The sequence below is a fragment of the Cupriavidus sp. 207A1 genome, from assembly GCF_057798955.1.
On the sequence record NZ_JBYOJO010000017.1, the window covers coordinates 56387 to 112032 of the forward strand.

General features: G+C 68.4%; 54 protein-coding genes (2 of these 54 running past the window's edge). 33 read left to right on the forward strand and 21 right to left on the reverse strand.

The window, feature by feature from the left end; genetic code table 11:
- Positions 1–1106, reverse strand: partial view of a protein adenylyltransferase SelO gene (locus AC3FMM_RS26065; protein WP_488687675.1) — the 5' portion only. Its footprint begins 481 nt before the window's first position; 1106 of the gene's 1587 nt are visible here — the first part of the coding sequence; the start codon lies at positions 1104–1106; its stop codon lies off the left edge, out of view.
- A gap of 427 nt (positions 1107–1533) precedes the next feature.
- Between AC3FMM_RS26065 and AC3FMM_RS26070 the strand changes: the two genes are divergently transcribed.
- The 6 genes from AC3FMM_RS26070 (at position 1534) to AC3FMM_RS26095 (ending at position 8522) form a co-directional block, all read left to right on the forward strand.
- The gene (locus AC3FMM_RS26070; RefSeq protein ID WP_488687676.1) at positions 1534–3159 is read left to right on the forward strand and encodes a 3-(methylthio)propionyl-CoA ligase; all 1626 of its coding nucleotides are present in this window, start codon (positions 1534–1536) and stop codon (positions 3157–3159) included.
- A gap of 150 nt (positions 3160–3309) precedes the next feature.
- The gene (locus tag AC3FMM_RS26075; protein ID WP_116312526.1) at positions 3310–4560 is read left to right on the forward strand and encodes a branched-chain amino acid ABC transporter substrate-binding protein; all 1251 of its coding nucleotides are present in this window, start codon (positions 3310–3312) and stop codon (positions 4558–4560) included.
- 210 nt (positions 4561–4770) lie between these two features.
- Positions 4771–5718 (forward strand): branched-chain amino acid ABC transporter permease, encoded by a 948-nt coding sequence (locus AC3FMM_RS26080; RefSeq protein WP_062799143.1) that lies wholly within the window; start codon positions 4771–4773, stop codon positions 5716–5718.
- Between the two features lie 4 nt (positions 5719–5722).
- A complete protein-coding gene (locus AC3FMM_RS26085) occupies positions 5723–7036 on the forward strand; it encodes a branched-chain amino acid ABC transporter permease (protein ID WP_115709367.1) in 1314 nt (437 codons plus the stop codon).
- Positions 7033–7809, forward strand: a complete 777-nt coding sequence (locus tag AC3FMM_RS26090) for an ABC transporter ATP-binding protein (RefSeq protein WP_473704059.1) — start codon at positions 7033–7035, stop codon at positions 7807–7809. The genes AC3FMM_RS26085 and AC3FMM_RS26090 overlap by 4 nt, the downstream gene beginning before the upstream one ends.
- Complete coding sequence (locus AC3FMM_RS26095) at positions 7809–8522, forward strand: ABC transporter ATP-binding protein (RefSeq protein ID WP_115709370.1); 714 nt, start codon at positions 7809–7811, stop codon at positions 8520–8522. Before AC3FMM_RS26090 ends, AC3FMM_RS26095 begins: the two co-directional genes overlap by 1 nt.
- Before the next feature lie 66 nt (positions 8523–8588).
- On the opposite strand, the gene AC3FMM_RS26100 is transcribed toward AC3FMM_RS26095, so the two are convergent.
- Positions 8589–10127, reverse strand: a complete 1539-nt coding sequence (locus tag AC3FMM_RS26100; protein ID WP_116312528.1) for an amino acid permease — start codon at positions 10125–10127, stop codon at positions 8589–8591.
- A 492-nt stretch (positions 10128–10619) separates the two neighbouring features.
- On the opposite strand from AC3FMM_RS26100, the gene AC3FMM_RS26105 reads away from it, so the two are divergent.
- The 10 genes from AC3FMM_RS26105 to AC3FMM_RS26150 all read left to right on the forward strand — a co-directional run bounded on the left by AC3FMM_RS26105 (position 10620) and on the right by AC3FMM_RS26150 (position 22108).
- Positions 10620–12701, forward strand: coding sequence for a 3-hydroxyacyl-CoA dehydrogenase NAD-binding domain-containing protein (locus AC3FMM_RS26105; protein ID WP_115680170.1), 2082 nt, complete (start codon positions 10620–10622; stop codon positions 12699–12701).
- 41 nt (positions 12702–12742) lie between these two features.
- The gene (pncA, locus tag AC3FMM_RS26110) at positions 12743–13387 is read left to right on the forward strand and encodes a bifunctional nicotinamidase/pyrazinamidase (RefSeq protein WP_488687677.1); all 645 of its coding nucleotides are present in this window, start codon (positions 12743–12745) and stop codon (positions 13385–13387) included.
- Positions 13388–13434: 47 nt separating this feature from the next.
- The gene (locus tag AC3FMM_RS26115) at positions 13435–14613 is read left to right on the forward strand and encodes an acetyl-CoA C-acyltransferase (protein WP_115680172.1); all 1179 of its coding nucleotides are present in this window, start codon (positions 13435–13437) and stop codon (positions 14611–14613) included.
- Positions 14614–14861: 248 nt separating this feature from the next.
- On the forward strand, positions 14862–16724 hold the full coding sequence (locus AC3FMM_RS26120) for an acyl-CoA dehydrogenase (RefSeq protein ID WP_488687678.1): 1863 nt from the start codon (positions 14862–14864) through the stop codon (positions 16722–16724).
- 55 nt (positions 16725–16779) lie between these two features.
- A complete protein-coding gene (locus AC3FMM_RS26125; RefSeq protein WP_018005924.1) occupies positions 16780–17562 on the forward strand; it encodes an SDR family oxidoreductase in 783 nt (260 codons plus the stop codon).
- A 94-nt stretch (positions 17563–17656) separates the two neighbouring features.
- Complete coding sequence (locus AC3FMM_RS26130; protein WP_111521010.1) at positions 17657–18094, forward strand: PaaI family thioesterase; 438 nt, start codon at positions 17657–17659, stop codon at positions 18092–18094.
- Between the two features lie 101 nt (positions 18095–18195).
- Positions 18196–19206 (forward strand): NADP-dependent oxidoreductase, encoded by a 1011-nt coding sequence (locus AC3FMM_RS26135; protein ID WP_116378597.1) that lies wholly within the window; start codon positions 18196–18198, stop codon positions 19204–19206.
- Between the two features lie 75 nt (positions 19207–19281).
- Positions 19282–20130, forward strand: a complete 849-nt coding sequence (locus tag AC3FMM_RS26140) for a class II aldolase/adducin family protein (RefSeq protein WP_115706845.1) — start codon at positions 19282–19284, stop codon at positions 20128–20130.
- Between the two features lie 61 nt (positions 20131–20191).
- Positions 20192–21094: an SDR family oxidoreductase gene (locus AC3FMM_RS26145; protein WP_115709380.1), complete on the forward strand. Its 903-nt coding sequence runs from the start codon at positions 20192–20194 to the stop codon at positions 21092–21094.
- A gap of 66 nt (positions 21095–21160) precedes the next feature.
- Complete coding sequence (locus AC3FMM_RS26150; RefSeq protein WP_115709382.1) at positions 21161–22108, forward strand: alpha/beta fold hydrolase; 948 nt, start codon at positions 21161–21163, stop codon at positions 22106–22108.
- A gap of 54 nt (positions 22109–22162) precedes the next feature.
- Here AC3FMM_RS26150 and AC3FMM_RS26155 read toward each other — a convergent pair whose 3' ends face one another.
- A complete protein-coding gene (locus tag AC3FMM_RS26155) occupies positions 22163–22684 on the reverse strand; it encodes an O-acetyl-ADP-ribose deacetylase (protein ID WP_488687679.1) in 522 nt (173 codons plus the stop codon).
- A gap of 88 nt (positions 22685–22772) precedes the next feature.
- Positions 22773–23921 (reverse strand): iron-containing alcohol dehydrogenase, encoded by a 1149-nt coding sequence (locus AC3FMM_RS26160; protein ID WP_116312532.1) that lies wholly within the window; start codon positions 23919–23921, stop codon positions 22773–22775.
- A 356-nt stretch (positions 23922–24277) separates the two neighbouring features.
- Here AC3FMM_RS26160 and AC3FMM_RS26165 point away from each other — a divergent pair, with 356 nt between their 5' ends.
- The 3 genes from AC3FMM_RS26165 to AC3FMM_RS26175 all read left to right on the forward strand — a co-directional run bounded on the left by AC3FMM_RS26165 (position 24278) and on the right by AC3FMM_RS26175 (position 26894).
- A complete protein-coding gene (locus tag AC3FMM_RS26165) occupies positions 24278–25291 on the forward strand; it encodes an alpha/beta hydrolase (protein ID WP_115709388.1) in 1014 nt (337 codons plus the stop codon).
- 72 nt (positions 25292–25363) lie between these two features.
- Positions 25364–26347 carry a tripartite tricarboxylate transporter substrate binding protein gene (locus AC3FMM_RS26170; RefSeq protein WP_115709390.1) on the forward strand — a complete coding sequence of 328 codons (984 nt, stop codon included), beginning with the start codon at positions 25364–25366 and terminating at the stop codon, positions 26345–26347.
- Positions 26348–26456: 109 nt separating this feature from the next.
- Positions 26457–26894, forward strand: coding sequence for a YbgC/FadM family acyl-CoA thioesterase (locus tag AC3FMM_RS26175; RefSeq protein ID WP_115709391.1), 438 nt, complete (start codon positions 26457–26459; stop codon positions 26892–26894).
- 117 nt (positions 26895–27011) lie between these two features.
- On the opposite strand, the gene denD is transcribed toward AC3FMM_RS26175, so the two are convergent.
- The 7 genes from denD to AC3FMM_RS26210 all read right to left on the reverse strand — a co-directional run bounded on the left by denD (position 27012) and on the right by AC3FMM_RS26210 (position 33989).
- On the reverse strand, positions 27012–27986 hold the full coding sequence (gene denD, locus AC3FMM_RS26180; RefSeq protein WP_116312533.1) for a D-erythronate dehydrogenase: 975 nt from the start codon (positions 27984–27986) through the stop codon (positions 27012–27014).
- A gap of 27 nt (positions 27987–28013) precedes the next feature.
- Positions 28014–28796, reverse strand: a complete 783-nt coding sequence (gene otnI, locus AC3FMM_RS26185) for a 2-oxo-tetronate isomerase (RefSeq protein ID WP_115709395.1) — start codon at positions 28794–28796, stop codon at positions 28014–28016.
- 65 nt (positions 28797–28861) lie between these two features.
- Positions 28862–30226 carry an MFS transporter gene (locus tag AC3FMM_RS26190; RefSeq protein ID WP_116312534.1) on the reverse strand — a complete coding sequence of 455 codons (1365 nt, stop codon included), beginning with the start codon at positions 30224–30226 and terminating at the stop codon, positions 28862–28864.
- 148 nt (positions 30227–30374) lie between these two features.
- The gene (gene otnC, locus AC3FMM_RS26195; RefSeq protein ID WP_115709399.1) at positions 30375–31028 is read right to left on the reverse strand and encodes a 3-oxo-tetronate 4-phosphate decarboxylase; all 654 of its coding nucleotides are present in this window, start codon (positions 31026–31028) and stop codon (positions 30375–30377) included.
- On the reverse strand, positions 31028–32299 hold the full coding sequence (otnK, locus tag AC3FMM_RS26200; RefSeq protein WP_414249130.1) for a 3-oxo-tetronate kinase: 1272 nt from the start codon (positions 32297–32299) through the stop codon (positions 31028–31030). Before otnK ends, otnC begins: the two co-directional genes overlap by 1 nt.
- A gap of 12 nt (positions 32300–32311) precedes the next feature.
- Positions 32312–33205, reverse strand: a complete 894-nt coding sequence (ltnD, locus tag AC3FMM_RS26205; RefSeq protein WP_115709403.1) for an L-threonate dehydrogenase — start codon at positions 33203–33205, stop codon at positions 32312–32314.
- Positions 33206–33254: 49 nt separating this feature from the next.
- Positions 33255–33989 carry a FadR/GntR family transcriptional regulator gene (locus AC3FMM_RS26210; protein WP_115681441.1) on the reverse strand — a complete coding sequence of 245 codons (735 nt, stop codon included), beginning with the start codon at positions 33987–33989 and terminating at the stop codon, positions 33255–33257.
- 192 nt (positions 33990–34181) lie between these two features.
- Here AC3FMM_RS26210 and AC3FMM_RS26215 point away from each other — a divergent pair, with 192 nt between their 5' ends.
- Positions 34182–34610, forward strand: coding sequence for a GNAT family N-acetyltransferase (locus tag AC3FMM_RS26215; protein WP_116312536.1), 429 nt, complete (start codon positions 34182–34184; stop codon positions 34608–34610).
- Positions 34611–34626: 16 nt separating this feature from the next.
- Here the strand turns inward: AC3FMM_RS26215 and AC3FMM_RS26220 are convergent, their stop codons facing one another.
- The 3 genes from AC3FMM_RS26220 to ygfZ all read right to left on the reverse strand — a co-directional run bounded on the left by AC3FMM_RS26220 (position 34627) and on the right by ygfZ (position 36865).
- Positions 34627–35454 carry an NRDE family protein gene (locus tag AC3FMM_RS26220; RefSeq protein ID WP_115709406.1) on the reverse strand — a complete coding sequence of 276 codons (828 nt, stop codon included), beginning with the start codon at positions 35452–35454 and terminating at the stop codon, positions 34627–34629.
- An 87-nt stretch (positions 35455–35541) separates the two neighbouring features.
- The gene (locus AC3FMM_RS26225; RefSeq protein ID WP_012352764.1) at positions 35542–35832 is read right to left on the reverse strand and encodes a DUF4936 family protein; all 291 of its coding nucleotides are present in this window, start codon (positions 35830–35832) and stop codon (positions 35542–35544) included.
- A 16-nt stretch (positions 35833–35848) separates the two neighbouring features.
- A complete protein-coding gene (gene ygfZ / locus AC3FMM_RS26230) occupies positions 35849–36865 on the reverse strand; it encodes a CAF17-like 4Fe-4S cluster assembly/insertion protein YgfZ (RefSeq protein ID WP_488687680.1) in 1017 nt (338 codons plus the stop codon).
- Positions 36866–37078: 213 nt separating this feature from the next.
- Here ygfZ and mltG point away from each other — a divergent pair, with 213 nt between their 5' ends.
- From mltG to AC3FMM_RS26270, 8 genes are all read left to right on the forward strand, one after another.
- Positions 37079–38074 (forward strand): endolytic transglycosylase MltG, encoded by a 996-nt coding sequence (gene mltG / locus AC3FMM_RS26235; protein ID WP_116312539.1) that lies wholly within the window; start codon positions 37079–37081, stop codon positions 38072–38074.
- 7 nt (positions 38075–38081) lie between these two features.
- On the forward strand, positions 38082–38693 hold the full coding sequence (gene tmk / locus AC3FMM_RS26240; protein WP_116312540.1) for a dTMP kinase: 612 nt from the start codon (positions 38082–38084) through the stop codon (positions 38691–38693).
- Positions 38694–38770: 77 nt separating this feature from the next.
- The gene (locus tag AC3FMM_RS26245; RefSeq protein WP_115709414.1) at positions 38771–39778 is read left to right on the forward strand and encodes a DNA polymerase III subunit delta'; all 1008 of its coding nucleotides are present in this window, start codon (positions 38771–38773) and stop codon (positions 39776–39778) included.
- A gap of 63 nt (positions 39779–39841) precedes the next feature.
- On the forward strand, positions 39842–40261 hold the full coding sequence (locus AC3FMM_RS26250; RefSeq protein ID WP_198035973.1) for a PilZ domain-containing protein: 420 nt from the start codon (positions 39842–39844) through the stop codon (positions 40259–40261).
- Between the two features lie 36 nt (positions 40262–40297).
- Positions 40298–40804, forward strand: coding sequence for a GNAT family N-acetyltransferase (locus tag AC3FMM_RS26255; protein WP_115709416.1), 507 nt, complete (start codon positions 40298–40300; stop codon positions 40802–40804).
- Between the two features lie 32 nt (positions 40805–40836).
- Positions 40837–41631, forward strand: coding sequence for a TatD family hydrolase (locus AC3FMM_RS26260; protein ID WP_488687681.1), 795 nt, complete (start codon positions 40837–40839; stop codon positions 41629–41631).
- A complete protein-coding gene (locus AC3FMM_RS26265; protein WP_115709418.1) occupies positions 41624–42370 on the forward strand; it encodes an ankyrin repeat domain-containing protein in 747 nt (248 codons plus the stop codon). Before AC3FMM_RS26260 ends, AC3FMM_RS26265 begins: the two co-directional genes overlap by 8 nt.
- A gap of 15 nt (positions 42371–42385) precedes the next feature.
- The gene (locus AC3FMM_RS26270) at positions 42386–42787 is read left to right on the forward strand and encodes a YkvA family protein (RefSeq protein ID WP_488687682.1); all 402 of its coding nucleotides are present in this window, start codon (positions 42386–42388) and stop codon (positions 42785–42787) included.
- On the opposite strand, the gene egtB is transcribed toward AC3FMM_RS26270, so the two are convergent.
- Together egtB and AC3FMM_RS26280 are read right to left on the reverse strand one after the other, a co-directional pair.
- Positions 42784–44073: an ergothioneine biosynthesis protein EgtB gene (egtB, locus tag AC3FMM_RS26275; protein ID WP_414249132.1), complete on the reverse strand. Its 1290-nt coding sequence runs from the start codon at positions 44071–44073 to the stop codon at positions 42784–42786. The genes AC3FMM_RS26270 and egtB overlap by 4 nt on opposite strands.
- Positions 44074–44283: 210 nt before the next feature.
- A complete protein-coding gene (locus tag AC3FMM_RS26280; RefSeq protein WP_115709422.1) occupies positions 44284–44904 on the reverse strand; it encodes an FMN-dependent NADH-azoreductase in 621 nt (206 codons plus the stop codon).
- 162 nt (positions 44905–45066) lie between these two features.
- Here AC3FMM_RS26280 and AC3FMM_RS26285 point away from each other — a divergent pair, with 162 nt between their 5' ends.
- From AC3FMM_RS26285 to AC3FMM_RS26295, 3 genes are all read left to right on the forward strand, one after another.
- Positions 45067–46014, forward strand: coding sequence for a LysR family transcriptional regulator (locus AC3FMM_RS26285; RefSeq protein WP_115709424.1), 948 nt, complete (start codon positions 45067–45069; stop codon positions 46012–46014).
- Between the two features lie 188 nt (positions 46015–46202).
- Complete coding sequence (locus AC3FMM_RS26290; protein ID WP_115680206.1) at positions 46203–46622, forward strand: DoxX family protein; 420 nt, start codon at positions 46203–46205, stop codon at positions 46620–46622.
- Positions 46623–46669: 47 nt separating this feature from the next.
- Positions 46670–47236 carry a DUF4136 domain-containing protein gene (locus tag AC3FMM_RS26295; RefSeq protein ID WP_115709426.1) on the forward strand — a complete coding sequence of 189 codons (567 nt, stop codon included), beginning with the start codon at positions 46670–46672 and terminating at the stop codon, positions 47234–47236.
- A gap of 18 nt (positions 47237–47254) precedes the next feature.
- On the opposite strand, the gene AC3FMM_RS26300 is transcribed toward AC3FMM_RS26295, so the two are convergent.
- Complete coding sequence (locus tag AC3FMM_RS26300; protein ID WP_116312546.1) at positions 47255–48478, reverse strand: EAL domain-containing response regulator; 1224 nt, start codon at positions 48476–48478, stop codon at positions 47255–47257.
- A 256-nt stretch (positions 48479–48734) separates the two neighbouring features.
- Between AC3FMM_RS26300 and AC3FMM_RS26305 the strand changes: the two genes are divergently transcribed.
- Both AC3FMM_RS26305 and AC3FMM_RS26310 read left to right on the forward strand, forming a co-directional pair.
- Entirely contained in the window at positions 48735–52013 is a 3279-nt protein-coding gene (locus tag AC3FMM_RS26305) for a DNA translocase FtsK 4TM domain-containing protein (protein ID WP_488687698.1), read from the forward strand.
- Positions 52014–52045: 32 nt separating this feature from the next.
- On the forward strand, positions 52046–52387 hold the full coding sequence (locus AC3FMM_RS26310; RefSeq protein ID WP_115709432.1) for a cupin domain-containing protein: 342 nt from the start codon (positions 52046–52048) through the stop codon (positions 52385–52387).
- Between the two features lie 12 nt (positions 52388–52399).
- Here AC3FMM_RS26310 and AC3FMM_RS26315 read toward each other — a convergent pair whose 3' ends face one another.
- The 4 genes in view from AC3FMM_RS26315 to AC3FMM_RS26330 are tightly spaced (at most 43 nt apart) and all read right to left on the reverse strand, a layout consistent with a single transcriptional unit that may run on beyond the window.
- Positions 52400–52996 (reverse strand): peroxidase-related enzyme, encoded by a 597-nt coding sequence (locus AC3FMM_RS26315; protein WP_116312549.1) that lies wholly within the window; start codon positions 52994–52996, stop codon positions 52400–52402.
- Positions 52993–53538 (reverse strand): CMD domain protein, encoded by a 546-nt coding sequence (locus AC3FMM_RS26320; protein WP_488687683.1) that lies wholly within the window; start codon positions 53536–53538, stop codon positions 52993–52995. The genes AC3FMM_RS26315 and AC3FMM_RS26320 overlap by 4 nt, the downstream gene beginning before the upstream one ends.
- A gap of 43 nt (positions 53539–53581) precedes the next feature.
- Positions 53582–55057, reverse strand: coding sequence for an FAD-dependent oxidoreductase (locus AC3FMM_RS26325; protein ID WP_488687684.1), 1476 nt, complete (start codon positions 55055–55057; stop codon positions 53582–53584).
- Positions 55050–55646, reverse strand: partial view of a LysR family transcriptional regulator gene (locus AC3FMM_RS26330; RefSeq protein ID WP_116312551.1) — the 3' portion only. 432 nt of this gene lie beyond the right edge of the window; the window shows 597 of its 1029 coding nt (coding positions 433–1029); its start codon lies beyond the right edge, outside the window — the gene reads right to left on this strand; it ends in the stop codon at positions 55050–55052. Before AC3FMM_RS26330 ends, AC3FMM_RS26325 begins: the two co-directional genes overlap by 8 nt.

The window sequence follows — 55646 nt, forward strand, 5'->3', positions numbered from 1 at the left end:
GCGCGGTAGTGGCGGAAGAACGCCGCGGCGTAGCGCTCGCGGAACGGGTCCAGCGCGGCGCGCGCGGCTTCGACTGCGGCATCGCGCGCGCTTTCCTGATCGGCCTGCCCGGGTGGCAGCCACAGCGGCAGCAGCGCCTGCGCCAGGCAGTGCAGGTTCCAGAACGCCACCTGCGGCTGCTGGCTGTAGGCGTAGCGGCCCTGCGTGTCGGAGTGGTTGCAGATATGGTTGGCGTCGAACGCATCGAGGAAGCCGAACGGGCCGTAATCGATGGTCAGGCCCAGGATCGACATATTGTCGGTGTTCATCACGCCGTGGCAGAAACCCACCGCCTGCCAGTGCGCGATCAGGTCGGCGGTGCGCAGCGAGACCTCGCGCAGCAGCGCCTGGTAGGGCTGGCCCTCGTCGCGGCAGGCGGGCATGAAGTTGTCGATGACGAAATCCGCCAGCTTGCGCAGCGCGGCCACGTCGTCGTGCGCGGCGAAATGCTCGAAGTGCCCGAAGCGTATGAAGGTGGGCGACAGCCGGGTCACGACCGCGGCGGTCTCGATGGTCTCGCGCCGCACCGGCGCGTCGGAGCCCACGATCGAGAGCGCGCGCGTGGTCGGCACGCCCAGCGCGGCCATTGCCTCCGAGCACAGGTACTCGCGGATCGACGAGCGCAGCACCGCGCGCCCGTCGGCCATGCGCGAATAGGGCGTCAGGCCCGCGCCCTTGAGCTGGATTTCCCACGGGCCGGTGTCGGTCTGCGCCTGCGCGAGGCGGATCGCGCGGCCGTCGCCGAGCTGGCCGGCCCAGACCCCGAACTGGTGTCCGGAATAGACCGTCGCCAGCGGATCGGCCCAGTCCGGCACCTGGTTGCCGATGAAGGTGTCGATGAAGTCTTGCCGGGCGCCGACGCTCGCGTCCCAGCCGAGCAGCGCCGCGGCGGCCGGCGCCACGCTCACCAGGTACGGCGACGGCAGCGGGGTGGGGCGCAGGCGCGTGAAGAAATGCGGGCCCAGGTCGGCAAAGCCGGGCGCGGCAGGGAATGGCAGCGGCAGGGTCGCCGGCGGGGCGGTATCGGCAATGGATGGTGCAGCGTGCGGCTGGGGCGTATCTGGCATCGCGTAGGGCGCTCGGGCGCCAGGTGGCAGTGCGCTTTCCATGCACTTCGGCAGGGTGCCGCGGCACGCGTGTCAGGCGGTGCGGCGCGGCATGCGGAAGGCACGAAAATGCGATGGTGGCTAGGGAAAACGACATGTTGAGGTGCAACATGCCACGCAGTATTGTACGTCCTCAACGGCACGAGACCGCGCCCCGCCGGGACATGCCGCCATGCACCGCAAGGTTATTTCCTGCCTTCACTGAGCCCATGAATCCGGTGCATGGATTTCCGCAGAATTGCGGCCCCGACCACAGCAACGCGACGACAGTACGGCAGTGCACGATCGGATCGGCTCCTTGCCGATGCCAAACATGCGAACGACCGTCCAAAAATAGTACGGTTGTTCGTTTTTCGGTGGGACAGAACAGCATTCAGGAGACAGGTTCATGGCATTGATGGGTCAAATGATGAGCGCACCGCTGCTCATTTCCTCCATCATCAAACACGCCGCGCGTTATTACGGCAGCACCGAGATCGTCTCGCGGCGCACGGAGGGCGACCTGCATCGCTATACGTACCGCGATTGCGAGCTGCGTGCCCGCAAGCTGGCGCAGGCGCTCGGCGCGCTGGGCGTGAAGCAGGGCGAGCGTGTCGGCACGCTGGCCTGGAACGGCTACCGCCACCTGGAGATCTACTACGGCGTGTCGGGCATGGGCGCCGTCTGCCATACCGTCAACCCGCGCCTGTTCCCCGAGCAGATTGCCTATATCGTCAACCACGCGGAAGACGGCTATGTCTTCTTCGACCTGACCTTCCTGCCGCTGGTCGAGGGCGTGGCGCCGCATTGCCCCAACGTGCGCGGCTGGGTGGCGATGACCGACCGGGCGCACATGCCGGCCGAGTCCAAGGTGCCGCTGCTGTGCTACGAAGAACTGCTCGAAGCGCAGGACGGCAACTACGAATGGCCACAGTTCGACGAGAACCTCGCGTCGAGCCTGTGCTACACCTCGGGCACCACCGGCAATCCCAAGGGCGCGCTGTATTCGCACCGCTCCACGGTGCTGCACTCCTACGCCTCGGCCATGCCGGATGCGCTGGGCTGCTCGGCCAGCGACGTGATCCTGCCGGTGGTGCCGATGTTCCACGTCAATGCCTGGGGCCTGCCGTACTCGGTGCCGCTGGTCGGCGCGAAGCTGGTGCTGCCGGGGCCCAAGCTGGACGGCGCCTCGCTCTATGAACTGTTCGAGCAGGAAAAGGTAACGTTCTCCGCCGGCGTGCCGACGGTGTGGCTTGGCCTGCTGCAGCACATGCAGGCGAACCAGCTGAAGTTCTCCACCTTCCGCCGCACCGTGATCGGCGGTTCGGCCGCGCCGCCGGCGATGATCCGCGCGCTCGAGGCGCTCGACGTTGAGGTGATCCACGCCTGGGGCATGACCGAGATGTCGCCGCTGGGCACCGCCAGCAAGCTGCTGGCCAAGCACCACGACCTGCCCGACGCCGAGCGCCACAAGATCCAGGAAAAGCAGGGCCGCGTGATCTACGGCGTCGACATGAAGATCGTCGACGGCGAGGGCAAGGAACTGCCCTGGGACGGCAAGGCTTTCGGCGACCTGCTGGTGCGCGGGCCGTGGATCATCGACCGCTACTTCCGCAATGACGCCAGCCCGCTGGTCGACGGCTGGTTCCCGACCGGCGACGTCGCCACCATCGATGCCGACGGCTTCATGCAGATCACCGACCGCAGCAAGGACGTGATCAAGTCGGGCGGCGAATGGATTTCGTCGATCGATATCGAGAACGTCGCCGCCGCGCATCCCGCGGTGCATATGGCGGCCTGCATCTCCGCCTACCACCCCAAGTGGGACGAGCGCCCGCTGCTGGTGGTGGTGAAGAAGGCCGGCGCCGAGGTCAGTCGCGAGGAACTGCTGCGGTTCTTCGAAGGCAAGGTCGCCAAGTGGTGGGTTCCGGACGACGTGGCCTTTGTCACCGAGATTCCGCTGACCGCCACCGGCAAGATGCAGAAGCTGCGGCTGCGCGAGCAGTTCAAGGACTACAAGCTGCCGACTGCCTGAGGCCGGCAGGCCAGCATCCGGTGCGCCGGGCCCGCTTGCGGCACGGCGCTGCCGGGGCCGGCCGTGCGGCGCGAACAGGAGGGCGCCACGCGGCCGGCCGCATCGACGACATCGAACCACAAGCCAACGACAAGAGTGAAGGAGACAGGTATGACCAAAATGCGTCCGCTGGTGGCCGGTGTGGCCACGTTTGCCGCACTGGGTTCTGCGCTGGTTTCGGGGGCCGCACTCGCGGATACGGTGAAGATCGCCTTTATCGATCCGCTCTCGGGACTGATGGCGCCGGTTGGCCAGAACCAGCTCAAGAGCTGGCAGTACGTGGCCGATGTCGCCAACCAGAAGGGCTGGGCCGGTCCGCACAAGTTCGAGGTGGTGGGCTTCGACAACAAGCTGTCGCCGCAGGAAAGCCTGACCATCCTCAAGCAGGCGGTCGACCAGGGCATTCGCTACATCGTGCAGGGCAACGGCTCGTCGGTCGGCCTGGCGCTGCAGGACGCGGTGGCCAAGCACAACGAGCGCAACCCCGGCAAGGAAATCGTCTACCTTAACTACGCCGCGGTGGATCCGGACATGACCAATGCCAAGTGCAACTACTGGCATTTCCGCCTGGACGCGAACTCGGACATGAAGATGGAGGCGCTGACCACCTTCCTGGCCAAGGACCCGAACGTCAAGAAGGTCTACCTGATCAACCAGAACTACTCGTTCGGCCACCAGGTGGCGCGCGCCGCCAAGGACTACCTGAAGCGCAAGCGCCCGGACATCCAGATCGTCGGCGAAGACCTGCATCCGCTTGCGCAGGTCAAGGACTTCGCGCCGTACGCCGCCAAGATCAAGGCCTCCGGCGCCGACACCGTGATCACCGGCAACTGGGGCAGCGACCTCGCGCTGCTGATCAAGGCGGGCAAGGACGCCGGGCTCACCACCAACTACTACACCTACTACGCCGGCACCACCGGCGTGCCGACCGCGATGGGCTCGGCCGGTGCCGAGCACGTCAAGTACGTGGGCTACTACAACCCCAACAACAAGGGCTTCCGCGGCGCCGACATCATCGAGGGCTACAAGAAGAAGTACAACGACGACTTCTACGTGATGGCCTCTTACACCGGCATTGCCATGCTCAGCAAGGCGATGAAGGACACCAACTCCACCGATCCGGTCAAGGTGGCCAAGGCGCTGGAAGGCATCAAGGTCGACAGCATGAACGGCACGGTCGAGATGCGCAACACCGACCACCAGGCGCAGCAGCCGCTGGTGGTCGCCACCTGGACCAAGGTCGACGGCAAGGAAGTCAAGTACGACCAGGAGAACACCGGCTACGGCTGGAAGACCAACGCGCTGATGGACCAGTACGTGTCGGCCCAGCCGACCTCCTGCCAGATGAAGCGGCCGGGCTGATCCCGACGGCGGGGCGCGGCCATCGCTGACAAAGTGGCCGCGCGGCCTGCATACTTCCGGTCTTTCCGGCCGACATTCCGGTCTTTTTCCAGACCATAACGGGGAGTGTCCGGGGGCGATGTGCGCCCCCGGCGGTGGCGCTCACCCTCGATCGACCCGGACGGTTGCCGGCATGCCCCCGCATGGCGGCACCAGCTTGAAGGACACGCTGTGGAATTCTTCGTCATCTCACTGCTGAACGGCATCAGCTACGGGCTGCTGCTGTTCATGCTGTCGTCGGGCCTCACGCTGATCTTCAGCATGATGGGCGTGCTCAACTTTGCCCATGCCAGCTTCTACATGCTGGGCGCCTACTTTGCCTACACCATCGCCAGCAAGATCGGCTTCTGGCCGGCGCTGATCTTCGCGCCGCTGCTGGTGGCGGGCGCGGGCGCGCTGGTGGAGCGCTTTGGTCTGCGCACGGTGCACAAGTACGGCCACGTGGCCGAGCTGCTGTTCACCTTCGGCCTGGCCTACCTGATCGAGGAGGGCGTCAAGCTGGTGTGGGGCCTGGCGGCGGTGCCGTACCGGATCCCGGCCGAACTCGACGGACCGCTGTTCACGGTGTTCACCTCGTCGTTCCCCAAGTACCGCGCCTTCATGATGCTGGTGTCGCTGGGCATGCTGGTGGCGATCTACCTGGTGCTGACGCGCACCCGCATCGGGCTGGTGATCCAGGCCGCGCTGACCCATCCGGAAATGGTCGAGGCGCTGGGGCACAACGTGCCGCGCGTGTTCATGATGGTATTCGGCGGCGGCGCCGCGCTGGCGGGGCTGGCGGGGGTGATCGGCGGCAATGCCTTCGTCACCGAGCCGTCGATGGCCGCCGCGGTGGGGTCGATCGTGTTCGTGGTGGCGGTGGTGGGCGGCATGGGCTCGCTGGTGGGCGCGTTCATCGCGTCGATCCTGATCGGCGTGCTGCAGACCTTCGCGGTCACCATCGATGCCTCGCTGGCGGGCCTGATGACCAGCCTCGGCCTGGCGGTCAGCGAGGCCACGCCGTTCTATTCGCTGTGGAAGCTGACGGTGGCCCAGGTGGCGCCGGTGCTGCCGTACCTGCTGCTGGTGGTGATGCTGATCTTCCGCCCGCGTGGACTGATGGGAACCCGGGAGAGCTGACGCCATGGAGCAAGCGATGCAACAACCCCGCGAGCCGGTGACAACCGGCCGCACCCTGCGCTACCGCCCGCTGAACCTGGCGCGCTGGATCATCTGGAGCCTGACCGTGCTGGTCATGCTGGTGCTGCCGCTGTTCTTCACCGGGGGCTTCGCCATCACGCTGATGTCGCAGATGGGCATCATGATCATCTTCGCGCTGTCCTACAACATGCTGCTGGGGCAGACCGGCATGCTGTCGTTCGGCCATGCGGTGTATTCCGGGCTGGGCGCCTTTATCGCCGTGCACGTGCTGAACATGGTCGGCGCCGGCAAGGTGTGGCTGCCGGTGTCGATGCTGCCGCTGGTGGGCGGGCTGGCCGGCGCGTTCTTCGGCGTCATCTTCGGCTACGTCACCACCAAGAAGGCCGGCACCACCTTCGCCATGATCACCATGGGCATCGGCGAGATGGTCTTTGCCAGCTCGCTGATGTTCCCGGAGTTCTTCGGCGGCGAGGGCGGCATCTCCACCAACCGCGTGGTCGGCGACCCGTTCCTGGGCATCAGCTTCGGGCCCGGGCGCCAGGTCTACTACCTGATCGCGGCATGGTGCCTGGTGTCGATGGTGGCGATGTACGCCTGGACCCAGACGCCGCTGGGCCGCATTGCCAACGCGGTGCGCGACAATCCCGAGCGGGTCGAGTTCATCGGCTACAACACCCAGCGCGTGCGCTACCTGGTGCTGATCCTGTCGGCATTCTTCGCCGGCATTTCCGGCGCGCTGGCGGCGATCAACTTCGAGATCGTCTCGGCCGAGAACGTCAGCGCGGTGCGTTCCGGCGGCGTGCTGCTGGCGGTGTTCATCGGCGGCGCCGGCGTGTTCTTCGGGCCGATCATCGGCGCGGTGGTGTTCGTGCTGTTCGCGGTGGCGCTGTCGGACCTGACCAAGGCCTGGCTGCTCTACCTGGGCCTGTTCTTCGTGCTGATGGTGATGTTCGTGCCGGGCGGCCTGGCCAGCCTGCTGCTGATGCAACTGCCGCTGGCGGCGAAGGGCAAGCTGCGCCGCATGCTGCCATCCTATGCCAAGGCCGGCGCGGCCGGCGTGGTGTTGCTGGTGGCCGTGATCGTGACCGTCGAGCTGGTCTACAAGGTCCAGGTCGACAGCGCCAATGGCACGGCCATGAAGCTGTTCGGCATCGGCTTCGATGCCGCGACCTGGGCGCCATGGCTGGCGGCGGCGGCGCTGTGGGCGGTGGGGCTGGCCGCGTGGCGGCTGGCGGTGCGCGCATCGCGCGCGCAATGGGACAAGGTGCAGGCAGAAATCGCAGGAGGCAGGGCATGACCGCGGCGGCACTGGAACTGACCGATGTACGCAAGAAGTTCGGCCAGACGGAGATCATCCGCGGCGTGAACCTGAGCATCCCGAAGGGCGAGCGCCATGCGCTGATCGGCCCGAACGGGGCCGGCAAGTCGACCACCTTCAACCTGATCTCGGGCCGCTTCGCGCCGAGCAGCGGCACCGTGTGCCTGAACGGCGCCGAGATCGGCGGCCTGCAGCCCTTTGTCATCAACCGCATGGGGCTGTCGCGCAGCTTCCAGATCACCAACATCTTCCACCGGCTGTCGGTGTTCGAGAACCTGCGCTGCGCGGTGCTGTGGTCGCTCGGCTACAAGTATTCGTTCTGGCACCGGCTCACCGGCCTGCGCGACGCGCGCGAGCGCGCCGACGACGTGCTGGAGCTGATCGGCATGCAGCACCGCCGCGATACCCAGGCCGGCCTGCTGACCTATGCCGAGCAGCGCGCGCTGGAAATCGGCATCACCATCGCCGGCGGCGCCGAGGTGATCCTGCTGGACGAGCCCACCGCGGGCATGAGCCGCTCCGAATCGGACCACGCGGTCGAGCTGATCCGCAAGGTCACGGTGGGCAAGACGCTGGTGATGGTGGAGCACGACATGAGCGTGGTGTTCGGGCTGGCCGACCGCATCTCGGTGCTGGTCTACGGCGAGGTCATCGCCACCGATACTCCGCAGGCGATCCGCAACAACCGCAAGGTCAAGGAAGCCTACCTGGGCACCACGCTGGACGAAGCCACTACCGAAGGAGCGCATTGATGGGCAAGCGCATGCTGGAAGTCACGGGCCTGCACGCCTATTACGGCAAGAGCCACATCCTGCACGGCGTCGACGCGCATATCGGCGAGGGCGAGATCGTGGCGCTGCTGGGGCGCAACGGGGTGGGGCGCTCGACCATGGCCAAGGCCATCCTCGGCATGGTCAAGGCCGAAGGGTCGGTGAAGTTCCGGGGGGAAGAGATCCTCGGGCGACGGACCTTCGAGATTGCGCATCTCGGCATCGGCTACGTGCCGGAGAACCGGGATATTTTCCCTACGCTGACAGTGCGCCAGAACCTGCTGCTCGGGGAGAAGCGCAACCCGCGACAGGCCAAGCCGCGCTGGAGCGTCGAGGACATGTTCAACATGTTCCCGCGCCTGAAGGAGCGCGAGAACACCTCGGCCGGCGTGCTGTCCGGCGGCGAGCAGCAGATGCTGACGCTGTGCCGCACGCTGATGGGGGATCCCGACCTGATCCTGATCGATGAGCCTACCGAAGGGCTGGCGCCGATGATCGTGGCGCTGGTGGGGGATTACCTGAAGACCTTGAAGGAACGCGGCGTCTCGGTGCTGCTGATCGAGCAGAAGCTGGCGATTGCGCTCGATATCTCGCAGCGGGTCTATGTCATGGGCCACGGGCATATCGTGTTCGAAGGCACGCCGGGCGAACTGAAGGCCAATGGGCAGGTCCGGAAGGAGTGGCTGGAGGTGTAAGGCTGACCTGTGCGTCCCGCATGGTCTCGCCCTGCTCCCGCTTGCGGGAGCGGGGCGGGGGAGTTCTTACGCAGCCTCTCGCTTGTCCCCGGCCTTCGGCTGCGGAAACGCAAACGGCATATCCTCATACGCAATCAGCCGCGACCCGGTGACCAGCCGATATCCCAGCCACAGCACCAGGAACACCGGCACGCCGATATAGGTAGCAACGATTTCCGGCCACCGGTTCGGGATGTCGGCGAAGGCCTGGTAATTCTGCCCGCCGATGATGACCAGACACAGCACAGCGGAAAAGACCGGCCCGAACGGATACAGCGGCGAGCGGTAAGCGAGCTTGCCGAGGTCATGCCCCTGGCGGGCCATGCCGCGGCGGAAGCGGTAGTGGCTGACGGCGATGCCGAGCCAGGCGATGAAGCCGGTCATGGCCGAGGTGTTGAGCAGCCACAGGTAGGCGGTCTTGTTGCCGAGCAGCGAACTGAGGAAGCACAGCGCGCCGATGCCGGTGGTCGCCAGCAGCGCGAAAAACGGCACGCCGTTGCGCGTGAGCCGGCCGAACACGCGCGGCGCGCGGCGGCTGACGGCGAGGCCGTACAGGATCCGCGTCGACACGTACATGCTCGAGGTGCCGGCCGACAGCAGCGCGGTCAGCACCACCGCGTTCATCAGCCCGGCGGCGAAGGCCAGCCCGGCATGGCGGAACACCAGCGCGAACGGGCTCACGCCGACGTCGGTCACGTCGTTGCGCAGCAGGTTGGGGTCGGTATAGGGGATCAGCACGCCGATGACCAGGATGGCCAGCACGTAGAACAGCAGGATGCGCCAGAAGGTCTGCCGGATCGCGCGCGGAATGGTGATGGCGGGGCGTTCGGCCTCGCCGGCGGCGACGCCGACGGTTTCGGTGCCGAGAAAGGAGAAGCCGGCGATCATGGCCACGCCGAACATGGCCGGGATGCCGCCGACGAAAGGCGCATCGCCGCTGGTGAAGTTGTGCCAGCCCGACTGCGGGCCGCCCTGCAGGATGCCGAAGATCATCAGCAGGCCCACGCCCAGGAACACCACCACGGTCACCACCTTGACCAGCGCGAACCAGTATTCGGCCTCGCCGAAGCCGCGCACCGAGAAGGCGTTGAGCCCGAACATCAGCAGCAGGAAGCCGGCGCTCCAGACCAGCCCGGGCATGTCGGGGAACCAGTACTGCATCACCAGCTGCGCCGCGGTCAGCTCCACGGCGATGGTCACCGCCAGGCTGAACCAGTAATTCCAGCCCAGCGCGAAGCCGAAGCCTTCGTCGACATAGAGCGCGCTGTAGGTGACAAAGGAACCGGCCACCGGCATGTGCACCGCCAGCTCGCCCAGGCTGGTCATCAGGCAATAGACCATCAGGCCGATCAGCATATACATCAGCAGCGCTCCGCCGGGGCCGGCCTGCGCGATCGACGCGCCCGAGGCCACGAACAGGCCGGTGCCGACCGCGCCGCCGACGGCGATCATGGTCAGGTGGCGGGCCTTGAGCTTGCGCTGGAGGTCGTCGTGCTCGACGACCGGGTGCTGGTGTCCATGCGGCGCCAAAGCGGGCCGGGACGAGGAATCGGTGGGGGAAGACATCAGGGTCGCTGGACCTTCAGCCGCCCGGCGTCTCGTGAAGGCCGGGGGGGCAAAAAACGAAAAGCCGCGAGTCTACCGCGTCTGCCCTGGCGATTTTCCCGTATCGGTCAAATAAAGTCCGATACTGGTCTGGAGGCGGCGCGCGCGGATGGTGGCAAGTGTCTTAACCGGCATCGGGGGCACCGCCTCGCGGCGGTTAAGCGTTGGCTCCATGCAGGCGGATCAGGTGCGGCATTCGCATTGCGCATGGCCCCGAAAATGTTCGGAAATTAAAATTGAACGACCGTGCTATTTTGTGTATGCTTGTTTCGCCCAAGCGCCGGAAGGCGTTGTGGGGCGCGGGAAAGCGGCGGATCGGGTCAAGGGTTAACCCGCCCGTGACGGCCGCGGCCCGGGGGCAGGCGCGGCGTCAGCCGGCATGCCTCGCGCTGCAGAGAACATTCATTCGAGAATTCGAATCCCGAGACAACTTCTGACACCAAAGGAACCAGCATGACAGCGCAGTATCAGGTTCAGGACGGCGTAGCCGTCATCACGCTCGACAATCCCCCTGTCAACGGCCTGGGTCACAGCACCCGGCTTGGCATCGTCGAAGGCATGACCCGTGCGCTGGACGATGCCGCCGTCAAGGCGATCGTCATCACCGGCGCTGGCAAGGCTTTCTCGGGCGGCGCCGACATCCGCGAATTCAATACGCCCAAGGCGATGCAGGAGCCGACGCTGCACTCGGTGATCCGCGTGCTGGAAGCCTCGTCCAAGCCGGTGGTCGCCGCCGTGCACTCGGTTGCCATGGGTGGCGGCCTGGAACTGGCGCTGGGCTGCAATTACCGCGTGGCGTCCAAGGGCGCGCAGATCGCGCTGCCGGAAGTCAAGCTGGGCCTGCTGCCCGGCGCCGGCGGCACGCAGCGCCTGCCGCGCGTGATCGGCCTGGAGGCCGCCGCCAACATGATCGTGTCGGGCACCGCGGTGCCGTCCGAGAAGTTCGCCGGCACCAAGCTGTTCGACGAGATCGTCGACGGTGACGTGCTGCCCGCGGCGGTCAAGTTCGCGCAGAACGTCGGCGCGGCCAGCGGCCCGCATCCCAAGGTGCGCGACCTGAAGGTGCGCCACGAGAATGCCGAGGGCTACCTCGGCTTTGCCCGCAACACCGTGGCCGCGATGGCCAAGAATTTCCCGGCGCCGCTGAAGTGCCTGGAAGCCGTGGCGGGCTCGCTCAAGCCGTTCGAGCAGGGCCTGAAGCAGGAGCGCGAGGGCTTCCTGTTCCTGGTGACCACGCCGGAATCGCGCGCGCTGCGCCATGCCTTCTTCGGCGAGCGCGCCGCCAGCAAGATCCCCGACGTGCCCGAAGGCACGCCGGTGCGCAAGATCGAGAAGGTCGCCGTGATCGGCGCCGGCACCATGGGCGGCGGCATCAGCATGAACTTCCTCAACGCGGGCATCCCGGTCACCATCCTGGAAACCAAGCAGGAAGCGCTCGACCGCGGCGTCGGCATCATCCGCAAGAACTACGAGAACAGCGCCAAGAAGGGCAAGCTGACGCAGGAGAAGGTCGAGCAGCGCATGGGGCTGCTGAGCACGACGCTGTCCTATGACGACATCAAGGACGCCGACATGGTGATCGAGGCCGTGTTCGAAGAGATGGGCGTCAAGGAAATCGTGTTCAAGAAGCTGGACGAAGTGATGAAGCCCGGCGCGATCCTGGCATCCAACACTTCCACGCTGGACGTCAACAAGATCGCCTCGTTCACCAAGCGTCCGCAGGACGTGGTCGGCATGCACTTCTTCAGCCCGGCCAACGTGATGAAGCTGCTCGAAGTGGTGCGCGGCGACCAGACCGGCAAGGACGTGCTGGCCACGGTGATGCAGGTGGCCAAGAAGATCAAGAAGACCGCGGTGGTGTCGGGCGTGTGCGACGGCTTCATCGGCAACCGCATGATCGAGCAGTACAGCCGCCAGGCCGGCTACCTGCTGGACGAAGGCGCGCTGCCCGAACAGGTCGACAAGGCCATCGAGAAGTTCGGCTTCGCCATGGGCCCGTTCCGCATGGGCGACCTGGCCGGCAACGACATCGGCTGGGCCATCCGCAAGCGCCGCGCCGTGGACAAGCCGGACATCCAGTACTCCAAGACCGCGGACCTGCTGTGCGAAATGGGCCGCTTCGGCCAGAAGACCGGCGCGGGCTGGTACGACTACAAGGCGGGCGACCGCAAGCCGTACCCGAACCAGCAGGTCAACGACATGATCGTGCAGCATTCGAAGGACCTGGGCATCACGCGCCGCAAGATCTCTGACGAGGAGATCGTCGAGCGCCTGGTGTTCGCGCTGGTCAACGAAGGCGCCAAGATCCTGGAAGAAGGCATTGCTTCCAAGGCCTCGGATATCGACATGGTGTACCTGACCGGCTACGGCTTCCCGCTGTTCCGCGGCGGCCCGATGCTGTACGCGGACCAAGTCGGCCTGTACAACGTGGCGCTGGCCATGAAGCGCTACGCCAAGGGCTACCACGGCGAAGCCTGGCAAGTGGCGCCGCTGCTGCAGAAGCTGGCGGACGAAGGCAAGGGCTTTAACGGGTAAGACGCGGCTAAGACGCCATCACGGTTCTCCCTGGCACTGATATGGACACCACCCTCCGACCTGACGATTGCCTGCTGGTGATCGACGTGCAGAACGACTTCATGCCGGGCGGCGCGCTTGCCGTGCCCAACGGCGATGAGGTCGTGCCCGTCATCAACCGGCTGGCGCGCGCGTTCGGGCACGTGGTGCTGACGCAGGACTGGCATCCGGCCGCGCACGTCTCGTTCGCGGCCAGCCATGCCGGTACGCAGCCATTCCAGATGCTCACGCTGCCGTATGGCGAGCAGGTGCTGTGGCCGGTGCACTGCGTGCAGGACACGCCCGGCGCCGCGCTGCATGCGGGGCTGCACCTGCCGCACGCGCGGCTGGTGATCCGCAAGGGCCATCATGCCGGCGTGGACAGCTACTCCGCCTTTATGGAAGCGGACCGCACCACGCGCACCGGGCTGGCCGGCTACCTGCGCGAGCATGGCGTCAGGCGCGTGTTCTGCGCCGGGCTGGCGACGGACTACTGCGTGGCCTGGAGCGCGCTCGATGCGCGCGCCGCCGGCTTCGAGGCCGCGGTGATCGAGGATGCATGCCGGGCCATCGACCTGGACGGGTCGCTGGCCAAGGCATGGCAGGACCTCGGCGCCGCCGGCGTCGCGCGCGTGATGTCCGTTGACCTGCTCAGTGGCCAGGGCTGAACCGAAACACCGAACTGAACGACACAAGAGATTCCGAGGAGCATCACATGAACGAAGCAGTCATCGTATCCACCGCACGGACCGGCCTGGCCAAGAGCTGGAAGGGCGCCTTCAACATGACCCACGGCGCCACGCTGGGCGGCCATGCGGTCCAGCACGCCATCGCGCGCGCCAGGATCGAAGCCGCCGAGGTCGAAGACGTGCTGATGGGCTGCGCCAATCCGGAAGGCGCCACCGGCGCCAACATCGCGCGCCAGATCGCGCTGCGCGCCGGCTGCCCGGTCACCGTGCCCGGCGCCACCGTCAACCGCTTCTGCTCGTCGGGCCTGCAGACCATTGCCATGGCCGCGCAGCGCGTGATCGCCGACGAGGGCGACATCTTCGTGGCCGGCGGCGTGGAGAGCATCTCGTGCGTGCAGCAGGAGATGAACCGCCATATGGTCCAGGAAAGCTGGCTGACCAAGAACAAGCCGGAAATCTACTGGAACATGCTGCAGACCGCCGAGAACGTGGCCAAGCGCTACAACATCTCGAAGGAGCGCCAGGACGAATACGGCGTGCGCAGCCAGCAGCGCGCCGCGGCCGCGCAGGAAGCCGGCAAGTTCAAGGACGAGATCGTGCCGATGACGGTGCTTGCCGGCGTTGCCGACAAGTCCACCGGCCAGCTGGTGACGAAGGAAGTCACCATCGACCGCGACGAAGGCATTCGCGCCGACACTACGCTCGAAGGTGTTTCCAAGATCCGCAGCGCCGTGCCGGGTGGTGTGATCACCGCCGGCAATGCCTCGCAGTTCTCGGACGGCGCCTCGGCGGCGGTGGTGATGAACGCGCGCGTGGCGGCGGCCAAGGGCCTGCAGCCGCTGGGCGTGTTCCGCGGCTTTGCCGTGGCGGGTTGCGAGCCGGACGAGATGGGCATCGGCCCTGTCTTTGCGGTGCCCAAGCTGTTGAAGAAGGCTGGCCTGAAGGTCGACGACATCGGCCTGTGGGAACTGAACGAAGCCTTCGCGGTGCAGGTGCTGTACTGCGCCGACACGCTGGGCATCCCGATGGACCGCCTCAACGTCAACGGCGGCGCGATCGCGGTGGGGCATCCGTATGGCGTGTCGGGCGCGCGCCTGGTTGGCCATGCGCTGATCGAGGGCAAGCGCCGGGGCGTGAAGTATGTGGTGGTGACCATGTGCATCGGCGGCGGCCAGGGCGCTGCTGGTCTGTTCGAAGTTCTGTAACTGGCGACAAAACCGGCACGCTGCCGGTTTGCTCCCCTCTCCCGCTTGCGGGAGAGGGGCAGGGGGTGAGGGCAGGCGGTGCCATACCGCCGGCCTGTACTTCGTCGTACCGTCCGGCCCTCACCCCAACCCTCTCCCGCAAGCGGGAGAGGGGGCACCCATGCGGTGCGATTCAATGCGGGGCGGTTCGTACAAGAAGGCAGTCAAGAATTCACGGCGCCCCACGCAGTGCGCCGCCTGGAGACACCATGTCGATGATCCTTTCCCGCCGCGACCTGAACTTCATCCTGTATGAATGGCTCAAGGTCGATGAGCTGACCCGCATCCCGCGCTACGCCGACCACTCGCGCGAGACCTTCGATGCCGCGCTGGACACCTGCGAGAAGATCGCCACCGACCTGTTCGCGCCGCACAACAAGAAGAACGACCAGCACGAACCCGAATTCGACGGCGAGACCGTCAGCATCATCCCCGAGGTCAGCACCGCGCTGAAGGCCTTCTGCGACGCCGGCCTGATGGCCGCCGGGCAGGATTACGAGCTGGGCGGCATGCAGCTGCCGGTGGTGGTGGAAAAGGCCGGCTTCGCGTACTTCAAGGGTGCCAACGTCGGCACCAGCTCCTACCCCTTCCTGACCATCGGCAACGCCAACCTGCTGCTCACGCACGGCACGCCGGTGCAGGTCGAGACCTTCGTCAAGCCGGAAATGGAAGGGCGCTTCTTCGGCACCATGTGCCTGTCGGAGCCGCAGGCCGGCTCGTCGCTGTCGGATATCACGACGCGCGCCGAGTACGAGGGCGAATCGCCGCTGGGCGCGCAATACCGCCTGCGCGGCAACAAGATGTGGATTTCCGCCGGCGAGCACGAGTTGTCGGAGAACATCGTCCACCTGGTGCTGGCCAAGATTCCCGGCCCGGACGGCAAGCTGATCCCCGGCGTGAAGGGCATCTCGCTGTTCATCGTGCCCAAGTACCTGGTGAACGAGGACGGCTCGCTGGGCGAGCACAACGACGTGGTGCTGGCCGGCCTGAACCACAAGATGGGCTATCGCGGCACCACCAACTGCCTGCTGAATTTCGGCGAGGGCATGAAGTACCAGCCGGGCGGCAAGGCGGGCGCGATCGGCTACCTGGTTGGGGAGCCGCACAAGGGCCTGGCCTGCATGTTCCACATGATGAACGAGGCGCGCATCGGCGTGGGCCTGGGCGCGGTGATGCTGGGCTATACCGGCTACCTGCATGCACTGGACTATGCGCGCAACCGCCCCCAAGGCCGCCCGGTCGGCCCCGGCGGCAAGGATGCCGCCAGCCCGCAGGTGAAGCTGGTCGAGCACGCCGATATCCGCCGCATGCTGCTGGCGCAGAAGAGCTATGTCGAGGGCGGCCTGGCGCTGAACCTGTACTGCGCGCGGCTGGTGGACGAGGAAGAAGCCGCTGCCGCCGCCGGCGACCAGGAAGCGCATGCGCGCCTGGCGCTGCTGCTCGACATCCTGACCCCGATCGCCAAGAGCTGGCCGTCGCAGTGGTGCCTGGAGGCCAACAACCTGGCGATCCAGGTGCATGGCGGCTATGGCTACACCCGCGAATACAACGTCGAGCAGTTCTACCGCGACAACCGCCTGAACCCGATTCACGAAGGCACGCACGGCATCCAGGGGCTGGACCTGCTGGGCCGCAAGGTGGTGATGAAGGATGGCGCCGCGTTCAGGCTGCTGGGCGAGCGCGTGCAGGCCACCATCGGCCGCGCGCTGGCCGCGGACGATGCCGGACTGGCGCAGCAGGCGCGCGCGCTCGGCTCCTCAACCAAGCGCCTGGCCGAGGTGACCCAGACGCTGTGGAGCGCCGGCGATGTCAAGGTGACGTTGGCCAACGCATCGGTCTATCTCGAAGCCTTCGGGCACGTCGTGGTCGCCTGGATCTGGCTGGAGCAGGCATTGCTGGCGCGGGCCGCGCTGGCGCAGGCAAGCGGCCAGGAAGACCAGGACTTCTATCGCGGCAAGCTGGCCGCGGCGGCGTACTTCTTCCGCTTCGAGCTGCCCAGGGTCGGCCCCCAGCTCGACCTGCTGGCATCCCTCGACCGCACCACGCTGGACATGCAGGACGCCTGGTTCTGAGCGCCGGTTCTGACGGCTTACTGCCCCATTCAAAGACAACCAAGGAAGAGACAACATGCGCACCATCCAGCAACTGTTTGACCTGAAGGGCAAGACCGCGCTGATCACCGGCGGCTCGCGCGGGCTTGGCCTGCAGATTGCCGAGGCGCTGGGCGAGCAGGGCGCGCGCATCGTGCTGTCGGCGCGCAAGGCCGACGAACTGCGCGCGGCGCAGGAACACCTGAAGGGCCTCGGCATCGAGGCCGACTGGATCGCCGCCGACGGCTCGCAGGAAGCCGAGATCGCCCGGCTGGCCGACGAGGCCATCGCCAGGCTTGGCCACGTCGATATCCTGGTCAACAACGCCGGCGCCACCTGGGGCGCACCGGCGGAAGACCATCCGCTGGAAGCGTGGGACAAGGTGATGAACCTGAATATCCGCGGCCTGTTCCTGCTGAGCCAGCGCATCGGCAAGCTGTCGATGATCCCGCGCCGCTACGGCCGCATCATCAACGTGGCGTCGATCGCGGGCCTGGCCGGCAATCCGCCGGGGTCGATGGAGACCATTGCCTACAACACCTCGAAGGGCGCGGTGGTCAATTTCACGCGCACGCTGGCGGCGGAGTGGGGCGAGCACAACATCACCGTCAACGCGCTGGCGCCGGGCTTCTTCCCGTCCAAGATGACCAAGGGCTCGCTCGAGCGCATGGGCGTCGAGGCCATGTGCGCGGGCGTGCCGCTGCATCGGCTGGGCGACGACGAAGACCTGAAGGGCGCCGCGCTGCTGTTCGCCAGCGATGCCGGCAAGCACATCACCGGGCAGATCCTGGCGGTCGACGGCGGCGTCAGCGCGGTCTGAGCGAACGGCCCTCGTTTGCGGCAATAATGCGGGGTCGGCGCCGGCGGCCAGACCGCCGGCGCCTCTCCAATCCCCCACTTCCACTCGCGTTGCCATGAACCAGTACACCGGCTCCCTGAGCCATATCCCCTTCCTTGCCGAGCTTGGCGTGACCTGCAGCCTGGCCGAGGGCGGGCGCAGCGAGATCTCGCTGCCGACCGAAAAGCGCCACCAGAACAGCTGGGACATGGCCCACGGCGGCGTCATCATGACGCTGCTCGACGTGGCCATGGCGGTGGCCGGCCGCAGCAGCGATGCCGATGGCCGCGGCGTGGTCACCATCGAGATGAAGAGCAGCTTCATGGCGCCGGGCCGCGGCCACCTGACCGCGCGCGGCACCACCGTGCACCGCACCACCACCATGGTGTTCTGCGAGGCCGAGATCGTCGATGCCGACGGCAAGACTGTGGCGCGCGGCTCGGGCACGTTCAAGTACATCCGGCGCATGCCGCCGCAGCGCCCGGGCGAAACCGATACCGGCGCCGACGGCTGAGCGCCGGCGCCAGGGCAGGCCGGGCGCTTCATGTCCGGCATTTGTGCCCCGCTTTAGCAGTTTCCATGCAGTTTCCATCTCCCATTGGAAGGAACCCGACCATGTCCAACACGTTCAAGCGCATCGTCCTGGCCTCGCGTCCCGAAGGCGCGGTGACGCCGGCCAATTTCCGGCTGGAAGAAGTGCCCGTGCCGCAGATCGCCGACGGCCAGGTGCTGGTGCGCAATCATTACCTGTCGCTCGACCCGTACATGCGCGGACGCATGAACGACAGCAAGTCCTACGCCGCGCCGCAGCCGCTCAACGAGGTGATGATCGGCGGCACCGTCGGCGAAGTGGTGGAAAGCAAGAACAGCAAGTTCAAGCCGGGCGACAAGGTGGTCGGCATGTTCGGCTGGCAGGAAATGGGCGTCAGCGACGGCACCGGCCTGCAGCCGGTCGATACCACGCATATCCCGCTGTCGGCCTACCTCGGCTCGGTCGGCATGCCGGGCGTGACCGCGTGGTATGGCCTGAACAAGATCATCCAGCCCAAGGCGGGCAAGACCATCGCGGTCAGCGCCGCGTCGGGCGCGGTCGGCAGCGTGGTGGGCCAGCTGGCCAAGCTGGCGGGCTGCCGCGCGGTGGGCTTTGCCGGCGGCAAGGACAAGTGCGACTACGTGGTCAACGAGCTGGGCTTCGACGCCTGTATCGACTACAAGGCGGCGAAGGACCCGAAAGAGCTCTACACCATGCTCAAGGAAGCCACGCCCGACGGCATCGACGGCTATTTCGAGAACGTCGGCGGCGAGATCTTCGACGCGGTGCTGTCGCGCATGAACGCCTTCGGCCGCATCGCCATGTGCGGCATGATCGCCGGCTATGACGGCCAGCCGCTGCCGCTGAAGAACCCGCAGCTGATCCTGGTCTCGCGCCTGACCATCGAGGGCTTTATCGTCTCCGAGCATATGGAGGTGTGGCCGCAGGCGCTGAAGGAACTGGGCACTGCGGTCGCGCAGGGCAAGCTCAAGTTCCGCGAAAGCATCGCCGAAGGCCTGGCCAGCGCGCCGGAAGCCTTCATGGGCCTGCTCAAGGGCAAGAACTTCGGCAAGCAGCTGGTCAAGCTGGTCTGACCGGCGCATGCAGGGCCGCGGCGCGTCGGCACGGCGCGCCGCGGGCAACGGATATCACCAGCAACGGAGACACCGATGAATGCCCCGCAAGCCCCGCAAATCCAGAGCGCCGACGAGATCGGCGCCGGCCTGCCCGAAGAGGTCAAGGCCCGCTACCGCAACCTGCCACGGCCGCCGCAGTTCGCCACCGTGGGCGAAGAGCGCCTGCATCGCAAGCAGCGCCTGGCCGCCGCCTTCCGGCTGTTCTCGAAATTCGGCTTCGACGAAGGCGTGGCCGGCCATATCACCGCGCGCGACCCCGAGTTTCCCGACACCTTCTGGGTCAATCCGTTCGGCGTGCATTTCAGCCAGGTCAGGGTCTCCAACCTGATCCGCTGCGACCACCACGGCGATGTGGTCGAGGGCGACTATCCGGTCAATGCCGCGGCCTTCGCCATCCATTCGCGCGTGCACCAGACCCGCCCCGACGCGGTTGCCGCCGCGCATTCGCACAGCACCTATGGCCGCGCCTGGTCGACGCTGGGGCGCCCGCTCGATGCGCTGACGCAGGACGTGTGCGCGTTCTACAACGACCATGCGGTCTATGACGACTTTGGCGGCGTGGTGGTGGAGCTGGACGAGGGCCAGCGCATCGCCAACGCGCTCGGGCAGAACAAGGCTGCGATCCTGCAGAACCACGGCCTGCTGACGGTCGGCAAGACCGTCGACGAAGCGGCGTGGTGGTTCATCACCATGGAGCGCTCCTGCCAGGTGCAGCTGCTGGCCGAAGCCGCCGCCGCGCGCACGCAGGCGCCGCTGAAGGTGATTGCCGACGCCGCCGCGCGCCAGGCCTATTCCATCGTCGGCACGGCGCAGGCGGGCTGGTTCCAGTTCCAGCCGCTCTATGCCCGCATCGTCAAGGAACAGCCCGACCTGCTGGACTGACACTGCCGCGCCGCGCCGCGGCCGGCATTTTCCATTCGACTCACGCGACAGGACACACGACATGAAGGATTTCTCCAACAGGGTGGCCGTCATTACCGGCGGCGCCTCGGGCTTCGGCAAGGAATTTGCCCGCATTGCCGCCGACCTCGGCATGAAGCTGGTGCTGGCCGACGTGCAGGAAGACGCGCTGGACGCAACCGTCGCCGAGTTCCAGGCGCGCAACGTGCCGGTGATCGGCCTGCGTACCGACGTCTCGCGCGCCGAGCAGGTCCAGGCACTGGCCGATGCCGCGATCGAAGCCTTCGGCCAGGTCAACCTGCTGTTCAACAATGCCGGCGTGGGCGCGGGCGGCCTGATCTGGGAAAACTCGGAGCGGGACTGGGAATGGGTGATGGGCGTCAACCTGTACGGCGTGGTGCACGGCGTGCGCATCTTTACGCCGCTGATGCTGGCGGCCGCGGAGAAGGACCCGGCGTTCGAGGGGCATATCGTCAACACCGCGTCGATGGCGGGCTTGCTGAATCCGCCCGCGATGGGCGTCTACAACGTGTCCAAGCACGCGGTGGTGGCGCTGACGGAAACCCTTTACCAGGACCTGGGGCTGGTGACGGAGCAGGTGCGCTGCTCGGTGCTGTGCCCATACTTCGTGCCGACCGGCATCAGCCAGTCGCAGCGCAACCGGCCCGCCGACCTGGCCAACCAGGCGCCGCCGACGCGTTCGCAGCTGGTGTCGCAGGCCTTGTCGGACAAGGCCGTCGGCTCGGGCAAGGTGACCGCGGCGGAGGTGGCGCGGATCACCTTCGATGCCATCCGCGACGAAAGCTTCTATATTTATTCCCACCCCCAGGCGCTCGCCCCCGTGCGCCAGCGCTTCGAGGATATCGTCGGGCAGCGCAACCCCGGCGATCCGTTTGCCGACAAGCCCGAGGTCCGCGCGGGCCTGGTTGCCGCGTTGCGCGGCTGAGCTGAGGTTCGTTAGCCACGTTCGCCAACCCCGGCCCGCACAACGCCACAACGAGGAGGACCGCATATGGAGAACAACATGGCAGCCCCCGCCGCCGTGATCCGCCACCTGCAGTACGCCACGCTGCCCAATGGCACCCGGCTGCACTACGCCAGCGCGGGCGAGCGCGGCAAGCCGCTGATGCTGTTCGTGCACGGCTTTCCGGAATTCTGGTTCGAATGGGAGGCGCAGCTGGCCGAGTTCGGCCGCACGCATTTCGCCGTCGCGCCCGACCTGCGCGGCTTCAACCTGTCGAGCAAGCCCGCCGACGTCAGCGCCTACCGGCCGCGCCATATCGTCGAAGACCTGGTGCAGCTGGTTGGCGCGCTGGGTTATGACCAGGCCGTGGTGGTCGCGCACGACTGGGGCGGGGCGATCTGCTGGAACCTGGCGATCCAGTTCCCGCAGCTGGTGCGCCAGCTGGTCATCGTCAATTCGCCGCATCCGTACCTGTTCGCGCGCGCGCTCGCCACCGATCCCGCGCAGCAGGCCGCGTCGGCCTACATGAACTGGCTGCGCAAGCCGGGCTCGGAACAGGCGCTGGCGGCCAACGACTTTGCGCTGCTGGACCGGATGCTGTCCGACGACGACGGCAAGCCGGCGGCCTGGTACACCGCCGAGACGCGCGCCAGGTACCACGCGGCGTGGTCGCAGCCGGGCGAAGGCAGCGACGCCGGTGTGCATCCGCTCACCGGCGGCGTCAATTTCTACCGGGCCTCGCCGATGCATCCGCCGGGCGAGGGCGAGCCGCCGCCCGATATTTCCCGGCTGGACCCTGCAGCGTTCGTGGTACGGGTGCCGACGCTGGTGGTGTGGGGCGAGCGCGACCGCGCGCTACCGAAGTCGCTGGTGGACGGCCTGGCCGATTTCGTGCCCGACCTGCGGCTGGAGCGCATCCCCGAAGGCACCCACTGGGTGATCCACGAACAGCCCGAACGGATCAACCAGCTGATCCGCAGCGCGCTGCCGGCCTGACCGCTGGCAACGCAAGACCCCGCATGCGGCGGCGCAGGCCGCCGCATGCGGGCTTCAGCTCAGCCGCTCGCGGTAAAGCCGGTAGTTCTCGTCGTCGAAGCAGACGAAGGTGACCTGCTCGAGCTCCGGCGCCGCGGCCAGCGCCTCGCGCACCGCGGCGATGGCGATATCCGCCGCGCGCTCGCGCGGGAAGCCATAGATGCCGGTGCTGATATTGGGGAAGGCCACCGTGCGCAGGTGATGCTGCGCCGCCAGCCGGATGCTGTTGCGGTAGGCATTGGCGAGCTGCTCTTCCTCGCCCTTGCCCCCGCCTTGCCACACCGGACCGACCGCGTGGATCACGTACGGTGCCGGCAGGCGGCCGCCGGTGGTGAGCACCGCCTCGCCGGTGGGGCAGCCGCCCTGCGCGTCGCGGATCGCGCGGCAGGCTTCCATGATGGCGGGGCCGCCGGCCCCGTGGATGGCCCCGTCGACGCCGCCGCCGCCGAGCAGGCCGCTGTTGGCCGCATTGACGATGGCATCGACTTCCATCCGGGTGATGTCGCCATGGACTACCTGCAAGTGCTCGCCGCTCATGTTGTCTCCTGCGCTGTGGAGGGAGGGCCGCCGGACAGCCGCTTGGTCGGTCCGACCGGCGGGAAGCCGCTGGGTGCTACGCGGTGTGCTACATGGACTGCTCAAGCATACGCCGATAATCCGCGGCGCTGGCTTCTTTCGGGTTGGTCTTGTGGCAGTGGTCGCGCAGCGCGCCGGCGATCACCTTGTCGAACATGTCCTCGGTGACGCCCATCTGGCGCAGCCCGGTGGGCAGGCCCAGGCGCGCGGTCATGTCGTGCACCGCCTGCGCCAGGTCGGCGCCGTCGGGCAGGTGCATGGCGCGGCGCAGGCGCGCGTAGCGGTGATCGCGTACCACGGTAGGGGCATCGGCATTGAAGCGCAGCACCGCCGGCATCACCACCGCGTTGAGCGTGCCGTGGTGCAGGCCGGTGCGGCCGTCGATCTTCAGCCCGCCGAGCGGATGCGACAGCGAATGCACGCAGCCCAGTCCCTTCTGGAACGCCATCGCGCCCTGCATCGACGCGCTCATCATGTTCAGGCGCGCCTCGCGGTCGGTGCCGTCGCGGGTGGCGCGCTCGATATGGGTCCAGCCGCGCTCCAGGCCGTCGAGCGCGATGCCGTCCGCGGGCGGGTTGAAGGCGGGCGCCAGGAAGGTCTCGACGCAGTGGGCGATGGCGTCCATGCCGGTGGCGGCGGTCAGGCCGGCGGGCAGGCCCAGCGTCAGCTCGGGATCGCACACCGCCGATTTGGGCAGCAGGTGCCAGGAATGGAAGCCCAGCTTGCGGCCATCGTCCAGGATGATGATGGCGCCGCGCGCGACCTCGCTGCCGGTGCCCGACGTGGTGGGCACCGCGATCAGCGGCGCGGCCTGGTCGGTGATCTTGCCGCTGCCGCCTTCGATGGTGGCATAGGTGGTCAGCTCGCCCTCGTGCGTGGCCAGGATGGCGATGCCCTTGGCCAGGTCGATCGACGATCCGCCGCCCACCGCCACCAGCCCGTCGCAGCCTTGCTCGCGGTACTGTGCGGCGGCCTTGCGCACCATGGCCTCGGTCGGGTTCGACGGGGTCTCGTCGAACACCGCCACCGGCAGGCCCTGCATCGCATCGATGGCGCGCTGCGCCACGCCGGCCGCGACCACCCCCTGATCAGTCACCAGCAGCGGCCGGCGGATGCCGATGCGCTCGCATTCCGACTTCAGCACGCTGACCGCGCCGAAGTCCAGGTGAATGTGGGTCAGATAGTAGATGAACGCCATATTTTGCTTGTCTCCTGCTGGGATCTGCCACGAAATAGTGGAATTCGCGCTGGAATTCCTCGTTGTCACGGGCCTGGCCTGTGGCTGGCGCCGTGCGCTGTCCTGGGGTTCAATGGACCTGCCGCAATCGTTTCCGCTCGCCCTCGGCGTGCTGCCAGCCGATCATCGCGCAAAAACTTGCCGCGTGGCACGATGGGTAGGACTTTTCGGGGTTATCTCGGACTGCCGGGGGTCGGAAACATCTGGCATCATACTAAAATCGAACGATCGTTCACTATTCGAACTTGTCCCGATGCCGACGCCGCGCCAGCGCTGCTGCGCGAGGCCGGCGCCGGGTTTGCGCCGCATCACGCCCTATGTCTGTCGTACCGTCTTCCCCATCCGCCACGCCGGGCCTGCCGGCCAGTCCGCTGGACCCGCAGATGGCCGCGTTGCTGGCCTTGATCGCCCGCGCCAAGCGGCCGCCGATCCACGCCATGGCGCCGGAAGACGCCAAGATCGCCTACGAAAAAAGCGCGCCGATCCTCGACATCAACCCGCCGCCGGTGCATACCGCGGAAGACCTGCTGGTGCCGGCCCGCGACGGCCACGCGATCCCGGTCCGGCTGTACACGCCACGCGAGGCCAGCTGGATCGAGCCGCTGCCGCTGCTGGTGTACTTCCATGGCGGCGGCTTCACGGTCGGCAGCGTCGATTCGCACGATCCGCTGTGCCGCCTGCTGTGCGGCCAGGCCGATTGCATGGTGCTGTCGGTGGACTACCGGCTCGGGCCCGCGTGGCGCTTTCCGACCGCGGTCAACGACGCCTTCGATGTGCTGCACTGGGTCTTCGCCGAAGCCGACAAGCTCGGCGCCGACCTGGCCCGCATCGGCCTGGGCGGCGACAGCGCCGGCGGCACGCTGGCCGCCGCCTGCGCGGTCGAGGCCCGCGATGCCGGGCTGGCACCGGTGCTGCAATTGCTGGTCTATCCCGGCACCTGCGCGCGCCAGGATACGCCGTCGCACCGCGCGCTGGCCGACGGCTACCTGCTGACGGCCGACATGATCCGCTGGTTCTTCGCGCAGTACCTGGACCAGGATGCCAGCCGCGACGACTGGCGCTTTGCGCCGCTGGACGGCGGCGGCACCGGCGCCGAGGTGGGCGGGGTCTGCCCGGCCTGGATCGCAGTGGCGGGCTACGACCCGCTGCATGACGAGGGCGTGGCCTACGCCGAAAAGCTGCGCGCCGCCGGCGTCGACGCCACGCTGGCCGACTACCCCGGCATGATCCATGATTTCTTCAAGCTGGGCCGGTTCGTGCCCGCGGTGGCGCAGGCGCATGCCGATGCCGTCGCCGCGCTGCGCACCGCGTTCGGCACCTCGCAGGACTAGGCCACGCCTTGCGGTCGCGCCGGTCCGCGAATTTTTCAAGCAGTGATTTGCAGCACTAGGAGACACTTTCAAATGCAACGCCGCCACTTCCTCGCCCGCGCCGGCATCGCCGCCGCCACCGCGGCCCTCGGTCTTGCCGCCATGCCCGCCCAGGCCCAGGCCGACAAGTTCCCGCAGCGCCCGATCCGGCTGGTGATCGGCTACACCGCCGGCGGCTCCACGGATATCCCGTTCCGCGTGCTGGCCGACAACGCCTCCAAGATCCTCGGCCAGCCGGTGATCGTCGAGAACAAGCCCGGTGCCGGCGGCGTGCTGCCCGCGCAACTGATGCAGACCACCGCGCCCGACGGCTACACGCTGGCGCAGGTCGCCATGCCGGTCTACCGCCTGCCGTACACCACCAAGATCAACTGGGACCCGGTCAAGGACCTGAGCTACATCATCAACCTGGCCGGCTATTCGTTCGGCCTGGTGGTGCCGGCCGATTCGCCGATCAAGACCATGCAGGATTACGTCGCCTACGCCAAGGCCAATCCGGGCAAGCTCACCTATGGCTCGCCGGGCAGCATGACCACGCTGCACCTGACCATGGAAGAACTGGCGCTGAAGCAGGGCGTGCAGTTCTCGCATATCCCATACAAGGGCAATGCGGAATCGATGCAGGCGCTGCTGGGCGGCCACGTGATGTCGGTGGCCGACACGCCGGCCTGGGCGCCGTACGTGGAGCAGGGCAAGCTGCGCCTGCTGTCGACCTGGGGCGAGAAGCGCTCGGCGCGCTTCCCCAACGTGCCGACGCTGAAGGAACTGGGCATGGGCATCGTGCAGACCTCGCCGTTTGGCCTGGTTGCGCCCAAGGGCACGGATCCGAAGATCGTGCAGAAGTTGCATGACGCCTTCAAGAAGGCCATGGAAATGCCCAACTACCGCGAATCGCTGGCCAAGTTCGACATGGAGCCGTTCTATATGAACAGCCAGCAGTACGCGCAGTTCGCGGGAGAAACTGTCAAGAAGGAAAAGGCGATCATCGAGAAGCTGGGACTGGCCAAGCCGCAGTAAGCCTGCCGAATGCGTTCAACCAGGCCGCCGCGCCTGCCGGCCCTGTGCCGGCGGGGCGGCGGCCTGATGCTTTGCATTGCTCCGACAAACAACCAGGGAGACCACGTCAATGGCCAAAGAGGAGTTCCGCCACACCATCCCGCTGCGCGTGCGCTGGTCCGAAGTCGATCCGCAATCGATCGTCTTCAATGCGCACTACCTGACGTATTGCGATATCTGCGTGACCGAGTACTGGCGTGCGCTGGGGATCCGCTATCCCGAGGACGTGCTGCACGCGCATGGCGTCGATATCTTCGTGGTCAAGTCCACGCTGGAGTACCACGCGTCGGCGCGCTTCGACGATGAGCTGGAACTGCGCGGCCGCATGGCGCGGCTGGGGCGGTCCAGCATGCTGTTCCGGGTGGAGATGTATCGGGGTGACGAGCACCTGATCACCGGTGAAATCGTCTATGTGTGCGCGGACCCGGCGACGCAGAAGTCGGCGCCGATCCCGGGGGTAGTGCGGGAGATTATCGAGGGGTATGAGGTGGTGAAGCCGGCGGGGTAAGGGTTCGCAAGAATCCTCCAAATCCCGCTTGTTTTCTCCCCTCTCCCGCAAGCAAGCGGGAGAGGGGGCCGGCGCTCAGCAACTGAATGGGCAGTCGCCATGGCGGAGCGGCGAAGCTTACTTGCCCACTCCCGCATCTTCCACATAAGCCCGGATCACCGAATCAAAGCTGGCATCGCTCTCGAACCCCAGCGACAAGGCCCGTTCGGCATTCCATGCCGCCGGCCACGTGCCGACGATCTTCTCGATGCGCTCCTCGCGTTCCCACGTCACGAGGTCCGCCACCGCATCGCCGGCCACGCGGCGCAGCGCATCGACCATGCCCGCCGCCGTCACCGACAGCCCCGGCAGATTGATCACGCGGCGGTTGCCCAGCCGGTCGCCGGCCAGTTCGATGCCATTGACCAGCGCGGCCACCGCCGCGCGCGGCGACAGCAGCCATAGTTTGGTCTCCGGCGCCACCGGGCAGTTCGCTGCCACGCCAGCCAGCGGCTCGCGGATGATGCCGCTGGCGAACGAAGACGCCGCCGCATTGGGCTTGCCCGGACGCACGCTGATGGTCGGCAGGCGCAGCACGCGGCCGTCGACGAAGCCGCGGCGGCTGTAGTCAGACAGCAGCAGTTCGCCGATGGCCTTCTGCACGCCGTACGAAGATTGCGGGTTCAATGCGGTGTCGTCCTGCACCACCGGGGGCAGTTCGCCGCCATAGACGGCGACGGAGCTGGTGAACAGCACGCGCGGCTTGTGGCCCAGTTCGCGGCAGGTTTCGAGCAGCGCGCGCGAGGCGTCGAGGTTGACGCGCATGCCCAGCTCGAAATCGGCCTCGGCCTGGCCGCTGACCACGGCGGCGAGGTGGAACACCGCACCGGTGTCCTGGTCGATGGCCTGGCGCAGCACCGCCGGGTCGGACAGGTCGCCGGTGACCACGCGCACGCGCGCATCGTCGAGGCCTTGCGGCGCGACCACGTCGAGCAGCGTCAGGCGCTCGAAGGCAACGGCCTTGCCGTCCAGGTTCAGGCTGCCGCGTTGCAGCAGCAGGCGGGCGAGTTGCAGGCCGAGGAAGCCGGCGCCGCCGGTAATCAGTACGTTCATGGCAAGAGATCTGTGGTGGTTCTGCAATCAGCGGCCGAGGTAGGGCTTGAGCCAGCCCAGTCCTTCGGACGTGCCGGCGCGCGGACGGTACTCGCAACCGATCCAGCCCGTGTAGCCGAGCGAGTCGATCAGGTCGAACAGGTACGGGTAGTTCAGCTCGCCCAGGTCCGGCTCATGGCGCTCGGGCACGCCGGCGATCTGGATATGGCCGATGCCGGCGATGTCGCGCCTGAGCTTCATCGCGATATCGCCCTCGACGATCTGGCAGTGGTAGCAGTCGAACTGCACCTTCAGGTTGGCCGCGCCGACTTCCTTGCAGATCGCCTGCGCGTCGTCCTGGCGGTTCAGGAAATAGCCCGGCATGTCGCGCGTGTTGATCGGCTCCAGCACGATGGTCACGCCCTGCGCGGCGGCCGCCTGCGCGGCGAAAGCGACGTTTTCCAGGTAGGTGGCACGGTAGCGTGCGCGCTCGGCATCGGCCGGTACCAGCCCTGCCATCACGTGCACGCGGTCATTGCCGATCACGCCGGCGTATTCCAGCGCGCGGCCGACGGCATCGCGGAATTCGGCCTCGCGCCCCGGCAGCGATGCCAGCCCGCGCTCGCCCGCTGCCCAGTCACCCGGCGGGGCATTGAACAGCGCCTGGGCGAGACCGTTCGCGTCGAGGCGCGCGCGCAGCTCGGCGGCGGGGTGCTCGTACGGGAACAGGTACTCCACCGCCTGGAAGCCGTCCGCCGCGGCAGCGGCGAAGCGATCCAGGAACGCGTGCTCGTGGTACATCATCGAGAGATTTGCGGCGAAGCGCGGCATGGGAACTCCAGAGCGTAGGACGAAGCCGGCCCGGTCGCGATCAGCGCGACCGGACCGGCCGGATATCAGCGATTGACCAGTTTAGCCGGCGTCAGCCACACCAGCACGGCGCCGACCACCAGGATCGCGGACAGCACGTACATCGGCAGCTGCGTGCTGTGCGTCAGGTCCTTGAGCGCGCCAACCATGTACGGCGACACGAAACCGGCCAGGTTGCCGACCGAGTTCACCACGGCAATGCCGGAAGCGGCGGCAATGCCGGACAGGAACGCCGTGGGCAGCGACCAGAACAGCGGCGCGCAGGTCAGCACCCCGGCGGCGGCCAGCGACAGCGCGGCGATCGACACGGTCGTATTGTTGGTGAACGAGGCGGCGATGGCAAAGCCCACTGCACCCATCAGCGCCGGCACGATCAGGTGCCAGCGGCGTTCCTGGCGTGCGTCGGCGCTGTGGCCGAGGATGTTCATGACGATGATGGCGCAGATGAACGGGATCGCCGACAGCAGGCCGATCTTCAGGTTGCCGGTGACGCCGCTGGCCTTGACCAGCGTCGGCATCCAGAACGTCAGCGCGTACTGGCCGGTGACGAAGCAGAAGTAGATCAGGCACATCCACCACACGCGGCGGTCGCTGAACACGGCGCCCAGCGAATGCCCGTGCGCCTGGCCGGCGGCGGCGCCGGCCTTGTGCTGGTCTTCCTCGACATTGCGCTTGAGCACGCGCTTTTCATCGGCGCTGAGCCACGGCGCCTTGTCGATGCCATCGCGCAGCACGAAGATCGTCACCACGCCGATCACCAGCGCGGGCAGGGCTTCGAGCAGGAACATCCATTGCCAGCCGCTCATGCCATGGGTGCCGTTGAAGGCGTCCATGATCCAGCCCGACAGCGGGTTGCCGAACATGCCGGCGACCGGGATGCCCGACATGAACAGCGCGATCATCTTGGCGCGTCGGTTGGCGGGGTACCAGTAGGTCAGGTACAGGATCACGCCGGGGTAGAAGCCTGCCTCGGCCAGGCCGAGCAGGAAGCGCATCACGTAGAACTGCGTCGGCGTCTTCACGAACAGGAACAGCGCCGAGATGATGCCCCACGTGATCATGATGCGCGCGATCCAGATGCGCGCGCCGATCTTGTGCATCAGCAGGTTGCTGGGCACCTCGAACAGGAAGTAGCCGATGAAGAACAGGCCGGCGCCCAGGCCGAACACGGTCTCGGAGAAGGCCAGGTCCTGGCCCATCTGCAGCTTGGCGAAGCCGACGTTGACGCGGTCGAGGTAGGCGACCACGTAGCACAGCATCAGGAACGGCATGATGCGCCAGAACACCTTGCTGTAGGCGCGTTTCTCGATCTGGGTGTCGGTGTCGAGCCGGGCGTTGCCGCCCAGGCTGTCGAAGGCGGGTACGCTGGCCGCCGGTTGGTTGGAAGGCATCGGTGGTCTCCGGGTAGAGTCAGTCTGGTCTAGTAATGTGTGCCGGCTACGCGAATCGCAGGCATGCGCGTGCCCCGCACGGTGGCCGCAAGGCAACCGCGCCGGTCAGATCCGTATGGCCGTGTCAGTCGGAAAAAAGAGGGCTGTGCTACCAGCGCGCCTGGAAGGCGTCGCGCAACTCAGCCAGTGCGCCGTCGGGCAGCGCCGCGCGGGCGGCGAAGCCCGGCGTGTCCTTCATCATCATCCATAGCTTGGCGGTCTCCTCCAGTTCTTCCAGCGCGAACGCGGCGCGCGAGACGCTGGACTCCCACACCACCGGCCCCAGGCGCTCCAGCAGCACGCCGCGCACCTGCGCGGCCAGCGTGGCCACGCGCGCGGCGACCGCGGGATCGCCGGGCCGGTGATAGGGAATCAGCGGGATATGGCCGACCTTCATCACGTAGTACGGCGTGAGCGGCGGCAGTACGTCGTCCGGTTGCCAGGCACCGGCCAGCGTCAGGGCCACGAGGTGCGTCGAGTGCGTGTGCACCACGGCGTGCGCCCCGGGGTTGTTGTCATAGATCGCGCGATGCAGCGTCAGCGTCTTGGACGGCTTGTCGCCCGAGACCCAGGTGCCGTCGGCGGCGACCTTGGCGACCGCGGCCGGATCCATCATGCCCAGGCAGGCATCGGTCGGCGTGATCAGCCAGCCATCGTCCAGCCGCGCGCTGATGTTGCCGGCCGAGCCGACGGTATAGCCGCGCTGGTAGAGGCTGGCACCGATGCGGCAGATCTCTTCGCGCAGCTTGCTTTCGGTGCTCATCACTCGGCTCCCAGCTGGCGCAGCGCTTGGTCGAAGAAGTCCGGGCCGCCGAAATTGCCCGACTTGAGCGCCAGCGCCAGCGGCGTGGCGCCGAGCGTGACCGTGGCCGGCACGCCGGGGGCGATCTGCGCGCCAATGCGCAGCGCGCGTACGTTCAGCGCCTGTACCACGGCGCCCGAGGTCTCTCCGCCGGCGACGACAAAGCGGCGCGTGCCACGTGCGAGCAGGCCGGCGGCGACGGTGGCCAGGCATTGCTCGACCAGGTGGCCGGCACGCTCGACGCCCAGTTCGGCCTGCACGGCCTTGACCTCGTCGGGGCTGGAGGTGGCGTAGACCAGCACCGGCTCGTCGTGGGCGGCGGCGAAGTCCAGCGCGGCGTCGGCCACGGCTTCGCCGCGCGCCAGCGCAAGCGGGTCGATGCGCAGTGCCGGGCGGCCTTGCTCCAGCCAGCGCGCCACTTGCCCGTTGGTCGCGCGCGAGGCGCTGCCGGCCAGCACCACGCCGGGGCCGTCGATGGCCGGCACCGCGTCGGCGTCGGCGCGCTGCGGCAGCAGGCCGGCGCGGCGGAAGTTCTCGGGCAGGCCCAGCGCGATGCCGGAGCCGCCGGTGATCAGCGGCAGGCCGGCGCACGCCTCGCCCAGCGTAAGCAGGTCGGCGTCGGAGACGGCATCGGCAATTGCCATGCGTACTCCCTCGCCGCGCAGCGCGGCGATGCGCCCGGCCGTGGCCTGCGCCCCGTGCGCGACCGCGTCATGGCGCAGCAGCCCAACCTTGTGCTTGCTCTGGCGCTGCAGCACGCGCACCAGGTTGGCATCGGTCATCGGCGTCAGCGGATGGTGCTCCATGCCCGATTCGTTCAGCAGCGCATCGCCGACGAACAGGTGACCGCGGAAAATGGTGCGACCGTTCTCGGGGAAGGCCGGGCAGGCGATGGTGAAGTCGCTGTCCAGTGCCGCCAGCAGGGCCTCGGCCACCGGGCCGATATTGCCGGCGTCGGTCGAATCGAAGGTGGAGCAGTACTTGAAGACGAACTGGCGGCAGCCCTGCGCGCGCAGCCATTGCAGCGCGGCCAGCGACTCGGCCACCGCCTGTGCCGCGGGCACGGTGCGCGACTTGAGCGCGACCACCAAGGCGTCGGCACTGCCGATATCGGCCATGGATGCGGGCACGCCGATGGTCTGCACGGTGCGCATGCCATTGCGCACCAGCGTGTTGGCGAGGTCGGTGGCGCCGGTAAAGTCGTCGGCGATACAGCCCAGGAGCGCGGTCATCGTCGGTGCTCCTTATTCGGCCTTGCCCGGCAGCTCGATGCCCGGGAAGATCTTGATCACGGCCGAATCGTCTTCGCCGCCGTGGCCGGCGGTGGAGGCCATCATGAACATCTGGTGCGCCGCGGCCGACAGCGGCAGCGGGAATTTGCTGGTGCGCGCGGTATCGAGCACCATGCCCAGGTCCTTGACGAAGATGTCGACCGCCGACAGCGGGGTGTAGTCGCCCTTCAGGATATGCGGCACGCGGTTCTCGAACATCCACGAGTTGCCGGCGCTGTGCGTGATCACGTCATAGAGCGCGTCCGGGTCCACGCCTTCGCGCAGGCCCAGCGCCATCGCCTCGGCCGCCGCGGCGATATGCACGCCGGCCAGCAGCTGGTTGATGATCTTGACCTTGGAGCCGGCGCCGTGCGCGGCGCCCAGGCGGTAGACCTTGCCGGCGATGGCGGCCAGCACGTCCTCGGCCAGCGCGTAGGCTTCGGCGGGGCCCGAGGTCATCATGGTCATTTCGCCGCTGGCGGCGCGCGCGGCACCGCCGGAGACCGGCGCGTCCAGCATCAGCAGGCCTTTTTCGGCGAGGCGCTGTCCCAGCGTCCCGGCAAAGCCCGGCGGCACCGTGGCGCTGGCGATCACCAGCTTGCCTGGCTGCATCCCGGCCACGGCACCGTCGGCGCCGAACAGCACGGCCTCGGTCTGCTGCGCGTTGACGACCAGCGTCAGCACCACGTCGCAGCGGCTGCCCAGCTCGGCGGGCGAGGCGCACGGCACGCCGCCGGCGTCGGCAAAGCGCTGCAGCACTTCGGCGCGCAGGTCGCAGGCGTGCACATTGAAACCGGCCCGCAGCAGCGACTGCGCGACACCAAAGCCCATGGCACCAAGGCCGATGACGCCGATATTCCTGGACATAGGGACTCCCTGAAACAGATACGGATGATTCGATGCTTGCGACGGCGCGTCAGTTGGTGGCGCCGTGCGTCGCGCCGCTCTCGTCGGCGCCCAGTTGCGCCAGCCGGTGCGCGGCGTTGTACATGTGGTTCTGCGCGGCATTGCGAGCGGCCAGCGGGTCGCCGGCGCGGATCGCGGCGACGATGGCCTGGTGTTCCTCGCGCACCTGGCGCGAAAAGTCCGCGCGGCGCGCTTCGTTGGTGCGGGTCACGCGCGTGGCGGCTTCCAGGTACTGGCTCAGGAATTCCAGCGTCTTGAGGAAATAAGGATTGCCGGTCGCTTCGGCGATGGCGCGGTGAAAGCCCACGTCCTCGGCGACGCCGTCGCCGCCTTGCGCCACCACTTCGTCGAGGCGGGCCAGCGCGGCGTCGATCGCCGCCATCGAGGCATCGGTGCGGCGCCGTGCCGCCTGCGCGGCCACCTCGGCCTCGATCGCGCGGCGCAGCTCGACGATCTGCAGCACCGCTTCGAGCGTGCCGGTGTCGGTGTAGTCGATACGCAGCGGCCGGATGCCGGCCTGCAGCGTCACGAACACGCCGCTGCCCTGGCGCGACTCGACTACGCCTTCGTACTTGAGCCGGGAGATGGCCTCGCGCACCACGGTGCGGCTGACCCCGAATTCTTCGGACAGCACCGCCTCGGTCGGCAGCTTGTCGCCGCGGGCAAAGGCGCCGCTCTGGATCTTGTCCAGCAGCTGTTCGGCGACGTTGTCAGTCAGGGCACGGGCAGGGACTTTCTGGAACACGGCAGCTTTTCCGGTCATTCGGTAATCAGGTCATCATACAAATTTGCTATGCGGCTGCCGACCCCAGGTAAACCCTGGTATGGTGCATTTCATCCGGTCCCGTGCGCCCACTGCTCCATATTGGGGCGGCTGCGGTGGGCGCTGGCTGGCGTATCATTGGCGCCCGCATTGCCACTTGCCCGTTTTTACGCCATGCCCACCACCGTCCTGATCTGCCCCTGGCCCGAAGCACGCGAGCGCGCGCGCGCCATCCGCTACACCGTCTTTGTCGAAGAGCAGGGCGTGCCGGTGGAACTGGAATGGGACGAATGGGACGAGCCCAGCTGGCATGCGCTGGCGCTGGACGAGGATGGCACGCCGCTGGCCACCGGCCGGCTGCTGCCCGACGGCCATATCGGCCGCATGGCCGTGCTGAAGCCGGCGCGCGGCAGCGGCGTCGGCGCGCTGGTGCTGGAGGCGCTGATGCGCAAGGCGGAACAGCTGGGTTATCCGGAACTGGTGCTCAACGCGCAGACCCACGCGGCGCCGTTCTATGCGCGCGTGGGCTTTGCGCAGGTGGGGCCGGAATTCGAAGAGGCGGGCATCCCGCACGTGGAGATGCGCAAGCGCCTGCGGCGATAAAGCGGCGGCGCGGCGCTCAGCGCGGCGCCTGCACGATGCCGGTGTCGCGCGACAGGTTCAACGTGCCGTGGTAGGCCACCTCGCCGATGCGGCCATCGGCGTCAAAGCTGCGCTCGTTCAGGTCGAAGCGCCCGTCGTGGCGGATGCGCAGCACGGTGCTGGCGCGCGTGCCGTACATCGGCGAACGGATAAAGGCCGACGACAGCAGCTTTTCCCACTCCGGCGCCACGCCGGTGGCGGGCAGCTCGAAATCCGCGGCCTGGCGTTGGTCGGCCAGCATCTGCAGGTAGGGTTCGGCGCTGGCGGTGGGCTGGCCGCTGTCCGCGGCCAGCACTTCGGCCAGCGCGCCGACGCGGCTGCGCACCTTGGGCCAGGGCGTGTCGAGCAGCGCGTTGGACAGCCCGTACAGGCCGGGGCGCAGCCGTTGCGGCTGGCGCGACGCCGAGCGGTTGCTGTACCACCACAATTCGCGCAGGTCGCTCGCCAGCAGGTTGAAGCCGTTGTAGGCGCCGTCTTCGCCGGCGAGGCGGTCGAGGTAGTCGAACGGCGCCGCGTGGCCGCGCAGGAAGCCTGCCACCAGCTCGCCGCGCGAGCGCGCGTCGGTGCGTTTTTCGGACGGGGCGCGATAGTTGGTCAGCGCGGCGAAGCGGCCCTCGGCGTTGACGCCCATCCAGGTGCCGGGTTCGCCGATGACCTCGGCGAGGTCGCGGCCGGCCAGCACCTGGGGCGCATCCTGCCACCAGTGCGCGGCCGCCGCGGGGCGTGCATAGAATTCATCGCGGTTGCCGGCCACGACCAGGGCATAGTCCGGGTGCGATTGCCAGGCAACCAGGATCAGACACATCGTTTCGCTTCCTTTGCCGCAGGGGTGCCGCCTCAGCGGCTCCCGCGTACTTCAGTCCGACGGCGCCGACACGTCATCCAAGGGCGCCTACAGCACGTCAAGGTCGATAAAGTGTTCGGCGCGCCGCTCGCCTTCCACCCACTGGTCCAGCCCGCTCTGCCGCCACAGCCCTTCCAGCGTGGCATCGAACGCGGGCGGCACGTCGGCGTAGCACTCCATCCAGGTCTGCACGCCGGCGCGGGTTTCCGGCCTGCGCATCAGCGTACCACCAATTCCGGTGGCTTCGGCGACCGTTTCCATCCAGCGGTGCCAGTGCGGCAGCGCCTCGGCGGCGACGGCCTCCGGCACGCGGAAATAGACGTAGAGGTGATCGCTCATGGCGGGTCCCGTGCAATCAGCCGGCGGCCTGCGCGGCTTCGCCAAACGGCACCGCATAGGGCAGGCTGGCGGTGACCAGTGCCGCGCCCTCGGCGCTGCCCAGGCGCAGCGCGCTGCCGGCGGCATCGATCTTCAGCTCGGCCAGCCCGGCCCAGCCGCCATCGGGCGCGGGCGCGGCGTTGACGATCATGCCGCAGGGCTGGCCGGGGTCTTCCGGACGATAGATTTCGGCCGCGGGCGCCGGCACCTCGCCTGCGCCCTGCACCAGCCACATGCGGCGCTTGAGGGTGCCGCGGTACTGGCTGCGCGCCACCACTTCCTGGCCGGGATAGCAGCCCTTGCGGAAATTGACGCCGCCGACCAGCTCGAAATTGATCATCTGCGGCACGAACTGCTCCTGCGTGGCGGCGACGATGCGGGGCAGGCCGGATTGCACCTCGAGCCAGTCCCACAACGCCGGCGTGGCAGCCGTCAGCGCGGCGGACAGCGCCGCCTGCACCGCCGCGGCGCGCTCGGCCGGCAGCACCAGCTGCCAGCGCGGCTGGCCGGCGCTGTCGGGCAGGCGGATCACGGTGGCGCCTTCGGCGGCGGCCACGGCAAACGCGGTCTCCGGCGCGGGCAGCCCGGCGGCGGCCAGCGCTGCGGCGGCGCCGGCGCCGGCCACGCCGAGGATGGCATGGCCCGGGGTGATATCGGACAGCCTGGCCTTGGCGCGCAGCACGAACATCGACAGCCGCTTCTGTACCGCAGGCTGGATCTCGGCCGACAGCTGCAGCACGATGCCGTCGGCGTCGCGCCACATCAGGAAGGTGGCCAGCAGCCGGCCCTTGGGCGAGCAGTAGCCGGCCAGGCGCGCCGTGCCCGGCGCCAGGTCGTCGACCGCGTTGGTCAGCTGGGTGTGCAGGAAGCTGGCGGCATCGTCGCCCGCCACGCGGACGAGGCCGAGCCCGGCCGGTGTGCAAACCACGCCGCCGGCAGTCAGCGCGTCAAGGTTTGCGGCGAGTTCCTGGGCTTGGGGATTCAATGCTGGCATTGCGAGGCAATCGTCGAGGCAAATCGGGGGAAGAGTTCAGGCCACCGAAGGGGCGCGGTGCCGGGCCTGCGGAGGCGCCGGCGCCACGGCTCACGGTCGGTGCCAGGCTGCCGGTTATTATATGGGGCTACGAGATTTTCGGCCGGCGCCGTTGGTCTGCCGCGGCGCGTGCTTGCGCCGACGGTGCCCGGGGCTGGTCGCTACAACGGATACATGAAACGTTTATTCCTAAGTCTTGGGCTTGCCGTGCTGGTATTTGCGCTGGCGGCCGCGGGCGGCTTCGCGTGGTGGGCCAATCACCCGGTGGCGCTCGCCCGGTCGCCGGTGGAAGTGGTGATCAAGCCCAATTCAGGCGTGGCCAGCGTCGGCCGGCAGATCCAGCGTGGCGGCGTGGGCATGGACCCGCGGCTGTTCGTGCTGCTGGCGCGGCTGACCGGCCACGGCGCGGACCTCAAGGCCGGCGGCTATGAATTCGAAACCGGCGCCACGCCGTTGTCGATCGTCGCCAAAGTGGCCCGCGGCGAAGTCACGCACTACGTGGTCACGGTGATCGAGGGCTGGGAATTCCGCAAGATGCGCGCCGCGGTCGACGCCAGCCCGGCGCTGCGACACGACACCCGCGGCATGTCCGACGCGGAACTGATGAAAGCCATCGGCGCGCCCGAGGCTTCGCCCGAAGGGCTGTTCTTTCCCGACACCTACCTGTTCGCGCGCGGCAGCAGCGACCTCGAGCTGTACAAGCACGCCTACCGCGCCATGCAGCGCCGGCTGAACGAGGCCTGGAACGCGCGCTCGCCCGACCTGCCGTACAAGACCCCGTACGAGGCGCTGGTGATGGCGTCGATCGTCGAGAAGGAAACCGGCCAGGCTGCCGAGCGCCCGATGATCGCCGCGGTGTTCATCAACCGGCTGCGCAAGAACATGCTGCTGCAGACCGACCCGACCGTGATCTACGGACTGGGCGAGGCCTTCGACGGCGACCTGCGCAAGCGCGACCTGCAGGCCGACACCCCGTACAATACCTACACCCGCACCGGCCTGCCGCCCACGCCGATCGCGCTGCCGGGGCTGGCCTCTCTGGCCGCGGCAACCACGCCGGCGCCGTCCGACGCGCTGTACTTCGTTGCCCGCGGCGACGGCAGCAGCCATTTCTCCAACTCGCTACCCGAACACAACCGCGCGGTCGACAAGTACCAGCGCGGCAAATAGGCATTCCATGCGCGGAAAATTCATTACCTTCGAGGGCATCGACGGCGCCGGCAAGAGCACCCATATCGACTGGGTTGCCGACCGCCTGCGCGCGCGCGCCGACATCGCCGGTGTCGTGACCACGCGCGAGCCCGGCGGCACGTCGCTGGGCGAAGACCTGCGCCAGATCCTGCTGCACCGCAAGATGCACCTGGAAACCGAAGCGCTGCTGATGTTCGCGGCGCGGCGCGAGCATATCGCCGAAGTCATCGCCCCGGCGCTGGAGCGCGGCAAGTGGGTCATTTCCGACCGCTTCACCGACGCTACCTTTGCCTACCAGGGCGGCGGCAGGGGCCTGGCCACCGGACGGCTCGAAGTGCTGGAAGGCTGGGTCCAGGGCGACCTGCAGCCGGACCTGACGCTGCTGTTCGACGTACCGCTGGAGACCGCCAGCGCCCGCCTGGCCGCCGCGCGCACGCCGGACAAGTTCGAGGCGGAATCGCGCGCCTTCTTCCAGCGCACCCGCGACGAGTATCTGCGCCGCGCGGCCCAGTCGCCGCAGCGCTTCCGCGTTATCGACGCTACCCGCAGCATTGCCGATATTCGCGACGAACTTGAAAAGATCCTCGCAACTATCTGATTAGCCGGCATTTTTATCCGGCCTCACGGCAATATTCAGCCAGTACTCGAAGTTGGACCGCTAACTTACTGATTTACATGCTATATCCCTGGCAGAAAGAAGACTGGCAACGGCTGGGCGCGCTGCGCGAGCGGCTGCCGCATGCCTTGCTGATCCACGGCCAGCAAGGCATCGGCAAGCGCGACCTGGCGCTGCATTTCGCCCAGGGGCTGCTGTGCGAGGCGCCGCTGGCGGACGGGCAGCCGTGCGGGCAATGCGCCGCCTGCCACTGGTTCAGCCAGGGCAACCATCCGGATTTCACGGTGGTGCGGCCCGAGGCCCTCGACGCCTCGGCCGAGGCGGAAACCGACGAGGGCGGCAAGAAAAAGGCGCCCAGCAAGATCATCCGCATGGAGCAGGTGCGCGCGCTGATCGAGGCCGTGGCGGTAGGCACGCACCGCGCCGGGTTGCGCGTGGTGGTGGTCTATCCGCTCGACGCGCTGCAGACCGAGGGCGCCAACGCCTTGCTCAAGACGCTGGAGGAACCGCCGCCGTCGACGGTGTTCCTGCTGGTGACCGACCGGCTTGACCGCATCCTGCCGACCATCCTGTCGCGCTGCCGCCAGTTTTCGGCCCAGCGCCCGACCCCCGAGGCCGCGCTGGCGTGGCTGCGCGGGCAGGGCGTGGCGGATGCCGAGGCCCAGCTGGCGCTGGCCGGCGGCGCGCCGCTGACCGCGCTGCACGCGGCCGAGGCCGAGGAGCAGCCGCTGCAGCGCTGGCTGGTGGGCCAGCTCGGCGCCGCGGCCGCCATCGACGCCGCCGCGGCGGCCGAGCAACTGCAGAAGCTGCCGGTGCCTGCCGTGCTTGGCATCCTGCAGCGCTGGACGTACGATCTGCTGGCACTGCGGCTGGATGGCGGTGCCACGCCGCGGTACTTCCCCAGGGAGCGCGCCGCGCTGGCGCGCTGCGCCGGTGCCACCGATGCGCGCGGCCTGCAGGCGTTTGCCGCGCGCCTGAACGCACACCGCCGCAGCGAGAACCATCCGCTGGCGGCACGGCTGGTGATGGAAGCGGTATTCCTGGAGTACCGGCAGCTGTTCCGCTAGCGCGGCCGCGGCCGGACCCGAACCATAACAACAAGCAGCATCGTCATTGTCAGGGGGTCATCCATGAACACGGCAGTCGCCGGCACTGCGCCGGGCGAGGTGGGGTTTGGCAACACGGCGGGCGGCGCAGCGGGCAGCGGGGCGGCGTCGCGCCCCAATGTGCTGTCGCTGTCGATCAAGGACCAGGCCGGGCTGTACGCGGCCTATATGCCGTTCCTGGCGCGCGGCGGCATCTTCGTGCCGTCGAACCGGCCGTTCCGGCTGGGCGAACAGGTGTTCCTGGTATTGTCGCTGCTGGACCGGCCGCAGAAATACCAGATCGCTGGCCACGTGGCCTGGATTACGCCCGCGGGCACGCCGATGAAGACCCCCGGCGTCGGCGTGCACCTGCCCGACGACGACAACGGGCGCAACCTGCGCCGCGCGGTGGAGGAAATCCTGGGCAAGATGCTGGAGTCCGGGCGCCCCACCCAAACTTTATGAAGGTTGCGAGATATCTCTCGCAATATATTGATTTTAATGAACTTCTCGCTACGCATTGCCGAGCCCGGCGACCTGCCGGGCATCGTCGCCATCTACAACAGCACCGTGGCTTCGCGCATGGTCACCGCCGATACCGAGCCGGTCTCCGTGGCCTCGCGCCAGGCCTGGTTCGACGCCCACCAGCCCGGGCGCCGTCCGCTCTGGGTGTGCGAGGATGCCGATGGCAGCATGGCCGGCTGGATGAGCTTTTCCGATTTCTACGGGCGCCCGGCCTATGGCGCCACCGCCGAGGTGTCGATCTACCTGGACGCACAGCGCCGCGGCCAGGGGCTGGGGCGCTACCTGCTGCAGCAGGCCATCGACCACGCGCCCACAGTCGGCGTGAACACGCTGCTCGGCTTTATCTTCGGCCACAACGCGCCCAGCCTGGGCCTGTTCGCGGCGCTGGGCTTCACGCGCTGGGGTGACCTGCCGCGCGTGGCGGTGCTCGACGGCGTCGAGCGCGACCTGATCATCGTCGGCCGCCGCGTGGACGCTGCCTGAGCGCCGCCTGAACGCCGTACCTGAGATTTCCCATGTTTGTCGATTCCCACTGCCATATCGATTTCCCCGAACTGGCCGCGCGCCTGCCGGAACTGCTGGACAACATGCGCGCCAACCAGGTCACGCATGCGCTGTGCATCTCGGTCACGCTGGAAGACTTCCCGCGCGTGCTGGCGCTGGCCGAGCAGCATCCCAACCTGTACGCGTCGGTCGGCGTGCATCCTGACTACGAAGAAGGCGAGGACCCGACGCTGGAGCGGCTGGTGGCGCTGTCCGCCCACCCGCGCGTGGTCGGCACCGGCGAGACCGGGCTGGACTACTACCGGCTCAACGGCCGCAGCATCGCCGAGATGGAATGGCAGCGCGAACGCTTCCGCACCCATATCCGCGCCGCGCGCCAGACCGGCAAGCCGCTGATCATCCATACCCGATCGTCCGCCGAGGACACGCTGCGCCTGATGCGCGAGGAAAACGCGGGTGAAGCCGGCGGCGTGATGCACTGCTTCACCGAGACCTGGGACGTCGCCCGCCAGGCGCTGGACCAGGGCTTCCATATCTCGTTTTCCGGCATCGTCACCTTCAAGAGCGCGGCGGACCTGCAGGAAACCGCGCGCAAGGTGCCGCTGGACCGGATGCTGATCGAGACCGATTCCCCCTACCTGGCCCCCGTGCCGTACCGCGGCAAGACCAACGAGCCGGCCTGGGTGCGCCATGTGGGCGAGTTCATCGCACAACTGCGCGGGGTTCCTGTGGAGCAGGTCGCGGAACAGACCACGGAAAATTTCTTCAATTTATTCAAGCCTATCGATAGGAAATCTCATGTTTGACATGAAGTTCGTCCGCCGTGCCGCCGGCGCTGTCGCGCTGGCCGCCGCCACGCTCGCCCAGGCCGCGCCGGCCGACGACATGCGCAAGGCGGTGGAATTCGACGACGCCAACACCGTCAAGAAGCTGCTGGCCAAGGGCGTCGACCCCAACGTGGTCGACAACCGCGGTAACCCGGCCCTGGTGCTGGCGCTGCGCGAGAAGTCGCTGAAGGCGGCCACGGTGCTGATCCGCGCCAAGGATATCGATTTCGACAAGGCCAACCCGGCCGGCGAAACCCCGCTGATGATGGCCGCGCTGCAGGGCCAGCTCGACATGGTCAAGCTGATGGTCGACGACATGGAGGCCGAGATCAACAAGACCGGCTGGGCTCCGCTGCACTACGCCGCCACCAACGGCCACAACGACGTGGTCAAGTACCTGGTCGACCATGCCGCGTATATCGATGCCGAAAGCCCCAACGGCACCACGCCGCTGATGATGGCCGCGCGCGGCGGCCATATCGAGACCGTCAAACTGTTGCTGGACGAAGGCGCCGACATGCGCCTGAAGAACCAGCAGGGCATGACCGTGATCGACTTTGCCGAGCGCTACAACCAGGCCGAGATCGCCAGCGGGCTGAAGGCGCGCTGGCAGAAGCTGTATCCGCAGACGCCGATCGTGGCGGCGCCGCCGCTGAAGCCGCCCGTCGCCGAGCCCGGCGGCCAGCGCCCCGCGGCGCCGCAGAGCAAGGGCTGGTAAGCCGGCGCGGCGGCGATGGCCAGCGGTTCGCGCCTGCGCCAGTGGGCGCGCGGGCTCAAGGGCAGCCTGCTGACGCTGTGGTTCTGCAGCCGCCATCCCGGCACCCCGTGGGCGGCGCGGCTGCTCGGCGCGCTGGTGGTGGCCTACGCCTTCAGCCCGATCGACCTGATCCCGGATTTCATCCCGGTGCTGGGTTATCTGGATGACGTGCTGCTGGTGCCGCTGGGCATCTGGCTCACGCTGCGGATGATTCCGGCCACGGTCAAGGACGAATGCCGCGGCCGTGCCGAAGCGTGGCAGGCCACCCATGCGCAACGGCCGCGCAATCGCGCGGCCGCCGTGGTCATAGTGCTGGTGTGGGTGGTGCTGGCGTGGCTGACGTGGCGCTGGCTGGCGCCATACCGGGCCCCGGCCTAGGCGTCGTCGGCCAGCCGCACGCCGGTGAACTGCCAGCGCTGGTGCGGATAGAAGAAGTTGCGGTAGGTCGCGCGGATATGCGATTCGGGGGTGACGCACGACCCGCCGCGCAGCACCATCTGGCCGCTCATGAACTTGCCGTTGTACTCGCCCACCGCGCCCGGGTTGGGGCGGAAGCCCGGATAGGGCAGGAAGGCGCTGGCGGTCCATTCCCAGACGTCGCCGAACATCTGGCGCAGCACGCCGGCGGTGTTCTGCCGGTCCGGCAGCGGCCGCAGCGCGCGCCCCTCGACAAAATTCCCGGTGGCCGGCAGGCGGCTGGCCGCGTGCTCCCATTCCGCCTCGGTTGGCAGCCGGCGCTCGGCCCAGCGTGCGAACGCGTCGGCCTCGTAGAAGCTGACGTGAGTCACCGGGCTGTCCGGATCGACCGGATGCATGCCACGCAGCGTCATCTGCCACCAGGTGCCTTCGCGTTCTTCCCAGTAGAGCGGCGCCTGGATGCCTTGCTCTGCCACCCAGCGCCAGCCGTCGGACAGCCACAGCCCGGCGCTCTGGTAGCCGCCATCCTCGATGAACTCGAACCACTGCCGGTTGCTGACCGGGTGCGAGCACAGCGTGAAGGGGGCCAGGTAGGTCTTGTGGCGCGGGGTTTCGCAATCGAAGGCGAAGGTCTCGCCGCGGTGGCCGATCTCGACCAGGCCGCCGTCGAAGCCGATCCAGTCCGGCGCGGGACGCGGGTCGGCAATGACGGGCGCGGGCAGTTCCGGGGCAAAGGCGGGGCGCAGCGGGTTCTGCGCGAACAGGTGCAGCACGTCGGTCAGCAGCAGTTCCTGGTGCTGCTGTTCATGCTGCAGGCCAAGCGTGATCAGCGCCGCCTCGTCGTCGGTCTGGGCGCTGCCCAGCAGCGACAGCATCGCTTCGTCGACTGCCTCGCGGTACGCCAGCACTTCGTCCAGCGACGGGCGCGTCAGCAGCCCGCGCTGCGGCCGCGGGTGCCGCGCGCCGACCGCTTCATAGTAAGAGTTGAAGAGATAGCGGTAGGACGGGTCCACCGGCTCGTAGTCCGGCACGCGCGCGGCCAGCACGAACTCCTCGAAGAACCACGTGGTGTGCGCCAGGTGCCATTTGGCCGGGCTGGCGTCGTCCATGGACTGCACGGTGGCATCGGCATCGGACAGGTCGGCCACCAGGGTCTCGGTGGCGGCGCGTACATGCCGGTACTGCGAAAGCAGCGCGGGTTCGTGCGGCGGATGGAGGGCGGCTCCTGGCAACAGGGCTGAAGTCATGCGGGCTCCCGGGTTGGATCGGTCGATGACTGCAGGCGGTGCGCCGCCGGCGCCCACGGGCCGCGGCTGCGCGCCGCCCATGGCACGCGGGGCGCCGTAGCGCCCCGAACCATCATAGACCCGATCCGGTCCCGGGGCGAGCCGGCGCCGTCCTACAGCGACGGCGCCGCGGCCACGGCCGGCTTCAGGCAGCCAGCTCAGGCAGCCAGCTCAGGCAGCCAGCCGGCTGGCGTCGTTCAGCGCCGCGATCTCGGTGCGGGCGCTGGCCAGCCCGGCTTCGCGGAACTGCGGCCCCATGGCCAGGCCGTGGGCGCGCACGTAGGTGATGTCGGTGATGCCCAGGAAGCGCAACACCACGTCGACGGTCTGCTCGTGCAGGTCCAGCGCGTTGGCATCCTGGCGCACGCCGCCGCGCGACGACACCACGATCACGCGCTTGCCGCCGGCCAGGCCCACCGGGCCGCTCTCGGTGTACTTGAAGGTGCGGCCAGCCTGCGCGATGCGGTCGATCCAGGCCTTGAGCTGGCTCGGGATGCTGAAGTTGTACTGCGGCACGCCCAGCACCAGCACGTCGGCGGCGAGGAACTCGGCCAGCCACTGCTCGGTGCGCTGCAGCTCGGCCTGCTGCACGGCGTTCAGGCCGTCCTTGGGACCACCCAGCACGGGCAGCAGGTTGCCGGACAGGTGCGCCGGGGCATCCTGGTCCAGGTCGCGCACGGTTACGGTGGCGCCGGGGTTGGCGGCAACCAGGTCGGCCACCACGCTGGCGGTCAGGCTGCGCGAAACGGAGTTGTCGCCGAGGACGCTGGTATCGATCTGCAGGATGTTCATGTCTTTCTCCACAAGGATGCGGTTGCGATGGAGGAAAGATAGCGGCTGGCCATTGGTATCGGTAGTGAGGCAAAATGCAAATGATTGTTCTACCGATGCAACGCCACCCCGGCGCCGTCCGGAGCGGGTTGTGGAGCCATCGGGGTGACCCCGGAGCCATCCATGCAAGACCTCAACGACCTGTCGCTGTTCGCCCAAGTGGTCGAGCACGGCAGTTTTTCCGCGGCCAGCCGTGCCACCGGCGTGCCCAAGTCGCGGCTGAGCCGGCGCATCGCCCAGCTCGAGCGCGACCTGGGCGTGCAGCTGCTGCGCCGGACCACGCGCCAGGTACGCGTGACCCCGCTGGGGGAATCCTTTTACGAACGCTGCCGCGCCATGCTCAACGAGGCCGAGGCGGCGCGCGAGGTCATCGAGCAGGCGCGCGAGCAGCCCGGCGGCACGCTGCGGGTGAGCTGCCCGATCGCCATCGCCCAGATCCTGCTGGCGCCGGCGATCGGCCACTTCATGCGCGCCAACCCGGCCGTGCGCATCGAACTGGAAACCACCAACCGGCGCGTCGACGTGATCGCCGAGGGCTTCGACCTGGCGCTGCGCGTGCGCGAGGTGATGGAAGATTCCAGCCTGGCGGTGCGCACCTTTGGCGAAAGCGAACTGATGCTGGTGGCCAGTCCGTCGCTGCTCGACAGCATCGGCCGGCCGCGCACGCCGCAGGCGCTCGACGGCATGCCGGGCGTGGGCCAGCAGCCGCACGACGGCAAGCATGTCTGGACCCTGCGCTGCAAGACCGGCGATTCGATCCAGATCGCCTACGATCCGCGCCTGGTCACCGACGAGTTCGCATTGCTGCGCGAGGCCGCCATCGCCGGGGTCGGCGTGGCCATGCTGCCGCGCATGTTCTGCCGCGAGGCGCTGGAGAGCGGCGAGCTGGAACTGGTGCTGCCGCAGTACGACATGCCGGTCGGCACGCTGCACGCGGTGTTCCCGTCGCGCAAGGGCGTAACGCCGGCCACGCGGCGTTTCCTGGACTTCCTGGGCGAGGTGTTGCCGGAATGCGCGCACAAGGTCGGCATGCAGCAGCCGCGCACGCCGTCGATGCACCGCGTGGTGTAGCGCTGCATGCGGCATGTGCCGAGCCGTGTGCAAGGGGTGGTGCCGGCCGCGCCGGTGCTGGCCAGTGTCGCGATTTGCGGCTTTACGTTCACGCCGCCTCGCACTAAGGTACAGGGGCGAACCGTGCGCGTGAGGGCTAAGGCGCATGGATCGATAACCTCTCACAGACAACGGCAAGGAGAATGGCCATGGGTGGCTCTCAGGGTTCCCAGGACTTGGGCAAGGCGCTGCTGCGCATCGTGCTTGGCGTGTTGATCCTGATGCATGGCATCGCCAAGGTCACGGGCGCGTCCGGCATCGGTTTCGTGTCGAAGGTGGTCGCCGACGCCGGCTTGCCGGCCTGGGTCGCCTACGGCGTCTACCTGGGCGAGATCGTCGCGCCGATCCTGCTGATCATCGGGTTGTGGAGCCGGCTGGCGGCGCTGGTGGTTGCCCTCAACATGCTGTTCGCCATCGGGCTGGTGCATACCAAGGAGCTTGGCATGCTGTCCAATACCGGCGGCTGGGCCCTGGAGCTGCAGGGCATGTACCTGGGGGCGGCGCTGGCGGTGGTGCTGCTGGGGGCGGGCCGGCTCAGCGTGGGCGGCATCAACGGCAAGCTCAACTAGCGCGACCCGCAATCCCGCGCCTTGCCGCCAATTCCTGGAGACGTAACGTGAATGCGTTCCGGCAACTCTTCCCCGCCGCTGTCGCGGCGCTGCTGCTGTCGGGCTGCGCCAGCGTGCCCGACATCAAGACCGACTACAACCCCGCGACGGACTTCAGCGCCTACCGCACCTTCGGCTTTGTCGAGCGTCCCGGCACCGACCGCGCCGGCTATGAAAGCCTGACCACCCAGTACTTCAAGACCGCGGTCCAGCGCGAACTGGGCGCGCGCGGCTACCGCTACGTGGCGCAGTCGCCGGACCTGCTGGTCAACTTCAATGCCAGGCTGCAGGAAAAGGTGGAGGTCAGCCCGGCACCCGCGCCGATGATGGGCTACTACGGCTATCGCGGCGGGCTGTATGCGCCGTGGCCGGGCTATGGCTTCTATAACGACGTGTACCGCTACACCGAGGGCACCGTCAACATCGACCTGGTCGACCGGCGCCAGATGAAGCTGGTGTGGGAAGGCGTGGCGGTCGGCAGCGTCGACACCAGCGACAAGGCCAGTGCCCAGCAGCGCATCGACAGGACCGTGGCGCAGATCTTCGCCAAGTACCCGTTCCGGGTCGGGCAGTAAGGCTGGCGGCGCCGCGGCTCAGGCCGGCGGCGTTGCCATCGCGCGCTCGATGGCGTCCGCGACGAAGGCCTCGGCCGGCCTGGGCGCCGACCACAGATAGCCCTGGCCCAGCGGACAGCCCAGGGCCCCCAACGCGGCGCGCTGGGCCTCGGTCTCGACGCCCTCGGCCACGCACTCCAGCCCGAGCTCCCGCGCAAGGCCGATCATGCTGCGGCAGATCGTGGCGCGCTGGCCGTGCCCGTCGACCGCGGCGACGAACGAGCGGTCCACTTTCAGCTGGCTGAACGGCAGGTCCGCCAGCAGCTTGAGCGTGGCGATGCCCACGCCGAAATCGTCGATCGCCACGCCATAGCCAAGCAGCCGCAGCCGGTTCAGCGCGACCGACAGCGCCAGCGTGTCGCGCACCGGGTAGCCCTCGGTCAGCTCCACCGTCAGCGCCTGCCGCGGCACGCCGCTGGCGGCCACCAGCGCGTCGAGCGATTCCAGCAGGCCCGGCCGGCACAGCGTCTGCGCCGACGCGTTCAGGCCCATCGCAACCTCGACCCCGGCGGCACGCAGGCGCTGCTGCGCCGCCAGGCACTGGCGCGCGACCAAAAAGAACACCGGATCGGCCGCGTCCAGCGCCTCGAGCTGCGGGATGAACTGGTCGGGCGGCACCAGGCCATGCTCGGGATGGCGCCAGCGCACCAGTGCTTCGGCCCCGGCCAGGCGGCCGCTGGCAATGTCGTGCTGGGGCTGCAGCATGACCAGCAGGTCCGTGCCGGCGCGGGTCGCGGCGAGCAGTTCCTCGGCGTCGGGGGTCCAGGCGGGCACGCCGGCTTCGGCATCCTGGCGCACCAGCGCATCGGCCAGGATCACTTCGAGCGCATCGGGCGCCAGCGGCTTGCGCAGCGCGTGCACGCGCGGGATGCCGGCGGCATGCGCCAGGCCGCGGTTGGAATCGAGGATGTCTTCGGCCAGCGCCGTGACCCACACCCACACCGGCGGCGCGCCGGCGAAGGCGCGCGGGCCGCGCCGGTGCAGTTCGGCGATCAGCTCGGGGCCATTGCAGCCCGGCATCTCGATATCGCACAGCACCACGTCGAACGGCTCGCGCGCCAGCAGCTCGGCCGCCTGCGTGCCGTTGTGCGCGCTGGTCAGGGCCTGCACGCCGACATGGCGCAGCAGGCCCTCGGCGGCGGCGCGCTGGAACGGATGGTCTTCAACGACGAGGATGCGCAGCCTGGCGTAACGGATTGGCATGGAGCGTGAGCAGCAGGGGAGGGCGGCGCGCCGCGATGCGATGCACCCGGGTTGCCCAATGGTAGCGCGGCGCGGCTACGCCAATTGCCGGCGAGACCATGGCGCGGTCGTGAATGGGCCGGCGATCGTCCTGGCATCGTTGCGCAATGGCGTTCAAAAAGCGCCGCGTTACGAATATTTGCGCTTTCCGATTCAATCGCCCACTGACATAACCGCTACAATCGCTGCCCGGTGTTTTGAAGATGGCATGTCGATAATGGGTTTGGGCTGGTTCGGGTTTTCGACTTTCTGGATAGTACCGCTGCTGTGGCGGCTGGTGTCGCGCTGGCTGGCGGGCGAGCGGCGCCTGGCCGGGCCCGGCTCGCTGCGTGTGTGGCTGGGCACGCTGGCGGTGCTGTGCGCGAGCGCCAGCCTGGAGGCACTGACCAGCGGCGCGGATCCGGAATCGACCGCCGGCGGCGGCGTCGGCCGTGCGCTGGCCGGCGGCTTCGGCAGCCTGTTCGGCTGGACCGGTGCCTTGCTGCTGATGCTGGCCGTGCTGGCGCTGGCCGCGCCGATGGTGTTCGGCGAGACCTGGCGCAGCCTGTTCGCGCGCAAGCCGCGCCGCGCCGCCGCGCCCGCCACGGCGCCCGACGATGCGCCGGTGACCTTCGCCGCCACCCAGCCGCTGCGCGAGGCCGAGCGCCGCGATGCACCGGCAGCGGGCAACGCCGGCTGGACCGCGCCCGCGCCGCGCCATCGCAGTTTCGAGGCCGTCTCCGCGCGCCGCCAGCCCGCCTGGCAGCCGCCGCGCCGCACCCGTGAATCGCCGCCGCAGCCGGGCGAGCTCTGGCTGCATCATGCCGACGCGCCTGGCGCGCCCAGGCCTGAGCGTGCCCCGCAGCCGGCGCCGGCTGCCGCCGCACCGGCAATGCGTGTCGCCCAGCCGGCGGCACGCAAGCCGGTCGCCGCTGCCGCGCCCGCACCGGCCCCCGCGCCGCGGCCGGCACAGCCGTTGCGCGCCACCGTGGTCAGCAGCCCGTTCCGTCAGCCGCAGCCGCTGGTCCGTTCGGCGATCACGACGCTGCCGGAAGCGTCCGCGAAGGCCGCCGCCGCTGTGGCCGTGCCGGCCGCCGCCGCCGCCGAGATCGCTGTCGCCACGCAGGCGGCCGCCAGTGTCGAAGCGGAGGCCGTCGTCCCAGCGCAGGCAATCGCCGCACCCGAGACCGAGCCCACACCAGAGCCGGAAATCGTGCTGGCGGCGCCGGCCATTGCTTCCGTTCCGGTCGACGACGCTGTTACCGCGGTCCCGGCCGAACCCCTTGCGCTGGATGGCGATGCCCCATCGCTGGCCGCGCTCCGGCAGCAAGCGCTCGACCTGCTCGCCGAGTTGCAGGCCCTGATGGGCAAGCCCGCGACAGTGCAGTCGGCCGCCCCGGGCTCGGACGCCTTGCCGGTGGCCATGCCCGAAGCGGCAGCGGATCCTGCCATCGACGTGAACGCTGCCGAGCCCGACCCGGTCGCGACACAGCCGCTGGCTGACGCCGCGCCGCAAGCCCCTGTCGAAGCGGAAGTCGAAGCTCTGTTGGCAGACGTGCCGGAAAGCACGGGCGAGACCGCTCAGGAACGCGAAGCAAGCGCACCTGATCACGACGCCGGTGCTGACGCCGTAGCCCACGCCGTCGCAAGTTCCGCGATGGAGGAGGGCGGCGCGCCCGAGCCCGAGGCGCTGGTCCCGGCCGAAGACGCCGGCACGGAAAGCGCCGTGATGGACGGCAACGGCCTGGTCGGCGAAGCCGACGAGCCGGAGCAGTTGCCGGCCATCGACGCAGCCGATGTAGCCGATGTAGCCAACGCAAGCGAGGCAGTGGAAGCCGCCGAGCCCGTCGAATCTGCCACCTCCGCTGAAGCTCGGGCACCCGTCGAAGTCGCGCCAGCCGGCCCGACCCCCGCCAAGCCCCGCATCGTGCTACCCGCCGTGGTCGGGCGCACCGTGCCGCTGGCAGCCACGACGCCGCCCGCGCCCGCACCGATGCCCGCACCGGTGGCGCCACCGTCGCCGCGACCCGTGGTCGACTACCGCCTGCCGCCGGCTGACTTGCTGGAATGCGAGGTCGACAGCGCCGAGCAGGTCTCGGAAGAGCGCCTGCGCGAAACCGGCGAACTGATCGAACAGCGGCTGGCCGAGTTCAAGGTGCCGGTCGCCGTGGTCGGCGCCGGAGCCGGCCCGGTGATCACCCGCTTCGAGGTCGAGCCCGCCATGGGCGTGCGCGGCGCGCAGGTGGTCGGGCTGATGAAGGACCTGGCGCGCGCGCTGGGCGTGACCTCGATCCGCGTGGTCGAGACCATCCCTGGCAAGACCTGCATGGGGCTGGAGCTGCCCAATGCGCGCCGGCAGATGATCCGGCTGTCCGAGATCGTCAAGGCGGCCTCGTTCCAGGCGCATCATTCGCGGCTGGTGCTGGCGATGGGCAAGGACATCACCGGCAACCCGGTGGTGACCGACCTGGCGCGCGCGCCGCACCTGCTGGTGGCTGGCACCACCGGCTCGGGCAAGTCGGTGGCGGTCAACGCGATGATCCTGTCGATGCTGTACAAGGCCACGCCGGAAGACGTGCGCCTGATCATGATCGACCCCAAGATGCTGGAGCTGTCGGTCTACGAGGGCATTCCGCACCTGCTGGCGCCGGTGGTCACCGACATGAAGCAGGCCGCCCACGCGCTCAACTGGTGCGTCGGCGAAATGGAAAAGCGCTACAAGCTGATGTCGGCGCTGGGCGTGCGCAACCTGGCCGGCTACAACCAGAAGATCCGCGCCGCCGAGGCCGCGGGGCAGAAGGTGCCCAACCCGTTCTCGCTGACGCCGGATGCACCCGAGCCGCTGTCGCGCCTGCCGATGATCGTGGTGGTGATCGACGAACTGGCCGACCTGATGATGGTCGCCGGCAAGAAGATCGAGGAACTGATCGCGCGCCTGGCGCAGAAGGCGCGTGCCGCCGGGATCCACCTGATCCTGGCCACGCAGCGCCCGTCGGTGGACGTGATCACGGGCCTGATCAAGGCCAATATCCCCACGCGCGTGGCGTTCCAGGTCTCGTCCAAGATCGATTCGCGCACCATCCTCGACCAGATGGGCGCCGAGAGCCTGCTCGGGCAGGGCGACATGCTGTTCCTGCCGCCGGGCACCGGCTATCCGCAGCGCGTGCATGGCGCCTTTGTTGCCGACGACGAAGTGCATCGCGTGGTCGAGCACTGGAAGCAGTTCGGCGAGCCCGACTACGATGAGGCCATTCTCGCCGGCGACCCGGCCGAGGCCGGCGGCGCCGACCTGTTCGGCGACGGCGGCGGCGACGGCGAGGCCGACCCGCTTTACGACGAGGCCGCCAGCTTCGTGCTGACCAGCCGCCGCGCCTCGATCTCGGCGGTGCAGCGGCAGCTGCGCATCGGCTATAACCGCGCGGCGCGGCTGATCGAGCAGATGGAAGTCGCCGGACTGGTCTCGCCGATGGGCCGCAACGGCGCGCGCGACGTGCTCGCGCCCGGGCCGGGCGACTGAGCGAGGCGCAAGCAGCGCCGGAAGGGGGCACCATGCAGACGGAACACGGAAACCTTTTTGCCGGCGTCCCGGCCGGCGCGGCGCAGGAAATCTTCGAGCCGCTGCTGCAATGCCCGGGCCTGCGCATCGAGCGCATCGTCTCCAACGGCCAGGCCAGCCCCGCGGGCTTCTGGTACGACAGCGCGCAGGCGGAATGGGTGCTGTTGCTGAGCGGCAGTGCCGCGCTCGAGATCGAGGGGCAGCCCGGCGAGCATCGCATGGCGCCGGGCGACTGGCTGCATCTGCCGGCCCACTGCCGGCACCGCGTCGCGTGGACCGATGCCGACCAGCCTACGGTCTGGCTGGCCGTGCATCACGCCGCGACGGGCGCCTGACGCCAGCTGAAGCTATGCGCCGGTTTGCTCGGGAAACACCGGTTCCCCAAGATTCAGCATCAGCCGGTTCGCCCACGCAAAGATCGCGATCGAGTGGATCAGGTCCAGGATCTCGGCATCGGTCACGCCGGCCTCGCGGAGCGGCCTGAGCTGCTCGGCGGAAACTTCGGCCGGACGCTCGGTCAGTTCCGCCGAGAACTTCGCGATGGCGCGTTCGCGCGCGGTGGTGCCGGCGCTGAAGGGGTCGTCGAACACCTGGCGGATCACATCGTTGCGCTTGGCCAGCTGCTCGAAGCGCTGGGCGTGCACCGAGGCGCAGTAGACGCAGCCGTTGATGCGCGACACCACCGTGGTCGACAGCTCGCGCTCGGCGCGCGGCATGCCGCCGGGCGCGTACATGATGGCGTTGAAGGCAGTCGAGCGCTGGCGCAGGATCTCGGGCTGGTGGACCAGGAAGCGGTAGTAGTCCTGCACCTTGGCCTTGGGGTGGCTCTCTTCGAGCACGGCGATCTGCTCGGGCGTGGCCTGGTCGAGGTCGACCACGTCGAGCCATGCCTTCCAGTCGAGGACTTCGTTGGTGAAGCCGTGGGATTTGATGATTTCGCTCATGCCTGGGCTCCGGCGGGGTTGTGATTCAGGGCTTGCAGGGCTTTCAGCGCGTCCAGTCCGGCCACCAGCCGCACCTGGTACGACAGGAACGCGACCAGCTGCGCCAGCGTGACCACCGCCGGGGTGCTCAGGCCGGCGGCGGGCAGTGCCAGCAGCGCGGCCTGGTCGCCCTCGACCGGTTTTTCGATCAGCTTGCGGGTGAATTCGAGCATGGCGCGCAGGCGCGGCTCGGCGATGTCCGCAGGCGTGCCCTCGGCCGCGGCGCGCACCTGGCTGGCATCGGCGCCAAGCTGCCCGAGCCGGCCCCGGTAGTGCGCGGCCAGCGCCGGCGACGGCGTCAGGCGGGCGGCGTACAGCGCCACCAGCAGCCGTTCCGCCAGCGACAGGCCCGGCAGTTCGGGGTCGAACAGGGCATCGTAGCTGCCCTGGGTGGCGGCCACGACCTTGTCGCGCTGGTGCCGCAGGGCGTGGGTGGCGCTGCCCGGCGCGAGGCCGGCGAGCTGGTCGATCAGGTCGACCGGGGAAGTCGGGGGCTGGGTCATCGGACGCTCTTGTCTGGGTTGGGTCGGGAGTGGGATCAGGGATTCAGGCCTTGGCGGTGCGCAGCGCCGGCGGTGGCGCCGGCACCCATTCGTCGCCGAAGACTTCCGGCTCGGCATAGGCCTGCAGCGCGGCGTAGTGCAGCTCGATGTCTTCCTGGTACAGCCGCGCGGCAATACCCTGGCCAAGCCGGCGCGCGCCGTCGCTGATCGCCGGGATATCGCCGGAGACAGTGCCATGCGACAGCGCCGCCGGATAGCAGAAGCAGTGGATGCGCGTCAGGCCCGGGCAGGCGCCGGGAGTCTTTTCCTGGAATTCGAAGGCTTCGCCGAGATCGGGCGAATCGGACAGCTCGCGGTCTTCCTGGCCCGCGGGCGGCGCATGGCGGTCGCGCCAGAAGCGGACATGCGGGGCGAAGGCGGCAAATTCCGGGCGCGTTTCCAGCGCGATGCGGAAGCCCGTGGAGAAGATCAGGAAGTCCAGTTCGAACTCGCCCCGCGGGGTCTGCACCCGCAGCACATCGCCCTGCGCTTCGATCGCTTCCAGCGCGGCGCCCAGGTTGAAGTATGCGTTGGCATGCCGCGACACGCGCAGCGTGCTGCCGCGCGGCGGCGGCACCTGCTGGCTGTTGATGTAATGGCGCAGGCGCCATTTCCACGCGTCGGGCAGGCCATAGTGGCCGAAGGTCAGGCCGGGGTTGCCGGCGCCCTTGCTCTTGTTGACGCGCGGAATGTCGGCGCGGCGGATCAGCATCTCGACGCTGGCGGCGCCGGCCTCCAGCGCGGTCGCGGCGCTGTCCATGGCCGAGGCGCCGGCCCCGACCACGCCCACGCGCTTGCCGCGCAGCGCGGCGTAGTCCATCTCGTCCGACGAATGCGCCCACAGGTGGCGCGGCAGCGCGGCCGCCAGCGGCGGTACATAGGCGCCGCCAAGGCCGTCGCGGCCGGTGGCCAGCACCACGCGGCGCGCCAGCACCGTGTGCGGGCCGGCCGGGGTCTGCATCGACAGCGCCACCAGCCCGTCGGGGCGCGGCACGATCCGCTCGACCTGGTGTTCGTTGCGGATATCCAGTGCCAGCACCTCGCGGTACCAGCGCAGGTAGTCCATCCATTGCAGCCGCGGGATCTTGTCCAGCGCCTGCCAGGCAGCCGCGCCGAACTGCGCCTCGAACCAGGCCCGGAAGGTCAGTGCCGGCAGGCCCAGCGCGGGGCCGGTGAGCTGCTTGGGCGAGCGCAGCGTTTCCATGCGCGCGGTGGTCGCCCACGGGCCCTCATAGCCCGCCGGGGCGCGGTCGAAGGCGCGCACGCGCACGCCCAGGTGCGTCAGCGTGGCATTCGCCGCCAGGCCGGCCATGCCGCCGCCGATCACGGCGACGTCCAGCACCTCCTGCCCGTCGACGCTGCGCGGCATGGTCCAGGCCTTGGCGGGCAGCTCCAGCCAGGCCAGGTCCTGGCGCAGCCGGGCTTCGAGGGCGGCCAGGCCCGCGGGCGGGGGAGCGGTCGCAACGTTGGGGTCAGTCATGGCTAGTCAGTTCGGAATCGTGGGTGGGGTGGTGCACGGCATCGCCGGGGTCAGCCGCATAGCCTGCGTCGCCATAGAGCGATTGCAGCAGCGCGCCGTGCTCCGCCGGCTCGCGCCGCACCAGGTCGGGCAGCAGCGCGGCAGCGGCGTCGGCCACCGCCTGCACCAGCCCTTGCACGGCGGTGCTGGCCGGGCGCGCCTGCGGCGTGATCACGCCGAAAAAGAACGGAATATCGGCATCGATGGGCCGCACCGCGATATCGGTCAGCGGCAGCCCGCGCGCGGTCACCGGCTCCAGCAAGGCAATGCCCAGCCCAGCGCGCACCAGGGTCAGGGCGCTGATCGAGGTGTTGGTGTCGATCACGCCCGCCGCCGGCACGCCGGCTGCGGCGAGCGCGCGGTCGACGCGGCGGCGCAGCCGGTAAGGGTTGTGCATGGTGATCAGGCGGCGGCCGCGGCAGTCCTGCAAGGTGAGGGCGGGCCGTGCCGCGAGCGGATCGTCGGCGCGCAGCGCCGCCACGCACGCGGACTGGCCGATCCAGTGCACGGTCACGCCGCGGTGCTCCAGTGGCAGGCTGTTCAGGCCGAT

Bases quoted from the DNA above. Each gene is read 5' to 3' on its own strand.
- AC3FMM_RS26265 (WP_115709418.1), top strand. From the start codon at position 41,624: ATGTTTGACATGAAGTTCGTCCGCCGTGCCGCCGGCGCTGTCGCGCTG.
- AC3FMM_RS26320 (WP_488687683.1), bottom strand. From the start codon at position 53,538: ATGACCCAGCCCCCGACTTCCCCGGTCGACCTGATCGACCAGCTCGCC.
- AC3FMM_RS26100 (WP_116312528.1), bottom strand. From the start codon at position 10,127: ATGTCTTCCCCCACCGATTCCTCGTCCCGGCCCGCTTTGGCGCCGCAT.
- ygfZ (WP_488687680.1), bottom strand. From the start codon at position 36,865: ATGCCAGCATTGAATCCCCAAGCCCAGGAACTCGCCGCAAACCTTGAC.
- otnI (WP_115709395.1), bottom strand. From the start codon at position 28,796: ATGCCGCGCTTCGCCGCAAATCTCTCGATGATGTACCACGAGCACGCG.
- AC3FMM_RS26280 (WP_115709422.1), bottom strand. From the start codon at position 44,904: ATGAACATCCTGCAGATCGATACCAGCGTCCTCGGCGACAACTCCGTT.
- AC3FMM_RS26215 (WP_116312536.1), top strand. From the start codon at position 34,182: ATGCCCACCACCGTCCTGATCTGCCCCTGGCCCGAAGCACGCGAGCGC.
- AC3FMM_RS26145 (WP_115709380.1), top strand. From the start codon at position 20,192: ATGAAGGATTTCTCCAACAGGGTGGCCGTCATTACCGGCGGCGCCTCG.
- AC3FMM_RS26125 (WP_018005924.1), top strand. From the start codon at position 16,780: ATGCGCACCATCCAGCAACTGTTTGACCTGAAGGGCAAGACCGCGCTG.
- AC3FMM_RS26070 (WP_488687676.1), top strand. From the start codon at position 1,534: ATGGCATTGATGGGTCAAATGATGAGCGCACCGCTGCTCATTTCCTCC.
- AC3FMM_RS26095 (WP_115709370.1), top strand. From the start codon at position 7,809: ATGGGCAAGCGCATGCTGGAAGTCACGGGCCTGCACGCCTATTACGGC.
- otnC (WP_115709399.1), bottom strand. From the start codon at position 31,028: ATGAGCACCGAAAGCAAGCTGCGCGAAGAGATCTGCCGCATCGGTGCC.
- AC3FMM_RS26135 (WP_116378597.1), top strand. From the start codon at position 18,196: ATGTCCAACACGTTCAAGCGCATCGTCCTGGCCTCGCGTCCCGAAGGC.
- AC3FMM_RS26155 (WP_488687679.1), bottom strand. From the start codon at position 22,684: ATGAGCGGCGAGCACTTGCAGGTAGTCCATGGCGACATCACCCGGATG.
- AC3FMM_RS26090 (WP_473704059.1), top strand. From the start codon at position 7,033: ATGACCGCGGCGGCACTGGAACTGACCGATGTACGCAAGAAGTTCGGC.
- AC3FMM_RS26255 (WP_115709416.1), top strand. From the start codon at position 40,298: ATGAACTTCTCGCTACGCATTGCCGAGCCCGGCGACCTGCCGGGCATC.
- AC3FMM_RS26130 (WP_111521010.1), top strand. From the start codon at position 17,657: ATGAACCAGTACACCGGCTCCCTGAGCCATATCCCCTTCCTTGCCGAG.
- AC3FMM_RS26120 (WP_488687678.1), top strand. From the start codon at position 14,862: ATGTCGATGATCCTTTCCCGCCGCGACCTGAACTTCATCCTGTATGAA.
- AC3FMM_RS26325 (WP_488687684.1), bottom strand. From the start codon at position 55,057: ATGACTGACCCCAACGTTGCGACCGCTCCCCCGCCCGCGGGCCTGGCC.
- tmk (WP_116312540.1), top strand. From the start codon at position 38,082: ATGCGCGGAAAATTCATTACCTTCGAGGGCATCGACGGCGCCGGCAAG.
- AC3FMM_RS26260 (WP_488687681.1), top strand. From the start codon at position 40,837: ATGTTTGTCGATTCCCACTGCCATATCGATTTCCCCGAACTGGCCGCG.
- AC3FMM_RS26315 (WP_116312549.1), bottom strand. From the start codon at position 52,996: ATGAGCGAAATCATCAAATCCCACGGCTTCACCAACGAAGTCCTCGAC.
- AC3FMM_RS26220 (WP_115709406.1), bottom strand. From the start codon at position 35,454: ATGTGTCTGATCCTGGTTGCCTGGCAATCGCACCCGGACTATGCCCTG.
- AC3FMM_RS26250 (WP_198035973.1), top strand. From the start codon at position 39,842: ATGAACACGGCAGTCGCCGGCACTGCGCCGGGCGAGGTGGGGTTTGGC.
- otnK (WP_414249130.1), bottom strand. From the start codon at position 32,299: ATGACCGCGCTCCTGGGCTGTATCGCCGACGACTTTACCGGCGCCACC.
- AC3FMM_RS26170 (WP_115709390.1), top strand. From the start codon at position 25,364: ATGCAACGCCGCCACTTCCTCGCCCGCGCCGGCATCGCCGCCGCCACC.
- denD (WP_116312533.1), bottom strand. From the start codon at position 27,986: ATGAACGTACTGATTACCGGCGGCGCCGGCTTCCTCGGCCTGCAACTC.
- AC3FMM_RS26105 (WP_115680170.1), top strand. From the start codon at position 10,620: ATGACAGCGCAGTATCAGGTTCAGGACGGCGTAGCCGTCATCACGCTC.
- AC3FMM_RS26140 (WP_115706845.1), top strand. From the start codon at position 19,282: ATGAATGCCCCGCAAGCCCCGCAAATCCAGAGCGCCGACGAGATCGGC.
- AC3FMM_RS26290 (WP_115680206.1), top strand. From the start codon at position 46,203: ATGGGTGGCTCTCAGGGTTCCCAGGACTTGGGCAAGGCGCTGCTGCGC.
- AC3FMM_RS26175 (WP_115709391.1), top strand. From the start codon at position 26,457: ATGGCCAAAGAGGAGTTCCGCCACACCATCCCGCTGCGCGTGCGCTGG.
- AC3FMM_RS26085 (WP_115709367.1), top strand. From the start codon at position 5,723: ATGGAGCAAGCGATGCAACAACCCCGCGAGCCGGTGACAACCGGCCGC.
- AC3FMM_RS26305 (WP_488687698.1), top strand. From the start codon at position 48,735: ATGGGTTTGGGCTGGTTCGGGTTTTCGACTTTCTGGATAGTACCGCTG.
- AC3FMM_RS26165 (WP_115709388.1), top strand. From the start codon at position 24,278: ATGTCTGTCGTACCGTCTTCCCCATCCGCCACGCCGGGCCTGCCGGCC.
- AC3FMM_RS26285 (WP_115709424.1), top strand. From the start codon at position 45,067: ATGCAAGACCTCAACGACCTGTCGCTGTTCGCCCAAGTGGTCGAGCAC.
- AC3FMM_RS26245 (WP_115709414.1), top strand. From the start codon at position 38,771: ATGCTATATCCCTGGCAGAAAGAAGACTGGCAACGGCTGGGCGCGCTG.
- AC3FMM_RS26190 (WP_116312534.1), bottom strand. From the start codon at position 30,226: ATGCCTTCCAACCAACCGGCGGCCAGCGTACCCGCCTTCGACAGCCTG.
- ltnD (WP_115709403.1), bottom strand. From the start codon at position 33,205: ATGTCCAGGAATATCGGCGTCATCGGCCTTGGTGCCATGGGCTTTGGT.
- AC3FMM_RS26150 (WP_115709382.1), top strand. From the start codon at position 21,161: ATGGAGAACAACATGGCAGCCCCCGCCGCCGTGATCCGCCACCTGCAG.
- pncA (WP_488687677.1), top strand. From the start codon at position 12,743: ATGGACACCACCCTCCGACCTGACGATTGCCTGCTGGTGATCGACGTG.
- AC3FMM_RS26270 (WP_488687682.1), top strand. From the start codon at position 42,386: ATGGCCAGCGGTTCGCGCCTGCGCCAGTGGGCGCGCGGGCTCAAGGGC.
- AC3FMM_RS26160 (WP_116312532.1), bottom strand. From the start codon at position 23,921: ATGGCGTTCATCTACTATCTGACCCACATTCACCTGGACTTCGGCGCG.
- AC3FMM_RS26115 (WP_115680172.1), top strand. From the start codon at position 13,435: ATGAACGAAGCAGTCATCGTATCCACCGCACGGACCGGCCTGGCCAAG.
- egtB (WP_414249132.1), bottom strand. From the start codon at position 44,073: ATGACTTCAGCCCTGTTGCCAGGAGCCGCCCTCCATCCGCCGCACGAA.
- AC3FMM_RS26075 (WP_116312526.1), top strand. From the start codon at position 3,310: ATGACCAAAATGCGTCCGCTGGTGGCCGGTGTGGCCACGTTTGCCGCA.
- AC3FMM_RS26310 (WP_115709432.1), top strand. From the start codon at position 52,046: ATGCAGACGGAACACGGAAACCTTTTTGCCGGCGTCCCGGCCGGCGCG.
- AC3FMM_RS26225 (WP_012352764.1), bottom strand. From the start codon at position 35,832: ATGAGCGATCACCTCTACGTCTATTTCCGCGTGCCGGAGGCCGTCGCC.
- AC3FMM_RS26300 (WP_116312546.1), bottom strand. From the start codon at position 48,478: ATGCCAATCCGTTACGCCAGGCTGCGCATCCTCGTCGTTGAAGACCAT.
- mltG (WP_116312539.1), top strand. From the start codon at position 37,079: ATGAAACGTTTATTCCTAAGTCTTGGGCTTGCCGTGCTGGTATTTGCG.